Here is a 56,408-nt window from a genome sequence, read left to right on the forward strand (position 1 = left end):
GGTGCCCCGCATGCAGTTCCACTGGGAGAGCGTGACCGTCGTGCACGGCGTGCTCGGCACAGCGGTGCTCGTCGTGGGCGCCGCGCTGCTCCTGCGCCTGTCGCGGGCGGCGGGCTCGGAGCTCGCCCGGCGGCGCGTGATCGCCTTCCTCGTGGTCGTCGTGCTGCAGGCGCTGGTCGGGGTCGTGCAGTCGCTCATCGCGCTGCCCGAGACGCTCGTCGCGGTGCACCTCCTCGGCTCGGCGCTCATCTGGGTCGGCGCGGTCCGCGTGCTGCTCGACGTGAACCCGAGGCTGTTCACCGTGCGCGCCCAGCGCCGGGACGCCGCCCAGGAGCTCCAGCCCGCCGCCTGACCGCGGGCTCCGGCTCGGCGGAGAGCAGGTGCCGCCGGAGGCGCAGGAGCACGCGGGGGAGCGTCCGCAGCGGGAGGTCGGCCGCGATCGCGCGGGCGAGAGGGCCGAACGCCCGCGCGGGTCCGGTCGGCAGGCCGGCGCCCACCAGTGCGGTCACGAGTCGTGCGGGGATCGGGGTCGATGCGTCGTTCGTCATGGCGGAACCGAATCACGGACCACCGACACCGGTATGGCCATGCGCGTCTGGATGCGCGTCACCGGTGCCCGGCCGACACCCAGGTGCGGAGGTTCCCCTGAACGGCGGACGCCGGTAGAATGAGAAGCTGGTCACGGTTCGACGCACCCTGCGCACGTGATCCGCACACGGCCCGATGGAGCGCCGACGCACACCTCCGGAATCCAGGGACGCACATCATCCGCTCCGCGCATCAGATCGATCGCGCGACCGGCCGGAGAGCACCCGCGGGCCACCCCCGGGGGAATGACTCCGGGACCCGACCGGTTAGCAGTGGGTAGGAAACGAGGTACACATGTCAGACATCCTGATCGACCGCCCCGAGCTCGAGAGCCTGGGCGTCTACGAGTTCGGCTGGTCCGACTCGGACTCCGCCGGAGCCTCCGCACGACGCGGCATCTCGCCCGAGGTCGTCTCCGACATCTCCGCGCTCAAGAACGAGCCCGCCTGGATGCGCGACCGCCGCATGAAGGCCCTGAAGCTCTTCGAGCGCAAGCCCATGCCGACGTGGGGCGCCGACCTGTCGGACATCGACTTCGACAACATCAAGTACTTCGTCCGCTCCACCGAGAAGCAGGCGCAGACGTGGGACGACCTCCCGGACGACATCAAGAACACGTACGAGAAGCTCGGCATCCCGGAGGCGGAGCGCCAGCGCCTCGTCGGCGGCGTCGCGGCCCAGTACGAGTCCGAGGTCGTCTACCACCAGATCCGCGAGGACCTGGAGGAGCAGGGCGTCATCTTCATGGACACCGACACGGCGCTGCGCGAGCACCCCGAGATCTTCGAGGAGTACTTCGGCACCGTCATCCCCGCGGGCGACAACAAGTTCGCGGCGCTGAACACCGCGGTCTGGTCCGGCGGCTCCTTCGTGTACGTCCCCAAGGGCGTCCACGTCGACATCCCGCTGCAGGCCTACTTCCGGATCAACACCGAGAACATGGGCCAGTTCGAGCGGACCCTGATCATCGCGGACGAGGACAGCTACGTCCACTACATCGAGGGCTGCACGGCTCCGATCTACAAGTCGGACTCGCTGCACTCGGCCGTGGTCGAGATCATCGTGAAGAAGAACGCCCGCGTGCGCTACACGACGATCCAGAACTGGTCGAACAACGTCTACAACCTCGTCACCAAGCGCGCGATCGCGCACGAGGGCGCGACGATGGAGTGGATCGACGGCAACATCGGCTCCAAGGTCACGATGAAGTACCCGTCGATCTTCCTGGTCGGCGAGCACGCCAAGGGCGAGACCCTCTCCGTCGCGTTCGCGGGCCCCGGCCAGCACCAGGACGCCGGCGCGAAGATGGTCCACATGGCGCCGTACACGCAGTCGTCGATCGTCTCGAAGTCGATCGCCCGCGGCGGCGGTCGCGCCGGATACCGAGGCGAGGTCCGGGTGGACGCGAACGCGCACCACTCGGCGAACACCGTGCGCTGTGACGCGCTCCTGGTCGACACCATCTCGCGCTCCGACACCTACCCGGCGATCGACATCCGCGTCGACGACGTGCAGCTCGGCCACGAGGCGACGGTGTCGAAGGTCAGCGAGGAGCAGCTCTTCTACCTGATGTCGCGCGGCCTGCCGGAGGACGAGGCGATGGCCATGATCGTCCGCGGCTTCATCGAGCCGATCGCGCGCGAGCTGCCCATGGAGTACGCCCTCGAGCTGAACAAGCTCATCGAGATGGGGATGGAGGGCAGCGTCGGTTGACGCCCGCCTCCCCCCTCGAAGGGGCGCCCGGACGGGGCGCCCCGCACCCATCGAAAGGAACCACCGCCAGATGACGGTCCCCACGAGCGCCGCGACCCCCGAGATCGACGGCGCGGCCGCCGCTGAGCGCCTGGGCATCAGCGCCCACTCCGACGGGGCGTTCACGCCCGTGCAGACGCGCTCCGAGCGCTTCGCGTCGGCCGACGTCGAGGCCTTCGAGGCCGTCACCGGCCGCGAGATCGCCTGGAAGCTGACGCCCGTCGCCCGCCTCGGCGATCTGATCGACGGCGCGCTCGACGGCTCGCCCGCCCCCCTCGAGCACGCGGCGGTGGACGGTGTGGACGTCTCGTGGGTCGGCCGCGACGACCAGCGGATCGGCACCGCCGGCCTCCCCGAGGACCGCGCCGCCGCGAACGCCTGGTCGAGCTTCGAGAAGGCCCTCGCCGTCCGCGTGACGGGAGAGGACGAGAAGGTCGCCACCCTCGTCCGCTCGGGCCTCGGCTCCGCACCCCGCGCCGCGCACACGATCATCGAGGCGGCGCCCTACGCCCGCGCCGTCGTCGTGCTGCAGAACGAGGGGGAGGCCTCCCTCGCGGAGAACGTGGAGATCCTCGTCGGCGAGGGCGCGCAGCTCACCGTCGTCACCGTGCAGGAGTGGGCGGACGACGCCCGGCACCTGGCCAACCACTTCGTGCGGGTCGGACGCGACGCGAAGGTGAAGCACATCGTGGTCACCCTCGGCGGCTCCATCGTCCGGGTGAACCCCTCGGCGCACCTCGTCGAGCGCGGAGCGGACGGCGAGCTCTTCGGCCTGTACTTCGCCGACGGCGGCCAGCACCTCGAGCAGCAGGTGTACGTCGACCACGACGCCCCCGACACCCGCAGCCGCGTGACCTACAAGGGCGCGCTGCAGGGCGAGGGCGCGCGCACCGTCTGGATCGGCGACGTCCTGATCCGCAACAGCGCCACCGGCACCGACAGCTACGAGCAGAACCGCAACCTCGTCCTCTCGGACGGCACGCGCGCCGACTCCATCCCGAACCTCGAGATCGAGACCGGTGACATCGCCGGAGCGGGGCACGCCTCGGCGACCGGCCGCTTCGACGACGAGCAGCTCTTCTACCTGCAGTCCCGCGGCATCCGTGAGGACGAGGCGCGACGCCTGGTCGTGCGCGGGTTCCTCAGCGAGATCGTGCAGCAGATCAAGGTCGCCGAGCTCGAGGACCGCCTGCAGCTCGCGATCGAGGCGGAGCTCGCCGGCAGCGCCGGCCAGACCGGCTCCTCCCGCGGAGCGGCGGTCCCCGCATGAGCAACGCCGCGATGATCTGCTCGGTCTCCGAGCTGATCCCCAACCAGGCCATGCGGGTCGAGGTCGACGGAGTCGCGATCGCGGTCGTGCAGGACTCCGCCGGCGAGATCCACGCCATCGGCGACACCTGCACCCACGGCGAGATCTCGCTCTCCGAGGGCTTCGTCGAGGGCGACAGCCTCGAGTGCTGGGCGCACGGCTCCCAGTTCTCCCTCCGCACCGGCACCCCCCTGAACCTCCCGGCCTACGAGCCGGTCCCCGTCTTCGTCGTCGAGATCATCGACGGCGACGTCTACATCGACCCGACCGTCACGAAGGAAGTCTGAATGTCCGTTCTCCAGATCAGCGATCTCCACGTCAGTGTCGAGACCGAGCAGGGGACCAAGCAGATCCTCCGCGGTGTCGATCTCACCATCAACCAGGGTGAGATCCACGCGATCATGGGCCCCAACGGGTCCGGCAAGTCCACCCTCGCGTACACGATCGCGGGACACCCCAAGTACCACGTCGACGGCGGCTCGATCACCCTCGACGGCGTCGAGGTTCTCGACATGTCCGTCGACGAGCGCGCCCGCGCGGGCCTCTTCCTCGCAATGCAGTACCCGGTCGAGATCCCCGGTGTGACCAACACCAACTTCCTCCGCACCGCCAAGACCGCGATCGCCGGCGAGGCGCCCGCCATCCGCACGTGGACGAAGGACGTCAAGTCGGCGATGGCGAACCTCCGCATGGACTCGTCCTTCGCGGCGCGCAACGTCAACGAGGGCTTCTCGGGCGGCGAGAAGAAGCGCAACGAGATCCTCCAGCTCGAGCTGCTCGCCCCGCAGTTCGCCATCCTCGACGAGACCGACTCCGGCCTCGACGTCGACGCGCTCAAGATCGTGTCGGAGGGCGTCAACCGCGCCCACCAGAGCACCGGTCTCGGCGTGCTGCTGATCACGCACTACACGCGGATCCTCCGCTACATCCAGCCCGACTTCGTCCACGTCTTCGTCGCCGGCCGCGTCGCCGAGCAGGGCGGCAAGGAGCTCGCCACCCGGCTCGAGGACGAGGGCTACGACCGCTTCCTGACCTCGGCGACGGTCTGATCATGGCGGTCACCACTCTCGAGCCGAAGCTCTTCGACCAGGTCGAGGAAGCCCTCAAGGACGTCATGGACCCCGAGCTCGGGGTCAACGTGGTCGACCTGGGACTCATCTACGACCTGGGCTGGGACGACGAGAACGACGCCCTCGTCATCCATATGACCCTCACCTCGGCGGGCTGCCCGCTGACCGACGTGCTCGAGGAGCAGACCGCCGAGTCGCTCGACGGCATCGTCGAGGCGTTCCGGATCAACTGGGTCTGGATGCCGCCGTGGGGTCCCGACCGGATCACCGAGGACGGGCGCGACATGATGCGCGCACTCGGCTTCTCGATCTAGCCGCTGCACACCGACGCCGAAGGGCCGGGAGGAGTCGTCCTCCCGGCCCTTCGGCGTTCCTGTCGTCTTCAGCCTGTCGCAGTCCATCGTGGAGTCGGAACGGCCGGGCGGGACGGCTCCGGAGTCCGGGCCCGTCGTCGCCCCCGCCGGTCGAGTCGGTGGAGGTGCCCACCGAGGTCGAGCAGGAGGACCGGGCGGCTCGACCTCTGCCGGACGCCCGAAGGGCCGGGAGGAATCGTCCTCCCGGCCCTTCGGCGTCCGTACGACCGCTCAGCGCGAGCGTCGCGAGAGCATCGCCCAGGTGGTGGGGAGCAGCGCGGCAGCGACCAGCGCCTTGAGCGCGTCGCCGACCAGGAAGGGCACGAGTCCCGCGGAGAGGACGGAGCCGAGGTCGGCGGGCAGCCCCAGCGAGGCGAGGGCGGCGGCCAGCCAGGGCAGGCCGACGAGGTAGATGGTGGCGGTGCCGGCGAGGAAGGTCACCAGCGTGCCGAGGACGCGACGGTCCCACTGCCGCTGGGCGAGCCACCCGGTGACGATCGACGCGAGGACGAAGCCGACGATGTAGCCGCCGGTGGGACCCGCGAGGACCGCCCAGCCGTGCGAGCCCTCGGTGAAGACCGGGGCGCCGAGAGCGCCGACGAGCGCGTACACGAGCATGGAGAGCGCGCCGCGGAGTGCGCCGAGCGTCGTGCCGACCAGGAGGACCGCGAAGGTCTGGCCCGTGAAGGGGACCGGCCACATCGGGATGAACAGCTGCGCCATCGCTGCGGTGAGACCTGCACCCGCGAGCACCAGCAGGGCGTCGGTCGCGACGGAGCGGGTGACGAGCCGGTCGGCGAGGACCGGGCGCGGGAGGGCGGAAGAGGAAGGGGACATGGGTGATCTCCGAGAGTCCTGGTCGCCCGAGAGCGAGGAGCGAGCGCGTCCGCGGTGAGCGGACGTGGATCCGCCCCGCGGCTCAGGAAATATACTAGGGGGCTGCCGCATCGCGGCCCCTTGCCCCACTCCTCCCGAACCGAACGCCATTTCTTGGCGGGAACGGACAGCACTGTGCTCAGCGTGCACGACCTCGAACTCCGAGTCGGCGCCCGACTCCTGATGGAGAACGTCTCCTTCCGGGTGGGCGACGGCGACAAGGTCGGCCTCGTCGGCCGCAACGGGGCGGGGAAGACGACGCTGACCAAGGTCCTCGCGGGCGACCTCATCGCCTCGAAGGGCACGGTCGACCGCGGCGGCGAGATCGGCTACCTCCCTCAGGACCCGCGCTCCGGCGACCCGGAGGAGCTCGCGCGCACCCGCATCCTCGACGCCCGCGGGCTGGGGCAGCTGGTGCTCGGCATGCAGGAGGCGACGGTCGCGATGTCGAGCAGCGACACCTCCGTGAGCGAGGCCGGCATGAAGAAGTACGGCAACCTCACGGACCGCTTCCTCTCCCTCGGCGGATACGCGGCTGAGGCGGAGGCCGCGTCGATCGCGAGCAACCTCAACCTCCCCGACCGGATCCTCGACCAGCCGCTCAAGACGCTCTCCGGTGGCCAGCGGCGCCGCATCGAGCTCGCGCGCATCCTCTTCTCCGACGCGAGCACGCTGATCCTCGACGAGCCGACGAACCACCTCGACGCCGACTCCGTCGTCTGGCTCCGCGAGTTCCTCAAGAACTACCGCGGCGGCTTCATCGTGATCAGCCACGACATCGAGCTGGTCGGCGAGACCGTGAACCGCGTCTTCTACCTCGACGCCAACCGCCAGGTCATCGACGTCTACAACATGAACTGGAAGAACTACCAGCGCCAGCGCGCCGCCGACGAGGAGCGCCGCAAGAAGGAGCGGGTCAACGTCGAGAAGAAGGCCGGCGCCCTCCAGCTGCAGGCCGCGAAGTTCGGCGCGAAGGCCTCGAAGGCCGCGGCGGCGCACCAGATGGTCGCGCGGGCCGAGCGCATGCTCAGCGGGCTCGAGGAGGTCCGCGCGGTCGACCGCGTCGCGAAGCTCCGGTTCCCGACCCCGTCCGCCTGCGGTCGCACCCCTCTGCAGGCTCAGAACCTGTCGAAGAGCTACGGCTCGCTCGAGATCTTCACCGCCGTCGACCTCGCGATCGACCGGGGCTCCAAGGTCGTCATCCTGGGGCTCAACGGAGCGGGCAAGACGACGCTCCTGCGCATCCTGGGCGGCGTCGACCAGCCCGACACCGGAGTGATCGAGGCCGGGCACGGCCTCCGGATCGGCTACTACGCGCAGGAGCACGAGACGATCGACGTCAAGCGCTCGGTGCTTGAGAACATGGTCTCCTCCAGCCCGAACCTCACCGAGACCGAGGCGCGCCGGGTCCTGGGCTCGTTCCTGTTCACCGGGGACGACTCGCACAAGCCGGCCGGGGTCCTCTCCGGCGGGGAGAAGACCCGTCTCGCCCTGGCGATGATCGTGGTCTCGGGCGCGAACGTTCTCCTGCTCGACGAGCCCACCAACAACCTCGACCCCGCGAGCCGCGAGGAGATCCTCGACGCGCTCGCGCACTACGAGGGCGCGGTCGTCCTGGTCAGCCACGACGAGGGAGCCGTCGAGGCGCTGAACCCCGAGCGCGTCCTGATCATGCCGGAGGGCACCGAGGACCACTGGGCGGCCGACTACCTCGACCTGATCACGCTCGCCTAGCGGGCGTCGAGCAGCTCGTCCTCGACCTCGGAGTCGCTGCGGCCGCGGCGTCGGCGGCGCTCCTCGCGCCGCTCCTCGGCCGCCACGACCTCGGGGTCGTCTGCGTTGCGGATTCGGTACTCGTGGCGGATCGCCCAGCCGAGCCCGCCGAAGCCCATGACGGCGAACAGCACCCACTGGACGGCGTAGCTGATGTGCAGGCCCTCGTCGGCGACCGGCTTGATCGCGGCCAGCGGGGGAGCGTCGACCGGCGCCGGCGCCTCGGCGACCAGCAGGCCGTACGCCGAGGTCCGCAGGGGCTCGTCCAGCTGCGTCGACAGGTCGTCGAGCTGGATCGTGGCGATCTGGCCGGCCGGTGCGGAGCGTCCGTCGATCCGTCCCTCCGCGGGCTTCAGGCGGGCGACGACGGTCACCTCCCCCTCGGGCGGCGCGGGGATCGCGTCGGGGGAGTCCTGGGTCGAGCCGACGGGGACCCAGCCGCGGTCGACGACGAACACGCTGCCGTCGTCGAGCCGCAGCGGCGTCAGGATCTCGAAGCCGGGGTTGCCGTTGTAGGGCCGGTTGCGGACGAGGGTCTGCCCCTGCGTCTCGTAGACGCCGGTGATCTCGACCGGGCGGTACTCGAGGGCGTCGTCCCACGTGGAGTCGGCGGGGAGCAGCCCGTCGAGCGCCACCGGGTCGGCGGTCCAGTTCGCGGTGACCAGCCGGTTGGTCGAGGCGGCCTGGTCGAGCCGCGCGACCTGCCAGCGCGAGAGCAGCACGCAGGCGACGGCGAAGACGATCGCGAGAGCGAGGTAGCCGAACCAGCGTCGCGAGAAGACGAAGCGCCAGGAGGGACGGGGCGCGTCGCCGCTCATCGTTCCGCTCCGCGATCGACCGTGTAGAGCGGCTTCACCTCGAGCGGGAAGTCGCGGGCGAGGAGGAACTCGCGCAGGAACTCCAGGTGCTCGCCGCAGGCCAGCCAGGTCTTCCGACGGTCCTCCGCGTGGATCCTCGGGTTCCGCCACTCGATCGCGAATGTCGCCGTCCGCGGGCAGCCCGCTCGGGAGCAGGCGTGCGCGTCGGGGACCCGGCCGAGCGGGATCACGGCCGGTCTCCCCGCGGGTCGCCGCCCTCGGGGCCGGTCGGCGCCTCGGAGTCGGGGGCGGGGGGCGGCGGGACCGGCCGGGAGAGGACGATCGCACCCGGCCGCTCGACGTTGCCGCGCTCGCCCGCACTGCCGACGTTGGCCAGCACGACGGCGAAGTAGGGCAGGACCACGGCGCCGATGGCGAAGAACAGCAGCCACCAGCCGTGGGCGAAGAGCAGGCAGATGACGCAGAGCATTCTGATGCCCATCGCGATCGAGTACTTGATCGCGCGGGAGCGCCGCTCGGCGCTCGGCGACGGCGGTAGGGAGGTGAGTGTCTCGCGTGGTTTCACAGCCCTGCAAGCCTACGTCGCGGCGGGCGGGTGCAGGCCGGGAGGGCCTCATCCCGGAATCTGTTGCGCGACGCGCCTCTAGGATGTACGGGTCGCCCGGCGCCGCACGAGCGCCGGCAGGAGGGACACCATGACCACGCCGCGCACCGTCCTCGTCACCGGGGGCAACCGGGGGATCGGCTTCGCCATCGCCCAGGAGTTCGTGGCCGCCGGTCACCGGGTCGCCGTGACCGCGCGCTCGGGCTCCGGTCCGGAGGGCTCCCTCACCGTCGTCGCGGACGTGACCGACGCCGCCTCCATCGACGCCGCGTTCACGCAGGTCGAGGCCGAGCTGGGCCCGGTCGAGATCCTGGTGGCGAACGCGGGCATCACCCGCGACACCCTGCTGCTGCGCATGACGGAGGAGGACTTCACGTCCGTCGTCGACACGAACCTCACCGGGGCGTTCCGCGTCGTCAAGCGCGCATCGAAGGGGATGCTCAAGCAGCGCTTCGGCCGCGTCGTCCTCATCTCCAGCGTGGTCGGCCTCTACGGGTCGCCGGGCCAGATCAACTACTCCTCGTCGAAGGCCGCCCTCGTGGGCTTCGCCCGCTCGCTGACCCGCGAGCTCGGCGCCCGCAACATCACCGCCAACGTCGTCGCTCCCGGCTTCATCGAGACCGACATGACCGCCGAGCTCTCGCCGGAGCAGCAGGCGGAGTACCGGAAGAGCATCCCGCTCGCCCGCTACGGCACCGCTGCCGAGGTCGCGAAGGTCACGCGCTGGCTGGCCGGCGACGAGGCGGCGTACATCTCGGGTGCCGTGATCCCGGTCGACGGCGGCCTGGGGATGGGCCACTGACCGATAAGCCCTGGGCTTATATCCGGCGGATATAAGCTCTAGGCTTATGCGATGGCCTCCTCCGATGTCGTCGCCGTGCTCCTGGACCTGGTGACCTCCCGCTCCCTCGTCGACCGCGCGGGTGCTCAGCGCGAGATCGAGCGGGGCTTCGCCGAGGTGGAGGCCGCGGTCCCGGCGATCCAGCCCCTGCACCCGACGGTCGGCGACGAGTTCCAGGCGATCTACCCCTCCGTCCACGCCGCGCTCCGGGCGACGCTGCAGGCGCGCCTCTCGCTCCCGGCCGGCGTCGACTGCCGCGCGGGCATCGGCCTGGGCGAGGTGCGGGTGGTCGGGTCGGGGATCGCCGGGGACCTCGAGGACGGGTCCGGCTGGTGGCGCGCGCGCGAGGCCATCGATCGCGCCCACGCGCTCGAGGACGGTGCCGTGCCCACGGCCCGCGGATGGTTCGTCGCCGGGGACGCCGACGGGGACTCCGGCGAGGCGGCCGTCAACGCCTACCTCCTCTCCCGCGACGCGCTGGTCGGAGCGCTCAGCGCGCGCGATCGCCGACTCGTGCTGGGGAGCCTGCGCGGAGCGTCGCAGAAGGAGCTGGGCGAGCAGGAGTCGATCTCGCAGCCCGCCGTCTCGCAGGCGCTGCGGCGCGCGGGAGCGGGCGCCCTCCTCGCCGGCGCGCGCCTGCTGGAGGAGACGTGCTGACGGCGCTGCTGCTCGCCGTGATCGGCCTCGGCGACCTCGCGCGCACGCACCTCCGCCGCCGTGCGGCCCTCCTCGCGATCCCCGTGCTCGCCGCCGCAGCCGTGACCGCAGCGCTCCTCGTCGGAGCCCCGCCGCTCGGTGCGGCGATCGTCGTCGTCCTGGCCGGAGCCTGGCTGCTGACGACCACGACCGTCGAGAACGCGCGGCCGCCCGGGGGTCTGCGTCCGGCCGTCGCCCTCGTCGCGGCGGTCCTGGTGCTGACCGCTGTCGACCGCGCCGTCGGCGTCCCGACGGGGCCGCTCGCGCCGACCATCGTCGCGAGCACGCTCCCTCCGATCGAGCAGCTCGCTCTGGCGGTCGGAGCCGGGCTCTTCCTGCTGGAGAGCGGCAACGTGATCGTGCGGGCGGCGCTGTTCCGCGAGCTCCCGCAGGCCGAGCCCGCGCCGCGTCCGCGCTGGAGCGAGCGGTTCGCGCGTCGGGAGCCGGCCGACGCCCGCCTGCCGGACCTCCAGGGCGGGCGCACGATCGGACCGCTGGAGCGGCTGCTGATCGCCGGTCTCACGCTCGCCGGAGCGATCGGCCTCGCCGGTGCCGTGCTCGCGGCCAAGGGGATCGTGCGCTTCCCCGAGATCTCCCGCGACGGCGGCAGCGGCGAGAAGGCGGAGTACTTCCTGGTGGGCTCGCTCGTCAGCTGGGCGCTGGCGCTCGGCTGCGCCGGACTCGTCGCGATCGCGGGCCGCTGACCTTCCTGAGGCCGGGGGAGGCGGGCCTCAGCCGCGGAGGCCGAGGACGGGCAGCAGCTGCGACAGGTCGAGGCCGCCGACGACGAGGTCGGCGCGCTCGCGCACCAGGGGCTTGGCGTTGAAGGCGACCGCGAGGGAGGCGACCGCCATCATCTCCAGGTCGTTCGCACCGTCGCCGACGGCGATCGTGCGCTGCGGCGGGACGCCCGAGACCGCCGCCCACTCGCGGAGCGCCTCCGCCTTGGCCGCGGCGTCGATGACCGCCCCGTCGACCGCTCCGGTCAGCAGGCCGTCCCCGCAGCAGAGGCGGTTGGCCCGGACGAAGTCGAGGCCGAGCGCACCGGCGACCGGGTCGAGGACCTCGTGGAACCCTCCGGACACCACACCGACGCGGCCGCCGGCGGCGTGGACGCCGGCCACGAGCTCGGCGGCGCCGGGCGTGACGCGGACGCCCGAGCTCACACCGGGGAGCACCGACTCCGGGACCCCGGCGAGAGTGCCGACCCGCTCGCGGAGGCTCTCGCCGAAGTCGAGCTCGCCGCGCATCGCCCGCTCCGTGACGGCGGCGACGCGCTCCTCGGAGCCGGCGTGCACCGCGAGGAGCTCGATCACCTCGTCCTGGAGGAGGGTGGAGTCCGCGTCGAGGACGACGAGGAAGCGGGCAGGCGTCGCAGGACGCTCACTCATGGGCCGGTCCGATCGGTCGGGTGGGCGCGCCGGGGCGCAGAGCTCGACCCGCGGGGGTGCTACGGGTGGACGACGACGCCCTTGCCGACGACGGTGATGCCCGACTCGGTGACGGTGAACCCGCGCTCGCGATCGCGGTCGTGGTCCACGCCGACTCGAGCACCGGGCTCGACGACGACGTCCTTGTCGAGGATAGCGCGGACGACCAGCGCGTCCGGGCCGATGCGGACCTTGTCGAAGACCACCGAGTCGGTGACCGTCGCGTTCGACTCGATGACCGTCCAGGGCCCGACGACGCTGCGCTCGATGTGCGCGCCCGAGATCACGGTGCCGAGCGAGACGACCGAGTCGACCGTCGATCCCATGTTGCCCTTGCCGTCGCGGACGATCTTGGCCGGAGGGGAGTTCAGCTGCGACGAGAAGATCGGCCACTGCTGGTTGTAGAGGTTGAAGACCGGCAGCGCCGAGATGAGGTCCTGGTGGGCCTCGAAGAAGGAGTCGATGGTGCCGACGTCCCGCCAGTAGTAGCGGTCGCGGTCGGTCGAGCCGGGGACGTCGTTGAGCTTGAGGTCGTAGACGCCGGCCTCGCCGCGCGCGACGAAGTCGGGGATGATGTCGCCGCCCATGTCGTGGTCCGACGTGGAGGACTCGCCGTCGCGGATGACCGCGTCGATCAGGGCGTCCGCGTCGAAGACGTAGTTGCCCATCGAGGCGAGGACCTCGTGCGGGGAGTCGGCCAGGCCGACGGCGTCCTTGGGCTTCTCGAGGAACTCGGAGATCATCGTCGGGACGATGCCGTCGCCCGCCTCGTCACCGGCGAGCTGGATGACGCCGAACTGGTCCGCGAGCTCGATCGGCTGGCGGATGGCCGCGACGGTCGCCTTCGCACCGGACGTGATGTGCGCGTCGATCATCTGCGAGAAGTCCATGCGGTAGACGTGGTCGGCGCCGACCACGACGACGATGTCGGGCTTCTCGTCGCGGATCAGGTTGAGGCTCTGCAGGATCGCGTCGGCCGAGCCGCTGAACCAGCGCTTGCCCAGGCGCTGCTGCGCGGGGACCGAGGCGACGTAGGAGTTCAGGAGCCCGGAGAGGCGCCAGGTCTGCGAGACGTGGCGGTCGAGCGAGTGCGACTTGTACTGCGTCAGCACGACGATCTGGGTGAGACCGGAGTTGATCAGGTTGGACAGCGCGAAGTCGATCAGCCGGTACTGCCCGCCGAACGGCACCGCGGGCTTGGCCCGGTCCGCCGTGAGGGGCATGAGGCGCTTTCCCTCGCCGCCGGCGAGGACGATGCCGAAGATCTTCTTTGACTGCATGGCACCACAGTAGGGGCTCGGGCCTCCCCGTGGACCCCGGCTGTCGCCGGGGGAGCGCCCTGTACTACGGTTCGGGGGTGCGAGTCGATCTGCTGACCAAGGAATACCCGCCCGAGGTGTACGGGGGAGCCGGTGTCCACGTGGCCGAGCTCACCAAGGCGCTGCGCAGCGACCTGGAGGTCGTGGTGCGCTGCTTCGGCGCGCCGCGCGAGGAGGAGGGCACGTTCGCGTACTCCGTCCCCGCGGAGCTCGCCGAGGCGAACGGCGCGCTGCAGACCCTCGGGGTCGACCTGCAGATCGCGCAGGACGCGGCGGGGGCCGACCTGGTCCACTCCCACACCTGGTACGCCAACGCCGCGGGGCGTCTCGCCCAGCTCCTGCACGGCATCCCGCACGTGGTCTCGGCGCACAGTCTCGAGCCGCTGCGTCCGTGGAAGGCCGAGCAGCTCGGCGGCGGCTACCGCGTCTCGAGCTGGATCGAGCGGGAGGCGTACGAGAACGCCGACGCCGTGATCGCGGTGTCCGGCGGCATGCGCGAGGACATCCTCCGCTCCTACCCGGCCCTGGACCCGGCGAAGGTCCACGTGGTCTACAACGGCATCGACCTCGACGCCTGGCACCCGGTCGAGGACGAGGCCGTCCTCGCCGAGCTGGGCATCGACCCCTCGCGCCCCTCCGTGGTCTTCGTCGGCCGCATCACCCGGCAGAAGGGCCTGCCCTACCTGCTCCGCGCCGCGGCGACCCTGCCTCCCGAGGTGCAGCTCGTGCTCTGCGCGGGCGCCCCCGACACCCCCGAGATCATGGCCGAGGTCACCTCCCTCGTCCGCAGCCTCCAGGAGGAGCGCACCGGCGTCGTCTGGATCGACCGGCACCTGCCGCGCCACCAGCTCTCCGCGGTCCTGACGAACGCGACCACGTTCGTCTGCCCCTCGATCTACGAGCCCCTCGGCATCGTCAACCTCGAGGCGATGGCCTGCGGTGCGGCGGTCGTCGGGACGGCGACCGGCGGCATCCCGGAGGTCGTCGACGACGGCGTGACCGGCCGTCTCGTCCCGATCGAGCAGGTCACCGACGGCACCGGCACCCCCGTGGACCCGGAGCGCTACGTCGCCGACCTGGCCGCCGCCCTCGCCGAGGTCGTCGCCGACCCGGAGACGGCGAAGCGGATGGGCGCCGCGGGCCGCGAGCGCGCGCAGAGCCACTTCAGCTGGACGCAGATCGCGCGGGACACCCGCGCGATCTACGACTCGCTCGTCTGAGCCTCCCGGCCGCCTCCTTTAGAATGGCTCCCATGCCCAGCGTTGTCTCGTTCGTCGATGTGTCCTTCGTCCGGAACGGCAAGCGGATCCTCGACCACGTGTCGTGGGACGTGGCCGAGGACGAGCGCTGGGTGATCCTCGGCCCCAACGGGGCGGGCAAGACCTCGATCCTGCAGATCGCCGCCGCGCAGAACTACCCCTCGACCGGTGCCGCGCACCTGCTCGAGGAGACCCTCGGCCGCGTCGACGTGTTCGAGCTGCGCCCGCGCATCGGCTACGCCTCGACCGCGATGGCCCGCCGCCTCCCGGCCGGCGAGACCGTGCTCGACGTCGTGATGACCGCCGCCTACGCCGTCACCGGCCGCTGGAACGAGGGCTACGACGCGATCGACGAGCGCCGCGCCCGCCGCGTGCTGTCCGAGTGGAAGCTCGAGCACCTCGCCGAGCGCACCTTCGGGACGCTCTCGGACGGCGAGCAGAAGCGCGTCCAGATCGCCCGCGCGATCATGACCGACCCCGAGCTGCTCCTGCTCGACGAGCCGGCCGCGAGCCTCGACCTCGGCGCCCGCGAGGAGCTCGTCCAGCTGCTGGGCGGCTTCGCGAAGGACCCGGCGTCGCCCGCGATCGTGATGGTGACCCACCACGTCGAGGAGATCCCCGACGGCTTCACCCACGCCCTGCTCCTCCGCGACGGAGCGGTGGTGGCGGCGGGCCCGTTGGCCGAGTCCCTGACCGAGGCGACGCTCGCCGAGACCTTCGGGCTCGACATCGCTCTCACCCGCGAGAACGGGCGCTTCTCGGCCCGCGCCCGCGGCTGACCCCGGCTCCGGGGTCCGGGCGCGGCGCGACTTCTGCGCGCGCTGCCGGTCTGGTATTCTCGGTAGCTGGTTCGGGCCCGTTCGCGGTGCGCCCGCCCTCATCCACCCGTTCCCGTCGACGACAGGTGCGGTTCAGGACCATCGACGACAGGACACGACCATGAAGACCGACATCCACCCCGAGTACTCCGCGATCGTCTTCCGCGACCTCGCGTCCGGTGAGACCTTCCTCACCCGCTCGACCGCGAAGAGCAGCAAGACGATCGAGCTCGACGGCGTGACCTACCCCGTCATCGACGTCGAGATCTCCTCCGCCTCGCACCCGTTCTACACGGGCAAGCAGCGCATCATGGACTCGGCCGGCCGCGTCGAGAAGTTCAACAGCCGCTACAAGAACTTCGGCAAGTAGCACTCCTCGAAGGGCCCTCGACCTCACGGTCGGGGGCCCTTCGTCGTTCCCGCGGGGCGGTCCTCAGTAGCGGTAGAAGCCCTCTCCGGTGGCCGTTCCGAGGCGGCCGCGATCGAGGTACTCCGTCTTCAGGTGGGCGGCGAAGGCCTGGGAGGCCTCGTCCGGGGCCGCGGCGGCGATGTTGTAGGCGGTCCGCAGACCGACGACGTCGAAGATCTGGAAGGGTCCGAGCGGGGCGCCGGTGCCGATCCTCCAGGTCTTGTCGATGGTCTCGTGGTCGGCGTAACCGCCCATGAGCAGCCCTGACGCGGCGTTGAGGAGCGGCACCAGCAGCGAGTTCAGGACGTAGCCGGCCTTCTCCTTCTGCAGCCTGATGGGCTCGAGGCCGCTGGAGACGGCGAACTCCACGACGGCGTCGACCACGGCGGGGTCCGTGTCCGCCGTCCCCATGATCTCGGCCGTGTTCTGCGCCCAGACGTGGTTGGCGTAGTGCAACGCGAGGAACCGGTCGGGTCGGCCGGTCGAGGCCTTCAGGTCGCTGGGGAGCAGCGTGGACGAGTTGGTCGCGAAGACTGTGCGCTCGGGAGCGAGCGCACCCAGGCGGCCGTACAGCTCCTGCTTCAGGCCCAGATCCTCGGGGACGGCCTCGATCACGAGGTCGGCGTCGGCGACAGCCTCCGCGAGGTCGGAGGTGAGGCGGAGGGAGTCGAGCGCCTCCTGCGGTCCGCCGGCGACGCCGCCGGGCACCGACTCGTAGACGCCCGCGAGACCGCGGAGCCGCTCGCGCGTCGACTCGAGGACGTCGTCGGAGAGGTCGTAGACGGTGACGGCGAAGCCGTGGAAGGCCGACTGGAAGGCGATCTGGGAGCCGAGCACTCCGCTGCCGAGGACGGTGACCGTGCGGATCGTGGGCATGACTTCTCCTTGCGAGAGGGGGGGAGGGGGAACACGTGCTCACCCGATCCCACAGCGCCGCGGTCCGCGGAGCGAGGGCTTGCGCCGACGGGCGGGCCGTGGCCGTCGGGGAGCCGGCGCGGTAGCGTCCCGGCATGGTGTCCTTCGCCGACAAGCCGATCCTGCCGTTCACGACTCCTGAAGAGTGGGACGCCTACCTCCGCGGCGAGCCCGACCCGGACGGAGTCCGGCTGAAGCTGCGGAAGAAGGCCGCCGTCGATCCGGGGATCACCTACGCCGAGGCGCTCGACATCGCGCTCTGCCACGGCTGGATCGACGGTCAGGCGGGAGCCTTAGACGAGCAGTTCAAGCTCCAGGCCTTCACCCCGCGGCGTCGCGCGAGCCCGTGGTCCAAGGTCAATCGCGATCACGTCGCACGGCTGCTGGCGGAGGGCCGGATGCTGCCGGGCGGGCTGGCCGAGGTCGAGCGGGCACGCGCCGACGGGCGCTGGGACGCGGCCTACCGGCAGCGCGATGCGGAGGTGCCGGACGACTTCCAGCGGGCGCTCGACGCGGATCCGCAGGCCCTGGCCTTCTTCGCGACCGTCGGCGGGCAGAAGCGCTTCGCGTTCCTCTTCCGCCTCTCGCAGCTGAAGCGGGCGGCGACGCGGGAGCGGCGGATCGCGGAGTACGTGGCGCTCCTGCGCGAGGGGCGCACGCTGACCTGAGGGGTCAGTGGCGGACCGGCCAGCCCCCGTCGGCGACGAAGGACTCGTCGCGGACGCGGCGCATGTACTCCTGGAAGGACTCGGCCTGGGTGCGGCACCAGTCGACCTGGAGCGCGTGCAGGGCCTCCGCGCCGACTCCGAGCTCGTCGGCGAAGGCGCGGCCCAGCGCCTGGGCGACGCGACCCGCCGCGATCGCGTCCGCGCCCGCGTCGTGCGCCTCGGTGAGGGCGACGCCGTAGTGCTCGGCGGCGAGGGTCAGGGTGCGCTTGCCCTTGCGGTAGCGGTCCACCGCCTTGTCGATCACGAGCGGATCGACGACGGGGCTCGGGTCGAGCAGCACGGGCACGCCCCAGCGGCGCGCCTCGTGGGCGAGGAGCGAGAGGTCGTAGGGGGCGTTGTAGACGACGACCGGGATGCCGCGGGCGAGGAGCGAGCGCAGCGCCTCGGAGATCTCGGCCACGACCTCGCCCGCGGGGCGGCCGTGCGCGCGGGCGTGCTCGGTGCTGATCCCGTGGACGGCGGAGGCGCCCGCCGGGATCTCCACGCCGGGATCGGCCAGCCAGGTCGTGCCCTCGATCGGCTCGCCCGCCGCGTCGATCACGCCGACGTGCGCGGTGACGATGCGGCTCGTGCGGACGTCGATGCCGGTGGTCTCGAGGTCGAACACGGCCAGCAGGTCGAACCAGCGCGCCCCCTCGGAGGGGACGAGCGCCTGCTCGGCGTCGTCGAACAGCATCGGCTCGGTCTGCGTCTCGGTCGTTCCGGTGGTGCTCACGCCGACAGCCTAAAGGGGGCCTCCGACATCGGCCGGAGGCCCCTCGGCGTGCTGCCGGGTCAGCGGGCCTCGTGCGCCTTGGCGACGTGGAGCCAGAAGAAGCCCTGCGTGCCGAGTGTCATCGTCAGCGTGCCGTCGTCCGAGAATCCGGGGAAGCGGCCGCCGCCGAACAGGTCGCTGAGCGTCGATCCGGGGTTCTCCGGGTCCGTGATCGTGACCGAGACCGGGTTGTGGTTGAAGCTGAAGACGCAGAGCACCTCCTCGGGCTGGTCGCCCATCTCGGAGCCCGAGCCGGCGTAGTCCCGCACGAAGGCGAGCACCGACTCGTGGTCCGTCTCCAGGACGCGCATCGACCCGAGGCCGAACGCCGGGTGGCCGCGGCGCACGTGCAGGACGTTCCGCATCCAGTGCAGCAGGGAGCGGGACTGCGCCAGCTGCGCCTCCACGTTGACCTGGTTGTAGTGGTAGACGAGCGACTGGACGATCGGCTGCACGAGCTTGCCGGGGTCGGCTGCCGAGAAGCCGGCGTTGCGGTCGGGCGTCCACTGCATCGGCGTGCGCGACGCGTCGCGGTCGTTGAGCCAGATGTTGTCGCCCATGCCGATCTCGTCGCCGTAGTACAGGAACGGGCTGCCGGCGAGGGAGAAGAGCAGGGCGTTGATCAGCTCGAGCTCGGCGCGCGAGTTGTCCAGCAGCGGCGCGAGCCTGCGGCGGATGCCGATGTTCGAGCGCATCCGCGGGTCGTAGGCGTACCAGCCGTACATGGCCTGGCGGTACTCCTCGGACACCATCTCGAGCGTGAGCTCGTCGTGGTTGCGGAGGAACACGCCCCAGGCGGCGCCGCTGGGGATGTCGAACGTCTCGGAGAGCACCTTCTTCAGCTCGTTCGCCGTCTGCGCGCGGAGGGAGTAGAAGATGCGCGGCATGACCGGGAAGTCGAACGCCATGTGGCACTCGGGCTCCTCCTCCGTGCCGAAGAACGCGGCGACCTCCCGCGGCCACTGGTTCGCCTCGGCGATCAGGATGCGGCCGGGGTAGTCGCGGTCGACCATGGTGCGGAGGTTCTTGATGAACTCGTGGGTGGGCGGCTCGCCCTCTCCGTTGCCCTCGTCGGACTCGTAGAGGTAGGGGATCGCGTCGAGCCGGATGCCGTCGACGCCGAGGTCGAGCCAGAACTTGACCACGTCGTGGATCGCCTCGTGCACGGCGGGGTTCTCGAAGTTGAGGTCCGGCTGGTGGGAGAAGAAGCGGTGGAAGTAGAACTGGCGGCGCTCGGCGTCGAAGGCCCAGTTCGAGTCCTCGGTGTCGACGAAGATGATGCGGATGTCCGGCCACTTGTCGTCGGTGTCGTTCCAGACGTAGAAGTCGCCGTAGGGCCCCTCGGGGTCGGAGCGGGACTGCTGGAACCACTCGTGCTGGTCGCTGGTGTGGTTGAGCGGGAAGTCCATCACGATGCGCATGTTGCGCTCGTGGGCCTTCCGGACGAGGTCGCGGAAGTCCTCCATCGTGCCGAACTCGGGGAGGATCGCCTTGAAGTCGGAGACGTCGTAGCCGCCGTCGCGCAGAGGCGACATGTAGAACGGCGGGAGCCAGAGGGCGTCGATCCCGAGCCACTGCAGGTAGTCGAGCTTGGAGGCGAGCCCGTTGATGTCGCCGGCGCCGTCGCCGTTGGAGTCGTAGTACGACCGGATCATCACCTCGTAGAACACCGCCCGGCGGTACCACTGGGGGTCGAGGGCGAGTCCGGGGAGTTGGATCGGCGACGTGAAGCTCACGGTGCTCCTTCTGCTGCTGCCTGAGCGGATGACCGTCTCGCGAGACGGGTGGGCGGTGCGCCGTGTTGCGAGCGCGTGATCATGCTCCCGGCTCGGATCGAGGCCACGCAAGGCGTTGCGGCCAGATCTTCGACGGGCTTTCCCTACGATAAGGAACGCGATGACCACTCCCTCCCCTTACGCCTCCGATCTCGGCCGTGTCCCCGTCCGCGAGGCCGCGGTGGACGTCGCCGGATCCCGCACCGCCTACTGGACCTACGGCGCTCCGGACGCCTCGACCGTCCTCGTGCTGGTGCACGGGTTCCGCGGCGAGCACCACGGCCTCGAGCCCGTCGTCGCCCGTCTGCTCGCCGGGGGAGCGGACGTGCGGGTCGTCGCTCCCGACCTGCCCGGCTTCGGCGCCTCGACACCGATGACGCGCCTGCCGCACGACGTGGACGGCTACGCCTCCTGGCTCGGCTCCTTCCTCGACGCGCTGGGGCTCCGCGGCGAGGCGGCCGTCCTCGGCCACTCCTTCGGCTCGATCGTCGCGGCCGCGGCCGTCGCCGACGGGCTGCCCGCTCCGCTCCTGGTGCTGGTCAACCCGATCGGCGCGCCCGCCCTGCAGGGTCCGCGCGGAGTCCTGACCAGGCTCGCCGTCCTCTACTACCGGCTCGGCGCGCTCCTGCCGGGGCCCCTCGGACGCCGCCTGCTCAGCGACCCGCTGATCGTGCGGGTGATGAGCCTGGCGATGGTGAAGACGAAGGAGCCGGCGCTGCGACGCTTCGTGCACGACCAGCACGACCGGTACTTCAGCGCCTTCGCCTCCCGCGACACGGTCCTCGAGGCGTTCCGCGCCTCCGTCTCGCACGACGTCGGCGAGTACGCCTCCCGGATAAGGGTGCCGACGCAGCTGATCGCCGCGGCGCAGGACGACATCACTCCGCTCCCGGCGCAGTACCGCCTGCTCGAGAGGCTGCCGCACGCCCGCCTGCACGTCATCGACGGAGTCGGCCACCTGATCCACTACGAGACGCCGGACGAGGCCGCCGCCGTGCTGCGGGCGGCCCTCGAGGAGGGGATCGACCGATGAGGATCGTCGTCGACTGCCGGTACACCCGGCTCGAGCGGCACGACGGGATCAGCCGCTACACCGCGGAGCTCGTCCGCGAGCTCGCGAAGCTGCACGACGTGACCATGCTGATCAGCGACCGCCGCCAGCTCGCGATGCTCCCGTCGCTCCCGTGGGAGCGCGTGACCGGGCCGACCAGCCCGTTCGAGCCGTTCGTCGCGCTGCTGGTGAACCGGCTGCGGCCCGACGTGGTCTTCTCGCCGATGCAGACCATGGGCTCGCTCGGCCGCCGCTACCGGCTCGTCCTGACCGTGCACGACCTCATCTACTACCGCCACCGCACTCCGCCGCGCGACCTGGCCGCTCCCGTGCGCGCGCTCTGGCGGCTCTACCACCTCGCCTGGTGGCCGCAGCGGAGGCTCCTCCAGCGCGCCGATGCGGTCGTCACCGTCTCGGAGACAACCCGCGACCTGATCCGCTCCCACCGCCTCACCACCCGGCCGGTGGTCGTCGTCCCGAACGCGGCGACCGAGCCCGACGAGGCGAGCGCCGCTCTGGCGGGATCGCTGCCCGACCGGTCGGCCGCGCGCTCGCTCGTCTACATGGGCTCGTTCATGCCCTACAAGAACGTCGAGACGCTCGCGCGCGCGATGCGGCTGCTGCCCGACTACGAGCTGCACCTGATGAGCCGGGCGAGCGACGAGACCGTCGAGACGCTCCGGGCCCTGGCGCCGACCGCGAAGCTGGTGTTCCACCAGGGGGCGCCGGACGCGGAGTACCGTGCGGTGCTCGCGCGGGCGACCGCTCTCGTGACGGCGAGCAGGGACGAGGGCTTCGGGATCCCGCTGGTCGAGGCGATGGCGCTCGGGACGCCGGTCGTGGTGAGCGACATCCCGATCTTCCGCGAGATCGCCCAGGACGCCGCCGTGTACGTCGACCCGTCGAGCGCGAAGGGCATCGCGGACGGCGTGCGGTCGCTCGAGGACGGCGCCGTGTGGCGGACGCACTCGGCCCGGGCGAGGGAGCGGGCCGCGGCCTTCTCCTGGCGCGACTCCGCCCGGGTGCTCTTCGGGCTCCTGCAGGACCTCGGCCGGCGCTGACGCGGTCCGGCGATCGGACCGCCTCCGGGAGGCGGGCCGTCAGGCTCCCGGGGCCGGGCTGAGCACGTCGTCGAGGTCGACGTCCGCCACGACCACGTCGCCGGAGTCGTCGACGCCGACGATGCGCAGTGCCCCGTCGACGATCGCGAAGTCGTGCCGGGAGCCGTTGCCGACCGAGACGCCGTGCACGGGGAGGTCCTCGCTGCTGAGCGCGCGGATCAGGCTGCCGATGACCGCACCGTGCGTGGCGACGACGACGGACGCGTCGGGGAAGCGCTCGGCCACCTCGAGCAGCGCGGCGGTCGCCCGCTCGACGACCTCGGCGCGGGTCTCGCAGCCGGGGATCGGCGCGCGCTCGATGCCTCCGGGGAAGCGCTCGGCGAGCTCGGGACCGGTCATCCCCTCCGCCTCGCCGTAGGCGCGCTCGGCCAGGCCCGGCACCGCCAGCGGCTCGTCGAGTCCGAGACCGCGCGCGATGATCGCTCCGGTGTCGAAGGCGCGCTGCAGCGGACTGGCGACCACCGCGTCGAAGCGCCGATCGGCGAGCAGCCGCGCCGCCGCCCGCGCCTGGGCGCGCCCGGTCGCGTTGAGCGGGATGTCGCTCCTGCCCTGGATGCGCCGGGCGGCGTTCCAGTCGGTCTGGCCGTGGCGGACGAGGGTGAGCTGGGTCACAGGGGCCTCTCGGGAGGTCGGGTGCGGAGCGGGCGGGAGCTCAGAGGGCGGCGGTGCGGCGCGCGGGCAGGCGCTCGGCGAGCTCGCGGAGCACCTCGCTGGTGCCGCCGTCGATCTTGATGCTCGCGCGCGAGTCGCCCTTGGTGGTGCCGCGGTTGACGATCACGATCGGCATCCGGGCGCGACGGGCGATCTCGAGGAAGCGGATGCCGGAGTTGACCACGAGCGACGAGCCGGCCACGAGCAGCGCGTCGGCGCCCGCGACGATGGCGCGCGCCTCCTCGAACCGCTCGGTCGGGATGAACTCGCCGAAGAAGACGATGTCCGGCTTCAGGATCCCGCCGCAGACCGTGCACTCAGGGACGGTCATCGCCGAGACGTCGTGGACCTCGGCGTCGCCGTCGGGGTTGAGGGAGGAGACGTCGGGGTCGTCGAGCCAGGGGTTGAGCGCCTCGATCCGCTCGGCCACCGCGTCGCGGGCGAAGTACTGGCCGCAGGTCATGCAGCGCACACGGTCCGCCGAGCCGTGCAGATCCACCACGCGGCGCGAGCCGGCTCGGACGTGCAGGCCGTCGACGTTCTGCGTGACGACGCCCGTGAGCAGGCCGCGCTCCTCGAGCCGGGCCAGGGCCCGGTGGCCGTCGTTGGGGCGCGTGCTGGTGAAGCGGCGCCAGCCGAGCTGGCTGCCGGCCCAGTACCGGCGGCGGTAGTCGGGATCGGCGACGAACTGGGAGTAGGTCATCGGGCTGCGCACCGGTGCCCCGGCTCCGCGGTAGTCGGGGATGCCCGAGTCGGTGCTCATGCCCGCGCCGGTGACGGCGGCGATGCGGCGCCCGCTGAGGAGTTCGACGGCCTGCTCGACCGCGAGCGCCTCGGGGCCCTCGGCGACCGGTGTCGGACTCGACTCCATCCGCGCCTCCTTCGAGGGCCGTTCGAGCGGCCCCTGGACGAGTTTAGTCCGCGCCGTGCCCTAGATTGCCGGGATGCCGATCGTGCACATCACCGACCTCGACCACCCGCTCCTCGCCGACTACCACCGCCTCACCGACGTGGCGCTGCGGCGGGTGCTGGAGCCGGAGGGCGGTCTGTACATCGCCGAGTCGGCCAAGGTGATCGAGCGGGCGCTCGACGCCGGGCACCGTCCCCGCTCGGTCCTGGTGCAGGAGAAGCGGCTGCCGGACGCGGCCGGGGTGCTCGAGCGTCACCCCGAGGTGCCGGTCTTCGTGGCGCCGGATCCGCTGATCGAGGAGCTGACCGGATTCCACCTCCACCGCGGAGCGCTCGCCTCGATGCACCGTCCGCCGCTGCGGCCGATGGCCGAGCTGCTGGAGGGCGCGCGCCTCGTCGTGATCCTGGAGGACCTGGTCGACCACACCAACGTCGGCGCCGTCTTCCGCGCCGCGGCCGGCATGGGCGCGGACGCGGTCCTCGTGACGCCGCGCTGCGCGGACCCCCTGTACCGGCGCAGCGTCCGGGTGAGCATGGGCACGGTCCTGCAGGTGCCGTGGACGCGCACCCCCGAGTGGGCACCGGCTCGCCGCGCTCTGGAGGAGGCCGGGTTCTCGGTCGCCGCGCTGGCGCTCGCTCCGGACGCGGTGCCGCTCGACGAGTACGCGGCGGCTCGCCCCGAGCGCGTCGCGATCGTCCTGGGCGCCGAGGGGGACGGGCTCAGCCGCGCGGCGCTGGACGCCTCGGACACCGTCGTCACCATCCCGATGCTGCACGGCGTCGACTCGCTCAACGTGGCCTCGGCGAGCGCCGTCGCACTGTGGGCGCTGACCCGCGGGCGCTGACCGCCGGGCTCCGGCGCTCGGCGGCCCGGCGGTGACCCGCCGCTGACGCTCGCGACGCGGGATCGGGGTCGGTGCCGCGCGTCACCCGCCTCGTCCGACGACGGGGCGGCGTCCGGGACGGGTGAGAGGCCCGCCCGTACGATGACGGGGTGACCTCCCCGACCCGATCCGACGACGCCCTCGACCTGTTCGGGGAGCCCGCCGCGCCGGAGCCGCGACCGCGTCGACGGCGCGGGGCGGTCGTCGCCGGTCTCGTCGCTGCGACCGTGCTGGTCGGTGGAGGCGGTGCCTACGCGACCAACGCGGCGACCGCGGAGCTGCCGACGGCGAGCGCCGTCGCGGTGGACCCCGTCTCGAGCACCGTCGACGCGCCCGCTCCGGCCTGGCCGGCCTACGGCTCCGGCGCCGTGGCGGCCGTGGGCATCGACGGGACGGAGGAGGACGGGCTGCTCGCCCGCTACGGCTCCACCGGAACCGTGCCGACGGGGAGCATCGCCAAGGTCGTCACCGCTCTCGTCGTCCTCGCGGCGAAGCCGATCGCGGAGGGGACGGACGGGGAGACCATCACCTTCACGAGCGCGGACGTGCAGTACTACAACGACACCCTGGCCGAGAACGGCTCGAACGCTCCGGTCACCGCGGGTCTGCAGCTGACCGAGCGGGAGGCGCTGACCGCCATGATGCTCCCGTCCGCGAACAACTACGCGAAGTCCCTCGCTATCTGGGCGTACGGCTCGGAGGACGCCTTCCTCGCCGCGGCGCGCGGCTGGCTCGACGGGCAGGGGCTCGAGCGGACCTCCCTCGCCGACACCAGCGGGCTCTCGCCGGCGACGGTCAGCACGACGGCCGAGATGGTGCGCCTGGGCGAGCTGCTGATCGCGGACCCGGTGCTCGCTCCGATCGTCGCGACGCCGACCGCGGTCATCCCGGGGGTCGGCGAGGTCGACAACACCAACTCGCTCCTCGGCCGCTCGGGAGTGGACGGTATCAAGACGGGGACGACCGACGAGGCGGGCTCGTGCCTGCTGTTCTCGCTCGACGCGACCGTCGAGGGCCGGCCGGTCACCCTCGTCGGCGTGGTGGTGGGCGCGCGCACGCACCCGCAGCTCGCCGCGGACGTGCTGACCCTCGTCCCGACCGTCGAGGCGGGCTTCCGGACCGTCCCGCTGACCGTCGAGGGGCAGGACTACGGCACCCTCACGAGCGCCTGGGGGGAGACGGCGACGGCCGAGACCGCGGAGGCGCGGTCCGTGCTGGTGTGGGGTGCGGTCTCGACGACGACCACGGTCGCCCTCGATCCGCTCGAGACCGTCGCCGACGGCGAGCGCGTGGGGACCGCGACCGTCGACGTCAACGGCACCCCGTACGAGCTTCCCCTCGTCGCCGACGGGTCGATCGAGGACCCGGGCTTCGCCTGGCGCCTCGGCCACCCGGCCGAGCTGTTCGGCTGAGCGCGGGGCGAGCCGCCGCCTCCCGGGAGCGGATCAGGCCAGGGGATCCGCGGCCCGGTCGTCGATGATCCGCACGCCCGCGGTCGCGATGTCCTCGGCGACCTCCTCCGGCGTCGCGTTGCCCGGCACGACCGAGCCCGGCTCCGAGGCCGCGGGATCGGTGCTCCAGCGCTCGGCGGAGGGCCGCTTGGCGGTGATGAAGTCGCCGGAGGACTGGTGGCGGACTCGGCGCAGCACCCACGGCACGAGGTACTCCCGCGCCCACTGGATGTCCTCCGTGCGGGCGGCACGCCAGGTGCGGGCGTGCAGCGGCTCCGGGGCGAGGGGGCGCAGGTCGTTCTCGACGTTCAGCGACTCGAGGACCATGCGCGCGACCTCGTGGTGGCCGTGCGGGTTGAGGTGCAGGCGGTCCGGCGCCCACATCCGCACGTCCTGGATCTCCTGGAGGGACCACTGGTCGGCGACGATGCAGTCGTACCGCTTGGCCAGCGCCCGCAGGTTCTCGTTGTAGATCGCGACCTTCCCGCGGATCCGCCCGAACACGGGGGAGAAGCCCACATCCACTCCGGTGAAGAGGACGACGGTCGCCCCGTCGGAGCGGAGCCGGGCGAGGCCCGACTCGAAGCGGGACGCGATGTCGTCGGGGTCGGTCCCCGGGCGGATGACGTCGTTCCCGCCCGCGGAGATGGTGATGAGGTCTGGGCGCAGCTCCAGGGCGGGCTCGACCTGCTCGTCGACGATCTGCTGCAGGAGGCGGCCGCGCACCGCCAGGTTGGCGTAGGCGAAGTCCTCGTTCTGGCTGCCCAGGACCTCCGCCACGCGGTCCGCCCAGCCGCGGTGCCCGCCGGGGCTGCCGGGCTCCGGATCGCCGATCCCCTCGGTGAAGGAGTCGCCCAGGGCGACGTAGCGGGACCACGGATGACGCTGCTCGACCATCCCTCCATCATGCTCCGCACCCGGCCGCCGGTGGCACGGCGCGACACGCCGTGCGCCTCCCGGCGGGCCGCGGAGACCGAGCCGCTGTCGGAGGCGTCGGCTAGATTCGGTCCACGTGAACAGTCCCTCGAGCTTCGGTCATCAGGTCGGCACCTCCGCCGCTGAGCACCTGTCCCCGTCGTTCCCGGGCAGGGCGCCGTGGGGTACCGCGAACAAGCTCCGCGCCTGGCAGGCGGAGGCGCTCGAGGCCTACTTCCAGCACGAGCCGCGCGACTTCCTGGCCGCCGCGACCCCGGGCGCGGGCAAGACCACCTTCGCGCTGCGGCTGGCCGCCGAGCTGCTGCACAACCGCACGGTCGACCGGATCACCGTGGTCGCGCCGACGGAGCACCTCAAGCGCCAGTGGGCCGAGGCCGCGCACCGCGTCGGCATCCGCCTGGACCCGACCTTCACCAACCGCATGGGCCGCCACGCCCGCCACTACCACGGCGTCGCCGTCACCTACGCGCAGGTCGCCGTCCGCGCCGAGCTCCACCGCGAGCTCACCCTGTCCGGGCGCACCCTCGTCATCCTCGACGAGGTGCACCACGCCGGCGACGCGCTCAGCTGGGGCGACGCGGTGCGCGAGGCCTTCGAGCCCGCCGTCCGCCGGCTCTCGCTGACCGGGACGCCGTTCCGCTCGGACACGGCAGCGATCCCGTTCGTCAGCTACCTGCCGGACGAGGAGGGCATCCGCACCTCGCTCACCGACTACGCCTACGGCTACGGCCGCGCGCTCGCGGACGGCGTCGTCCGGCCGGTGCTGTTCATGGTCTACGCCGGGCAGATGCGCTGGAAGTCGAAGGCCGGCGACGAGATGGAGGCGCGGCTCGGCGAGGGCAACACCAAGGACATCACCTCGCAGGCCTGGCGGACCGCGCTGGACCCGAAGGGCGACTGGATCCCCTCTGTCCTCCGCGCCGCGAACACCCGCCTCACCGAGGTGCGGCGCGCCGTGCCAGACGCCGGCGGCCTGGTCATCGCGACCGACCACTACACCGCGCGCGCCTACGCCGCGATGCTCCGCGAGATCAGCGGCGAGACCGTCACCGTCGTGCTCTCCGACGAGAAGGAGGCGAGCGACCGGATCGAGGAGTTCGCGAAGGACACCAGTCGCTGGATGGTCGCGGTCCGCATGGTCTCCGAGGGCGTCGACGTGCCGAGGCTCGCCGTCGGCGTCTACGCGACATCGGCGTCGACTCCTCTGTTCTTCGCCCAGGCGATCGGCCGCTTCGTGCGCGCGCGGCGCCGCGGCGAGACCGCCTCGGTGTTCCTCCCGAACGTGCCCGGCCTGCTCGCGCTGGCGGGCTCGATGGAGCTGCAGCGCGATCACGCCCTCGACCGCAGGACCTCCGACGACGAGGAGTACCCCGAGGCCGACCTGATGGCCGACGCCGAGCGCAGCGACAAGGCGTCCTCCGATCTCCTGGAGGAGGGCCGCTTCGAGTCGATCGGCTCGGCCGCCACCTTCGACCGCGTCGTCTACGAGGGCGCCGAGTTCGGGATGGAGGTCGAGGTCGAGAGCGAGGAGGAGCTCGACTTCATCGGCCTGCCGGGGCTCCTCGAGCCCGACCAGGTGCGGGAGCTGCTCCAGCACCGGCAGCAGCGGCAGGCCAAGCGCGCCGGCAGCCGCGCGGGCGCGGCGGCCCCGGCCGAGCCGGCGAGCGAGATCCCGGCGCCGCTCTACCGCACGCTCAAGGAGCAGCGCAGCCTGCTCAACTCCCTGGTCGGCCTGTGGGCACGGGGGACGGGCGAGTCGCACGGCCAGGTGCACACCGAGCTGCGCCGGCTCTGCGGCGGACCCGCGGTGGCGCAGGCGAGCGTGACCCAGCTGCAGGCGCGGATCGACCTCCTGCGGCGCAGGCTCGGCTCGCACTGATCGCGGTGCGGCGCCCCGGTCCGTGGCGACGTGGCCCTGACGACGGGGCCGATCGCTGCTCCCGCCCAGCCCGGCCGGCCCCTCCGCGTGCGCCGGACAGTCCCTCCGGCGCGTTCTAGCCGATGCACCCGGCGCGGCGCCAGCCCTCCCCGGCGGACCGGGCGCGACCGTACTGTTCGAGCGTGACCCACCGGAACGACCTGCCCGCTCACGCGCCCGCAGGACGAACCGGACGGCGGTTCCGGCCGCCGGTCGTGACCACCGGAGGAGGACCGCGCGATGAGCGCTGACCGTCAGGGGAATGCTCGAGACACGCTCGCTAAGCTGAGCAGTCGGTCCGTCGCGGAAGTGACGGACCATCACCCCCGACGTCGGGCATCCGCAGACCGCACATCGGCGTCTCCCGGACTGCCCGAGAACAATCCCCTGAGGAGTCTCGTGGAGACCTGGCCCGGAACCGCCTACCCGTTGGGCGCGACGTTCGACGGAAGCGGCACGAACTTCGCCCTGTTCAGTGAGATCGCCGAGCGCGTCGAGCTGTGCCTCTTCGAGGAGGACGGCACCGAGACGCGCGTCGAGATCCAGGAGTCGGACGCCTACGTCTGGCACTGCTACCTTCCGCAGGTCCAGCCGGGCCAGCGCTACGGCTTCCGCATCCACGGACCGTACGACCCCGATGCCGGCCACCGCTGCAACCCGAACAAGCTGCTGCTGGACCCCTACGCGAAGGCGATCTCGGGGGAGATCGACTGGGACCAGTCCCTCTTCTCGTACACCTTCGGCGACCCGGACTCGACGAACGACGAGGACTCGGCGCCGCACATGATGATGGGCGTCGTCATCAACCCCTTCTTCGACTGGGCCGGTGACCGCCGCCCGCGCACCTCCTACGACAGCACCGTGATCTACGAGGCGCACGTGAAGGGGCTCACCAAGACGCATCCCGACGTGCCGGAGGAGCTCCGCGGCACCTACGCCGGAGTCGCCCACCCCGCGGTGATCGACCACCTCAAGCACCTGGGCGTCTCGGCGATCGAGCTCATGCCCGTGCACCAGTTCGTGAACGATTCGACGCTGATGGACAAGGGCCTCTCGAACTACTGGGGCTACAACACGATCGGCTTCTTCGCTCCGCAGAACACCTACTCCTCCACGGGCGACCAGGGCCAGCAGGTCCAGGAGTTCAAGAGCATGGTGAAGGCGCTCCACGCTGCCGGCATCGAGGTCATCCTCGACGTGGTCTACAACCACACGGCGGAGGGCAACCACCTCGGCCCCACGCTGTCGTTCCGCGGCATCGACAACGAGGCGTACTACCGCCTCGTCGACGACGACAAGCGCTACTACATGGACTACACCGGCACCGGGAACACCCTGAACGTGCGCCACCCGCACTCGCTCCAGCTGATCATGGACTCGCTGCGCTACTGGGTGACGGAGATGCGCGTCGACGGCTTCCGCTTCGACCTCGCCTCGGCGCTGGCACGCGAGTTCTACGACGTCGACCGGCTCTCCACCTTCTTCGAGCTCGTCCAGCAGGACCCGGTGGTCTCGCAGGTGAAGCTGATCGCCGAGCCGTGGGACGTCGGGCCGGGCGGCTACCAGGTGGGCAACTTCCCGCCCCAGTGGACGGAGTGGAACGGCAAGTACCGCGACACGGTCCGCGACTTCTGGCGCGGCGAGCCGTCGACGCTGGGGGAGTTCGCCTCCCGCCTCACCGGCTCGGCCGACCTCTACGCGCACTCGGGCCGCTACCCGGTCGCCTCGATCAACTTCGTCACGGCGCACGACGGCTTCACCCTCCGGGACCTGGTCTCGTACAACGAGAAGCACAACGACGCCAACGGCGAGGACGGCAACGACGGGGAGTCGCACAACCGCTCCTGGAACCACGGCGTGGAGGGGCCCACGGACGACCCGCGGGTGCTCGCGCTCCGGGCACGCCAGCAGCGGAACTTCCTCGCGACGATGCTGATCTCCCAGGGCGTCCCGATGATCCTCCACGGCGACGAGCTGGGCCGGACCCAGAACGGCAACAACAACACCTACGCCCAGGACAGCGAGCTGACCTGGATCGACTGGGCGCACGCCGACCGGCCGCTGCTCGAGTTCACCGCGGCGCTCATCCGCCTGCGCGCCGAGCACCCGACCTTCCGCCGCATGCGCTTCTTCGACGGCCGCCCCGTCCTGCGCGGCGACGGCGAGCCCCTGCCCGACATCGTCTGGTTCACCGCCGCCGGCACCGAGATGTCCCCGTCCGACTGGGACTCCGGTCTCGGCCGATCGGTGGGCATCTACCTCAACGGCAACGGGATCCGCGAGCGCGACCAGCGCGGGCGCCCCGTCACCGACGACAGCTTCCTCCTGTACTTCAACGCCGACGACGTCGACGTCGAGTTCGCGATCCCGAGCGACGAGTACGCGCTCGAGTGGAGCGTCCTCGTCGACACCGCCGGCGCCGAGGCGGACTCGATCCCGCGTCCGGCGGGGGCGATGCTCACCGTCCAGGCGAAGTCGCTCGTCATCCTCCAGGAGCACAGCACCCCCGAGCCCGAGGTCGACCACTCGGTCGCCGCCTCGCTCGCGTCCCTGGCCGCCACCTCGGCCATCCCGATCGTCTCCTCGACCGGACCCACCAGCCCCCACGCCGAGTCGACCGACTCCGCGACCGCACCCTCGACAGGAGCCTGACGTGCGTCTGCCCGCCTCCACCTACCGCCTCCAGATCCGGTCGGCGTTCGACCTCGACGACGCCGCCCGCGTCGCCGACTACGTGCGCGCGCTCGGAGCGGACTGGCTGTACTTCTCGCCGCTGCTGAAGGCCGAGCCCGGCTCGGACCACGGCTACGACGTGGTGGACCACACCGAGGTCGATCCCGACCGCGGTGGCGCGGCCGGCCTGGCGAACGCCTCGGCCGCGGCGCGGGCGGAGGGCCTCGGCGTCCTCATCGACATCGTCCCCAACCACATGGGCGTCGCGACCCCGAGCGAGAACTCGTGGTGGTGGGACCTGCTGAGGAACGGGACGTCCTCCCGCTACGCCACCGCCTTCGACATCGACTGGGAGGCGGGGGGCGGGAAGTTGCGCGTGCCGATCCTCGGCGACGGTGCGAGCGAGGGAGACAGCGACAGCGAGCTCGACGCGCTCGAGGTCGTCGGCGACGAGCTGCACTACTACGAGAACCGGCTGCCGATCGCGCCCGGCACCGCCGAGCCCGGCGACTCCGGCCGCACGGTGCACGAGCGCCAGAGCTACGAGCTCGTGAACTGGCGCCGCGCCGACGCCGAGCTGAACTACCGCCGCTTCTTCGCGGTGAACACCCTCGCCGCCATCACGGTCGAGCGGCCCGAGGTGTTCGACGCCTCGCACGCCGAGATCGTCCGCTGGTTCACCGAGGGGCTCGCAGACGGCCTGCGCGTCGACCACCCGGACGGCCTGGCCGACCCGGGCGGATACCTCGACGACCTGGCCCGCGCGATCGGCGGCGCGCCGGTCTGGGTCGAGAAGATCCTCGAGGGCGACGAGGAGCTCCCGCCGCACTGGGCGACCGTCGGCACCACGGGCTACGACGCCCTGGCCGACGTCGACCGCATCCTGGTCGACCCCGACGCCCGCCCCGTGCTGGAGGGCCTCGACGCCGAGCTCACGGGGAAGGGCGCCCCGCTGCAGTGGGCCGACCTCATCCACGACACCAAGCGCGGCATCGCCGACGGCATCCTCCGCTCCGAGGTCCTGCGGCTGGCCCGCCTGATCCCCGGCATCGAGGGAGCGGACGACGCGCTGGCGGAGCTCCTGGCGACCTACCCGGTCTACCGCAGCTACCTCCCCTACGGAGCGGAGCACCTCGAGCACGCCCGCGTCGACGCCGTGCGCCGCCGCCCCGAGATCCGCGCGACCATCGACGAGGTCGCCGCGGCGCTCGGCGAGACCGGCACGCCGGTGTCCGTGCGCTTCCAGCAGACCTCCGGCATGGTGATGGCGAAGGGCGTCGAGGACACGGCGTTCTACCGCTTCAGCCGCCTCACCTCGCTGAACGAGGTCGGAGCGGACCCGGACGAGTTCGCGATCGACCTGGTCGAGTTCCACCGCCGCCAGGCCGTGCGCCAGGCCTCGTTCCCCGCCTCGCTCACCACGCTCTCGACCCACGACACGAAGCGCGGCGAGGACACCCGTGCCCGCATCACCGCACTGGCCGAGGACCCGGAGGCGTGGGCGGCGACGCTCCGCGAGCTCCACGCCCTCGTCGGCTTCGGCGACGGCCCGATCGAGCACCTGCTCTGGGAGGCCGTCGTGGGGACCTGGCCCGCGAGCCGCGAGCGCCTGCACGCCTACGCCGAGAAGGCGTCGCGCGAGGCCGACGACTCGACGCACTGGACCGCTCCTGACGAGCAGTTCGAGAAGCGGATGCACGCGGCGATAGACGCGGCGTTCGACGAGCCCGCCGTCCGCCGGCTGGTCGAGCAGACCGTCGAGCGGGTGTCGGCCGCCGGCTGGTCGAACGGCCTCGCCGCGAAGCTCGTGCAGATCACCGCCCCGGGCATCCCGGACGTCTACCAGGGCAGCGAGCTCTGGGAGACCTCCCTCGTCGACCCGGACAACCGCCGCGAGGTCGACTTCGGGCAGCGTCGAGCGCTGCTGGAGCGGATCGACGGCGGCTGGAAGCCCGCGATCGACGCCGAGGGAGCCGCGAAGCTCCTCGTCACCTCTCGCGCCCTCCGGCTCCGCCGCGACCGCCCCGAGCTGTTCACCCGCTACGCCGCCGTCCCCGCGATCGGGCCCGCCGCCGAGCACGCGATCGCTTTCGACCGCGGCGGCGCGCTGACCGTCGCGACCAGGCTCCCCGAGGGCCTCGCCGCTTCGGGCGGGTGGAACGGCACGGTCGTGGTCCTGCCCGGGCACCCGATGGAGGACGTCCTCACCGGCCGCACCTTCGCGGGAGGAGTGACTCCGGTCGCCGAGATCCTCGCCGACTACCCCGTGGCACTGCTCGCCCCGGTCTCCTGACCGGTTCCGCACCGCACCGCAGACCGATCCGACCCCTCCTGGAGACAGCAGTGATCAGCACGACTCCCTACCGCTACGCACTCCCGACGACCGGGCCCGAGCGGTTCGACGTCTGGGCCCCCGAGGCCTCGACGGTCGAGCTCCTCCTCGGCGACGACTCGTCGCTGACGATGACCCGCCACGGAGACGACGGATGGTGGCGGGCGCCCGCGTCGGCCCCGGCCACCGGCGAGGTCGACTACGGGTACCGGGTGGACGGCAGTGGTCCGCTGCCGGACCCCCGCTCGCGCCGCCAGCCGAAGGGCGTGCACGAGCTCTCGCGCACGTTCGACCCCTCGGCGCACGAGTGGGGCGACTCCGCCTGGACCGGGCGCGAGCTCGCCGGCGCCGTCATCTACGAGCTGCACCTCGGCACGTTCACACCCGAGGGCACCCTGGACGCGGCGGCGGAGCGCTTCGAGCACCTGCGCTCGATCGGCGTGGACTTCATCGAGCTGCTGCCGGTCAACGCGGTGAACGGAACGCACAACTGGGGCTACGACGGCGTCCTCTGGTACGCCGTGCACGAGCCGTACGGCGGACCCGAGGCGTACCAGCGCTTCGTGGACGCCGCCCACCGTGCCGGCCTCGGCGTGGTCCAGGACGTCGTCTACAACCACCTCGGCCCGAGCGGCAACTACCTGCCGGAGTTCGGCCCGTACCTCAAGAACGAGAAGGCCAACACCTGGGGCAGCTCGATCAACCTCGACGGCGAGGGTTCGGACACCGTCCGCGGGTACATCATCGACAACGCTCTGATGTGGCTGCGCGACTACCACGTCGACGCCCTGCGCCTGGACGCGGTGCACGCCCTCTCGGACGAGCGGGCCGTGCACGTGCTCGAGGAGATGGCGAGCGAGGTGGCCGTGCTGTCGGCCCACGTCGGGCGCCCTCTGACGCTGATCGCCGAGTCCGACCTCAACGACCCGACGCTGATCACTCCGCGGGAGGCGCACGGCTACGGGCTCGACGCGCAGTGGAGCGACGACTTCCACCACGCGGTCCACGTCGCGCTGACCGGGGAGACCACGGGCTACTACGAGGACTTCGCGCCGCTCGGCGCCCTCGCGAAGGTGCTGACCCGGGGCTTCTTCCACGACGGCACCCTCTCGACGTTCCGCGGCCGTCACCACGGCCGTCCGGTGGACACCGAGCACATGCCGACCTGGCGCCTGGTGGTCTGCAGCCAGAACCACGACCAGATCGGCAACCGGGCGGTCGGCGACCGTCTGACGGCGTCCCTCGACGAGGGGCGTCTCGCGATCGCCGCTGCTCTGACGCTGCTGGGCCCTTTCACTCCCATGCTGTTCATGGGCGAGGAGTGGGCGGCGTCGACCCCGTGGCAGTTCTTCACCTCGCACCCGGAGAAGGATCTGGGTGAGGCGACGGCGAAGGGCCGCATCGAGGAGTTCGCGAAAATGGGCTGGGACCCGGAGGTCGTGCCCGACCCGCAGGACCCGGAGACGTTCCTGCGCTCGCGGCTCGACTGGTCCGAGGTCGGGGAGGGGCGTCACGCCCGCACCCTCGAGGTGTACCGCGAGCTGGCGGCGATCCGCCGCCGCTACCCCGAGCTGACGGACCCGCGCTTCGGGTCGCTCCGCGTGGAGTTCGACGAGGAGGCCCGCTGGCTGACTCTCGGCCGCGGTCGGGTGACCGTCGCGATCAACGTCGGCGAGTCCGCCGCCCGCATCGCCCTGCCGGAGGTGGCGGAGACGCTGCTCGGCGTCGGGGAGTACGCGGTGCAGCCCGGGGACACCGAGGTGGATCTCGGCGGTTCCTCGCTGCTGGTGACGCTGAGCGCCTGAGCGCCTGAGCGCCTGAGCGCCTGAGCGCCTGAGCTCCGTGGCGGCCGGCTGTTCAGGTGGCCGGCCGCCGCTGTCCTGAACGGCCGCCTCGGGCCCGAGCGCTCAGAGCGTGACCGCGGCGTACTCCGTCGCGGTCACGACCCGCACTCCCTCGTCGTGGACGAGCAGGAGCGCGCGGAGGGGGATGGCCCGCTTGTGGCACGCCGCCGCCAGGTGACGGGCGAGGACCCGATCGGTCTCGCCGAGGAAGGCGCGCCCGGGACGTTCCAGGGCGAAGGCGAGCGAGCCCACGTCCTGGTGCGCCACGGCCTTGGCGAGGGTGGCGACGATCCGCTCGGTCTTCTCCTCGTCGGGGTGCACAGGGAGTCCGTCCACCGGGTAGAGGATCGGCAGCTGCACGCCGTCGCGGTCGAGGAAGATCGGCCACAGCGCCCGGCGGTAGGCCGGTCCGATCAGCGAGGAGACGCGCTCGCGCAGCTCGCGGTCGTTCAGGAGCGGCGCATCGAGGTGCGGAGCGGGAGCGGCGTGGTCGAGAGTGGTCATGGTGTCGCTTTCTCGTGGGGCGAGCGGGCGGTGCCGCTGAGGGGTCATCGGAAGTTGCGGGAGGTGGTGCGAGCGCCGACCGTGAGGGTCTCGAACCTGTCGGCGAGGAGGTTCGTCACCCCCTCGTCGGAGCGCTCGAGGATCCCCCTGACCAGCAGGGCGGGTGCCTCGCGGGCCACGCGGCGGTAGCGGTTCCATACTCCGACGGAGCAGATCACGTTGAGGATCCCGTGCTCGTCCTCGAGGTTGAGGAAGGTCACTCCACCGGCTGTGGAGGGACGTTGGCGGTGGATCACGACCCCGCCGACCTCGATCCGGGTCCCCGAGGGGATGGCGGGGAGATCGGCCGAGGAGCGGGCGCCGCGGCGAGCGAGTCCCTCGCGGAGGTGGCGCAGCGGATGGTCGTCGGGCGAGATGCCGGTGGCCCAGAAGTCGAAGACCACGCGCTCCTGAGGGGAGAGCATCGGCAGGAGCGGGGGCTGCACGACGACCGTGGAACCGGCGAGGAACTCCTCGCGGTCGCCTGCGGCGGTGCCGGCCTCCCAGAGCGCCTGCCGGCGCTGCAGACCGAGCGTGTCGAAGGCGCCCGCGGCACCGAGGGCCTCCAGCTGAGCCGCGGTCGTGCCGACCCGACGCGAGAGGTCGGCCATGCTCGCGTAGGGTCCGCCGCGCTCGCGCTCGGCGACGATGTGCTCGGCGAGCGAGGTGCCGATGCCCTTCACCCCGGCCAGCCCGAGCCTGATCACGAAGCCGCTGTCGCGCCTGTGGTCGTCCGTAGGGAAGTGCTCGGTGCGGTCGAACAGCCCCGTGGGCGGCTGATCGGCGCGGAGGCAGTCGTCGCTCCCGTAGGCGGCACCGCCCCTCCGGCGTGCGGGGGTGTCCTCCTTCGCCTCGAGCCCGGGAGGCGCCAGCGAGCGATTGACGTCGGGCGAGACGACCTCCACTCCGTGACGCCGGGCATCGGCGACCAGGGTGTGCGGGGCGTAGAAGCCCATGGGCTGCGCCCGCAGCAGCGCGGCGGTGAACGCGGCGGGGTAGTGCAGGCGGAGCCAGGCGCTCGCGTAGACCAGCAGGGCGAAGCTGATCGCATGGCTCTCGGCGAAGCCGAAGTTCGCGAAGGCCTGGATCCGGAGGTAGATGTCGTCCGCGACCTCGCCCGTGATGCCGTTGCGGGCCATCCCCTGGTAGAGCCGCTCGCGGAGGGTCTCGATCTTCTCGGTCCCGCGCTTGGACCCCATCGCCCGGCGCAGCAGGTCGGCGTCCTCCGCGTTGCAGTCGCCGACGGCCACGGCCACCTGCATGAGCTGCTCCTGGAAGAGCGGCACGCCGAGGGTGCGCTTGAGCGGCGTCACGAGGAGGGGGTGCTGGTACGTCACCGGCTCCTCGCCGAGCTTGCGGCGGATGTAGGGGTGGACCGCACCGCCCTGGATGGGGCCGGGGCGGATGAGCGCGACCTCGATCACCAGATCGTAGAAGCGGCGCGGCTGCAGCCGGGGGAGGGTGCCCATCTGCGCCCTGCTCTCGACCTGGAACACCCCGATCGAATCGGCGCGGCAGAGCTGGTCGTAGACGCCCTTCTCCTCCCGGGGGAGGGTGGAGAGGTCCCACTTCTCGCCGACGTGCTCGGCGACGAGGTCGAACGTGTACTGCAGGGCGGCGAGCATCCCGAGCCCGAGGAGGTCGAACTTGACCAGGCCCATCCAGGCGCAGTCGTCCTTGTCCCACTGCAGGACGGTGCGGTCCTCCATCCGAGCGGGCTCGATCGGGCAGACCTCGCCCACGGGCCGGTCGGTCAGCACCATGCCGCCGGAGTGGATGCCCAGGTGCCGGGGCGTGCCCAGCACCCGGGTGGTCAGGGCGACCACGTCCTCGGGGATGTCGTGGTCGGTGCTCTCGGTGACGGACCCCCACCGCTCGACCTGCTTCGACCAGCCGTCCTGCTGCCCGGCGCTGTATCCGAGGGCCTTGGCCATGTCGCGCACGGCGAACTTGGGCCGGTAGGTGATGACGTTGGCGACCTGGGCCGCGTTCAGACGTCCGTACTTCCGGTAGACGTACTGGATCACCTCCTCGCGCCGCTCCGAGTCGAAGTCGACGTCGATATCGGGCTCCTCGTCGCGGATGCTGGAGAGGAACCGCTCGAACGGCAGGTCGTAGAAGATCGAGTCGACCGCCGTGATGCCCAGGACGTAGCAGACCGCCGAGTTGGCGGCCGAGCCGCGTCCCTGGCAGAGGATGCCGTTCCGCTTGGCGTAGTGGACGATGTCGTGGACGATCAGGAAGTAGCCCGGGAAGTCCTTCTGCTCGATCACCGCGAGCTCCTTCTCGAGGCGCGCGAGGACGTCGGCGTCGGCGCGGGGGTACTTGGCCGGCACGGCCTCGCGCACGAGCTCGCGCAGCCAGCTCATCGAGGTGTGCCCCTCGGGGACCTCCTGGCGCGGCAGCCGGGGCCGGACTCGGCCGAGCTCGAAGGCGATCTCGTCGGCGACGCGCACCGTGTTCTCCACGGAGCCGGGGTAGCGGCCGAAGCGCTCGGCCATCTCGGCGCCGGAGCGCAGGTGGGCGCCGCCCGCTGCGGGGAGCCAGCCGTCCATCTCGTCGAGACTCCGGCGTGCTCTGACCGCGGCGAGGGCCGTCTGGAGGGGGCGCTCCTCCGGCCGGGCGTAGTGCACGTTCCCGGTGGCGACCGTCCGCAGCCGGAGCTTCTCGGCGATCGCCGCCAGCTGGTCGTTGGCGCGCGAGGCGAGGGGATCCCCGTGGTCGTACAGCTCCACGAGGACGTTGGCGGGACCGAAGAGCCGGACGAGCTCGCGGACCTCCTGCTCGGCCGCGGCCACTCCTGCGGCGGCGAGCGCTTGACGGACCGCTCCCTTGCGGCAGCCCGTCAGCACGATCCAGTGGCCGTCGGCGGCGCGCGCGAGCTCCTCGAGGTCGTAGCTCGGCTTGCCCTTCTCGGCTCCGGCGAGCTGGGCGGTGGTGATCGCACGGGCGAGGCGGTGGTAGCCCTCCTCGCGGCGCGCGAGGACGAGCAGGTGGGTCCCCTCCGGATCGGCGACCCCGTTCTGAGGCGAGGTGAGCCCGATGGAGAGCTCGGCTCCGAAGGCCGTGCGGACGGCGTGCCCCTGCGCGGCCTCGGCCATCCTCACGATGCCGTAGAGGCCGTCGTGGTCGGTGAGCGCGAGGGTGTCGATGCCGAGCCGGACCGCCTCCTCGACCAGCTGCTCCGGCTTGCTCGCCCCGTCGAGGAAGCTGAAGTGGGAGTGGGCGTGCAGCTCGGCGTAGGGCACCGGATGAGCCGGCGGCCGGACGTCGTCCCCTGCCACGTAGGCGGGGCGCTTGTGCGACCAGGCCGGACTGTCGCCGCCGTCGCCCTGGACGACCGTGCCGTCGGCGCGCTTGCCGCTGGAGAGGCGGCGCTCGAACTCCGACCAGGGGATCGGCGGGTTGTTCCAGCCCATCGGGGCTCCTTCGGTGCTCGTTCGCGGTGGTGGAGGGATGCTCCGGTTCAGTCGTAGCGGGCCTCTGCGGCCCAGACCCCGTCGAGGCAGAGCAGCAGCCAGGCGACACCGGCGGCGTCGACCACCTGGAAGCGGTCGTAGCGGACGGCCGTGCTCGGATCCCACCAGCGCTCGTCGATCGGCCAGGGACCCGCCCATCCGGCGAGGGGCTCCAGGCGTGCCTGAGAGGTCCCGGGGGTGAAGTAGGCGGGCACGGAGCTGAGGGCGCCGCGCTCGTCGACGGCGACGGGTTCGCCCCTCGGTCCGCGGACCAGCACGGCCGCGGGCTCCGCGAAGACCGTCGGCGGGAGGGGCGGGGGCAGGGAGCCGGGCCAGGGCAGGGTCCTCGGCCGTGCGTCGCCCGGCTCCCGGTCGCCCCAGGGGATCAGGTGCTGGCGGTCGCGGAGGGATCGACCCCCTCCGATCGACGCGGTCATCACGGCCTCGTGCCCGAGCATGCTCTGCACGCGGCTCAGCCCGTGGTGGACGCGCTCCTCCGGAGCGGTGCCCCAGAGACCCTGCTCGTGGTTGCCGATCGCGTCGACCGCCTCGGGCTCGACGCACAGCCGCGAGATCGGCGCTCCGAGACCGGTGTCGATCTCCCCGCTGCCCTGCAGCTGCCAGCGGACCCGGTCGAGCACGTCGCCCGGGGTGAACCATCTCGGGTGCAGCCAGCTCCGGGAGGAGACCTCACCGCGCTCGCTGACGACCTCGATGCGGATGGCGGTCGCGACCAGCTGTGCGCGGGTGAGCCCGGCGACGAACTCCTCCGCGGGGACGCGGAAGGCGAAGGCGGCCTGGTCGATGCGGTCCAGAGGGGGCTCGAACTCCATCGCCCGGTCGAGGCGCTCCGGCGGGAGCCGGGGCACCACCGTCTCCGACTCCGCACCGGCGGCGAGGAGGTGCGCGTGGGCGCCCTCCGGTCCGAACCGGGCGGCGACGTCCTCGCGAGGGAGGGCGGCGAAGGCGCCGAGGGTGCGGACGCCGAGCCTGCGCAGGAGCGCCACCAGGTCGTCCCCCCGGCGGGGAGCACGGGCAGGGGCAGCGACGGACTCGGTCTCGAGGGCGTCGAGCGGGAGCGGAGCGAGGAAGCCTGCCGCTGCTCCTGGGGGCACGACGGCGACGGGGCAGCCGGAGTGCTTCGCGGCGAGCTCGGAGGCGAAGAGCCCGTCGGCGATCCCGATGCGGGCGTCGGGGAGACCCAGCTCGGCCAGCCGCTGCAGGATCGCCTCGGCCGCGCTCTGCTCGCTCCCGTAGTAGCGGCGCGGACCGCGGGCGCGGATCGCGCACAGACCGGGCCGGATCAGCTGGACGCCCGGGGTGATCTCCTCGAGCGCCTGGATGAGCGGCTCGAACGCCCGGTGGTCGAGCACCGGGTCGTACGGGAGGACGGCGAGACCCGTGCAACGGGACTGCGCCTCGCGCACGCGCATGCCCCGCCGGACCCCCTCCGCCCGAGCAGCGGGGGAGGAGGCGAAGACCAGGCTCTTCTCCGTGAGGGCCAGGGGGTGCCCGGCGCCGAGGCCGGCGTCGGCGGCGGCCGCGAGGAGGGGCCAGTCGGGGCACCAGACGAGGATCGTCCGCCGCAGCTCGGGTGCGCTCGCCATCTCAGACCGCCCGCTCGTGCAGGCGGCCGTGCTCGACCCGGGAGCCGAAGGCGCTCTCGACGCCGGGCATGCTCATCCGCACCGTGCGCACCCGGGTGCCGGCCCGGCCGACCACATCGACCATCGCCTCCCGGGAGCGCAGGTAGCCGTGGCCGTCGCCGAGCCCCTCCCAGCGGCTGCTGCGGATGCTGAGCCGCGCCTCGGCCTGGGGCCACTCGCCGAGGACCACGAGCGCGGCACCCCGCTGGCGCAGTCGTGCTCCCAGACGCGAGACGTCGGTCGAGGAGACGGAGGCGGGCGGACGGGTGAGCACGACGGTCAGGACATCGACCAGAGCGGCGGTGACGGTGAGCCAGTGCTCGGCCGGTGCGGGCACGAGCACCAGGCGCTCGAGGTCGATCCCCATGCCTGCCGCGGCCTCGGCCCCGAACTCCGGGACGCCCACCACGCCGCACCACGAGCCCTCGGCGGACGGGCCGGCGAGCAGCCCCATCGCCAGGCTCATCGAGCCCTCCACCGAGTAGGCGGCACCCTGCTTGAGCGTGCCGCCCGGGAGCACGGAGGAGAAGGCCGGCAGGGTGGCGAGGCTCCTGGTCTCGAGAGTGGTCGCCTGCATGTCCCGGATGCGGGACTGCAGCTCCTTCACCGACGCGAGCTGCCGCAGGAGGGGCTCTGCGGCCTCGGCCGTCTCCGCGGAGACGAGGGGTGAAGGGGGGCTCATCTGCCCATGTTCGAACATGTGTTCGAGTATGTCAATCGCCACCGACATCCACCGGCGAGCCGCTCGGACCCTTCCGCGACCGCCCGGCGAGGCGCACTGAGGAGGAGGTTCCAGACGTCCCGGGCAGTCTCGCATCCGCCTCCGACATCCCCGTCCGGGGGCGTTCTCCACCGGGTCTCGGCGAGGAAGGGCCTCCTGCCGCGCCTCTACCATGGGAGCCATGTCCGACGCCCTGCCCGACCCCGCCGACTCCGACGCCACCGCCCCGGCCGCGCCGCGCAGAAGGACCCTCGTGGTCAAGATGGGGTCCAGCTCGGTCACCAAGCAGTCGGGTCCGGATCCCGTTCTCCTGGCCAGCGCGCTCGAGAGCGCCTTCGCCGCCCGCGCGCTGGGCTGGGACGTCGTGCTGGTCTCCTCCGGCGCCGTCTCCTCGGGCCGGGCGCTCTTCGCCCGCTCGCAGGAGGAGCCGATCAGCGCCCGCCTGGCGGCAGCGGTGGGCCAGACCGTCCTGATGGGCTTCTACCGCTCGGTGGCCGAGCTCTCGGGCGCCCTGGTCGCGCAGATCCTCATCGGCGAGTCCGACCTCGCCTCTCCCCGGCAGATGGCGCACGTCGCCGAGGCGATCCGCCACGCCCTCGACGCCGGAGTCGTGCCCGTGGTCAACGGCAACGACACGATCGACTCCGCCGGCTCGGACAACGACGGCGTCGCCGGCGGACTGGCTATGCTCCTCGGGGCGGACCTTCTGCTGCTGCTCACCGACGTCCCCGGCGTCTTCGCCGGCAGCATCGCCGAGGGCGTGCACCTCGAGGAGCTGGGCATCTCGGAGCTGCGCCGCATCGGCGTGCAGAAGGGCGGTACCGGCCGAGGGGGCATCCGTTCCAAGCTGCGGGCCGCCGAGCTCGCCGCGCACAACGGCGTCTCGACCAGGATCGCCGGGGCGCGCACCCCCGAGGTCATCCTGGGCGCCCTGGGAGGGCCGGGCCCGGGCACCCTCGTCCGCGCCGTGCACGCGCATCCGCCCGTGGAGCAGCGCTGGATCTCCGGAGTGGCCACCGGCCGCGGCCGCGTCGAGATCAACCTCGAGGCCGAGCGGAGCATCGGAGCCGGCTCGAGCCTGTTCGCCTCGGGCATCAAGCGCGTCTCCGGCGAGTTCGGCGGCGGCGACGTGATCGAGGTGCGCGCCCTCAGCGGAGAGCTCCTCGCGCGCGGCGTCTCCCGCGTCTCCTCGCGTCTGCTGACCCTGGTCCGCGCACTCCGGGTCGACGAGATCGCCCGCGTCTTCGTGGCGGTCCTCGGCCATGCCGCCACGACGGCGCCGTCGGCGAGTCCGGAGGGGGAGGAGAGGCCGCAGCTGACCCGCGCTCTGGAGTACGCGCGCACTCTCTCCTCCGAGCACGCGCGGGCCGTCGCGATGGAGATCGTCTCCCTCTTCCCCGCCGAGAGCATCTCGGCCCTGCTGGGGCAGGGCGCGGGGGAAGGCGAGCTCGTCGAGCGCTACACCCGCCTCGTCCGCACCCTCGCCATCGTGGAGAACGAGAACCTGGCCGTCTTCCACTCCTGACTGCCGGTGGCGCGCCACGTCTCAGTGCATTTCGCGCCTTCGCGTCATGATCGCCGTTCTCCGGTGTCTTCCTGGTGATGGCGCCGCTCCTGGGCGCCCCCGACGGAACGGATCATCGATGAGCGTCCCCACTTCCACAGCCGGCCACTTCCGCGAGTCCGACATCACGCCCGAGAGCTTCGAGATCGAGCGGCTCGAGCGGCGGCTCGCCCTGCTCGAGGCCTCGATCGCCCAGGGGGAGCGGGCACTGCTGGGCCGGGTCGACCCGAGCACCGGAGATCCCCTCCCAGGCGCCTGCGGGGGGCACCGAGCCCAGCTGGTCAGCAACCTGACGACGGAGCGGGCCCTCGCCGACCGCATCCGGGAGATGCTCGCCGCTCGGAGCTGACGGGGTGCGTACGGCACCATGGGGCCATGGTCACCATCACCGTCGCCGGTCTCGCCCAGCACTTCCACCCCGCCGAGCGGGGCACCGTCCGCCTCGAGATCCGGCGCGAGTCGCGATCCCGACCCCAGGCGCTCGCCGAGGTCACCGCCCTGCACGCGCGGGTCCGTGAGGAGGCGGCCGCCGAGCAGGCGTCCGGCGCCGCCACCTGGTGGTCCTCCGATCAGATCTCGGTCTCCTCGATCCGCCGGTACATCAAGGACTCGGACGTCACGCAGCTGTTCCATGTCGCGGCCGCCGGGGTCCGGGTGAAGTACCGGGACTTCGCGGCTCTCGGGCGCTGGGTCGGCTCGATCTCGGAGGTGCCGGGGATCCAGATCTCGGGGGTCGACTGGGACGTGACGGCGGCGCGACGGGCGGGCATCGAGCGCGAGGTCCGCACCGCTGCCGTGCGCGACGCGCGCGAGCGGGCCGAGGCCTATGCTGCGGCCCTCGGCCTGACCGAGGTGCGGGTGCTGACCCTCTTCGAGCCGGGACTGCGGCCGCACACGCGCATCGAGGGCGGCTCGGCGATGATGAGCCGCGCCAAGGCGTTCTCCTCTCCTGAGGAGCCGCTGGCCCTCAAGCCGGAGGACATCGAGGTCACCGCCTCGGTCTCCGCCGACTTCGAGGCGCACTGACGCGGAGACGCGACCGGGCGACCGGTTCCGCTGCGGACGGAGAGCGCATGCCTGCACCTGCGACCCGCTGATCGTCTGCATGGCGACCCCGAGAGTCGCCCCGAGGCGACCGACCATCGGCTCCACGACGACCCCTCTCCGCCCCGATCAGCGGGCACGCGACCACCATACGTGTATTGAGGACTCCTCGGGAGCGCTGTCGCGGTTCGGCGTCGGCCGTGCACACCCTCCGGGAATAGCGGGGGACCCCCGGGCGCTGAGGCAGGCATGGTCTCGCGCATCGGCTTCCTCTCCTTCGGCCACTACCAGTCCGTCCCCGGGTCTCAGACCCGCTCGGCTCGCGACGTCCTCCTCCAGACGATCGAGCTCGCGGAAGCGGCGGAGGAGATCGGCATCGACGGCGCCTACGTCCGCGTGCACCACTTCGCGCCGCAGCTCGCCTCGCCGTTCCCGCTGCTGGCGGCGATCGCCGCGCGCACCCGCCGCATCGAGATCGGCACCGGGGTAATCGACATGCGCTACGAGAACCCGCTCTACATGGCGGAGGAGGCGGCCGCCACCGACCTGATCTCCGACGGCCGGCTCGAGCTCGGGGTCAGCCGGGGATCGCCCGAGACGGCCCTGCGCGGGTCCGAGGCGTTCGGCTTCGTCCCCCCGGAGGGGATGACCGAGGCCGACCTCGCCCGGCAGAAGGTGCGCATCCTCCGGGAGGCGCTCGCCGGAGCGCCGGTCGCGCAGTCGGATCCGGCGATGACGCGCCAGTCGCTCCCGCTCTCGATCGAGCCGCGCTCGCCCGGCCTCGAGGACCGGATCTGGTGGGGTGCCGGCAGCTTCGCGACCGCGCGCTGGGCAGCCGAGCAGGGCATGAACCTGCAGTCGTCGACCCTGCTCCTGGAGGAGGAGGGCGTGCCCTTCGACGAGCTGCAGGCCCGCCAGATCCGCGAGTACCGCGCCGCGTGGAGCGAGGCGGGCTGGGAGCGCACCCCGCGCCTCTCCGTCTCGCGCAGCGTCCTCCCGATCACGAGCGATCTCGACCGCCTGTACTTCGGCGGCCGCGGTGAGCAGGATCAGGTCGCCACCCTCGAGGGCGTCCGCGCCCGCTTCGGCCGCAGCTACACGGGCGAGCCGGACGCCGTCGCCGCCGAGCTCGCTGCGGACGCCGCCGTGCAGGAGGCGGACACGCTGCTGCTCACCGTTCCCAACCAGCTCGGGGTCGAGTACAACGCGCGGCTCCTGCGCACTGTCGTGGAATCGATCGCTCCGGCTCTCGGCTGGTCGCCGGCAGCAGTGGGCGTCTGACACCGAGGCTCGGTCCGTGCGGGAGGGCCCTGCGGTGCAGGAGCGCCCGTCCGCTGCAGAAGCGCCCGTCCGATGCAGCAGCCGCCCCGTCTCCTCGTGAGGAGCCGGGGCGTCTGCACTCTCCGCCAACAGCATCCCTCCCGCAGGCGCGAGGAGGGGACGGTGCCGGGAACGACGGAACCCCCCGCCTCTCCGAGGAGAGACGAGGGGTTCCGATCAGTGTGTCCGAGGGGGGACTTGAACCCCCACGCCCTATACGGGCACTAGCACCTCAAGCTAGCGCGTCTGCCATTTCCGCCACCCGGACGAGTGTTTCCTTCGACCTGCGTTTCCGCGGCCGAAGAAGACATTAGCACGGTTCCGGAGCCTCTCACGCCACCTCGTGGCCCACCGGCCTCCGCGCGCCGTCGAGCCCGCGCCGGTACCGTTGCCCGCATGTCCGACAGCATCGACAGCGCGCCCGTGACCGACAGCACCCTCGACGAGACGGCGCTCATCGCGCGCGATCTCATCCGCTTCGACACCAGCAACTACGGCGACGGGAAGGCGGAGCCGGAGCGCCCGGCCGCGGAGTACGTCGCGGCGAAGCTGCGCGACCTCGGCCTCGAGCCGGAGCTGATCGACTCCGACCCGGGACGCACGAGCGTCGTGGCGCGGGTCGCGGGGGAGGACCGCGAGCGCGGCGCCCTCGTCGTCCACGGGCACCTCGACGTGGTGCCCGCCATCGCCGACAATTGGAGCGTCGACCCGTTCGGCGGCGAGATCAAGGACGGCATGCTCTGGGGCCGCGGCGCGGTCGACATGAAGAACATGGACGCGATGATCCTCGCCTCGCTCGGCGACATCCTCCGCGAGGGGAGGCGCCCCTCCCGCGACCTCGTCATCGCCTTCTTCGCCGACGAGGAGGCGGGCGGCGTGCGGGGGTCGGGATTCCTGGCCCGTGAGCGGCCCGAGCTGTTCGCCGGAGCGACCGAGGCGATCAGCGAGGTCGGCGGCTACTCGATCGAGCTGGCCGGCAAGCGCGCCTACCTCGTGCAGACGGGCGAGAAGGCGCTGATGTGGCTGACCCTCCGCGCGCACGGCACGGCGGGGCACGGCTCGCAGATCAACTCCGAGAACGCCGTCACCCGGCTGGCGCAGGCGATCGCCCGCATCGGCAGCGAGGAGTGGCCCACGCGCCTCACCGACACCACGCGCGAGCTGCTCGACGAGGTCGCCCGCCTGCTCGGCCACGACCCCCAGCGCAGCACTCCGGAGGAGCTGGCACTCGCCACCGGCACCGCCTCGCGCTTCATCGCCGCGACGCTGCGCACCACCGCCAATCCGTCGATGCTGTCGGCCGGCTACAAGGCCAACGTCATCCCGGACACCGCGGAGGCCACCATCGACGTGCGCGTCCTCCCCGGCGAGGAGGATTCGGTGCTCGAGCGCCTGAAGGTCCTCGCGGGCGAGCATGTCGAGATCCTCGTCCAGCACCGTGACATCGGACTCGAAGTGCCCTTCGCCGGCCCGCTCGTCGAGAGCATGGCCGCCTCGATCCGCCGGTTCGATCCGGGCGCCGAGGTCCTCCCGTACCTGCTCTCCGGAGGCACCGACAACAAGGCGCTCTCGACGCTCGGCATCACCGGATACGGGTTCGCGCCGCTCCAGCTGCCGTCGTCCCTGGACTTCCCGGCGCTGTTCCACGGGGTCGACGAGCGCGTTCCACTGGACGCACTAGTGTTTGGCAGGAAGGTCCTGACCGATCTCCTGCTGAGCTCCTGACGGCGCCGCGGACCGGGTCAGCACCGACCGATCCCGACCGACTGCTGGCCGACGACGCCCCAGCCCTCCTCGAAAGTGACGCATGGGCCTGCTCGACGCGCTGATCCTGGGACTCGTCCAGGGTCTGACCGAATTCCTCCCCATCTCCTCCAGCGCCCACCTCCGGATCGTCAGCGAGCTGCTGCCCGGTCTCGGCGGCCGCGACACCGGAGCCGCGTTCACCGCGATCACGCAACTGGGCACCGAGACCGCCGTCATCATCTACTTCTGGCGCGACATCGTGCGGATCGTGTCGCACTGGGCGCGCTCCCTCGTCGGCCGGATCCCGCGCTCGGACCCGGACGCCCGCATGGGCTGGCTCATCATCCTGGGCAGCCTTCCGATCATCGTCCTCGGCCTCGTCTTCCAGGACGCGATCGAGACGACCCTCCGCTCCCTGTGGGTGGTGGCCACCACCCTCATCCTCTTCGGCATCCTGCTCGGCATCGCCGACGCGGTCGGCGCGAAGAAGCGCCGCCTGCGCGACCTGGGCGTCCGCGACGGCCTGATCTTCGGAGGCGCGCAGGCACTCGCCCTGATCCCCGGCGTCTCGCGCTCGGGAGGCACCATCACCGCCGGCCTCTTCCTCGGCTACGAGCGCAAGGCGGCGGCGCGCTACTCCTTCCTCCTCGCGATCCCCGCGGTGTTCGGCAGCGGTCTCTACCAGCTGTACAAGAGCATCAGCGACCCGGTCGTGCTCCCGAACCAGGTCCAGGTCGGCGGGCTCGAGACCCTCGTGGCGACCATCGTCGCGTTCGTGGTCGGCTTCGTCGTGATCGCGTTCTTCATGAGCTACATCTCCCGCCGCAGCTTCCTCCCGTTCGTCGTGTACCGCATCGTCCTCGGCGTCGTCCTCATGGTCGCGCTCGCCACCGGCCTGATCGCCGCCTAGATGCGCGCCTGGACCGCCGCCGCCGTCCCCGCCCTGCCCGGCCGGGGGAGCGCACCGCGCCTGCACGACACCGCGACCGCCGGCCCCGTCGAGCTCGACGCGCCCAGCGGAGTCGCGAGCCTCTACGTCTGCGGCATCACGCCCTACGACGCCACCCACCTCGGGCACGCGTCGACCTACCTCGCCTTCGACACGGTCCAGCGCGTCTGGCTCGACGCGGGCTACACGGTCGAGTACGCCCAGAACGTGACCGACGTGGACGACCCGCTGCTCGAGCGTGCGACGGCCACCGGCGTCGACTGGCGCGACCTCGCCGAGGAGCAGGTCGAGCTGTTCCGCGGCGACATGGCCGCCCTGCGCGTCCTGCCTCCGCAGCACTACGTCGGAGTCACCGAGACCGCGGATCCCATCGCGGAGGCGGTCGCCCGCCTGGAGCGCGACGGCGTCGCCTACCGCGTCGCTGCTCCGGACGCGGCGGAGGAGGGCGCGAGCGACCTCTACTACGACATCGCCGCGGCCGAGAGCGCCGTCTGGCACCTGGGCAGCGAGAGCCGGCTCGACGCGGAGTCGATGGCCCGCTTCTCGGCGCTGCGCGGGGGCGACCCGGAGCGCGCCGGCAAGCGCGACCCCCTCGATCCGCTGCTCTGGCGGGCCGAGCGCGCCGGCGAGCCCGCCTGGGACGCCGAGGTCGGCCGCGGCCGTCCGGGCTGGCACATCGAGTGCTCGGTGATCGCCCTCGACCGGCTCGGACCCGAGTTCACCCTGCAGGGCGGCGGGAGCGACCTGGTCTTCCCGCACCACGAGTTCAGCGCCGGCCACGCCGCTTCGCTGTCCGGCCGTCCTCTGGCCCGCGCCTACGCGCACGCCGGGATGGTCGCCTACCAGGGCGAGAAGATGAGCAAGTCGCTCGGGAACCTGGTGCTGGTCTCCCGTCTGCGGAGCGAGGGCGCGGACCCGCGGGCGATCCGCCTCGCGCTCCTCGCGCACCACTACCGCTCCGACTGGGAGTGGCTGCCCGAGGACCTGCCGTCGGCCGAGGCGCGCCTGGCGCGCTGGGAGTCGGCCCTCGCCGCCGTCGGACCGCGCTCGGCGCTCGAGGTGCTGGCGCAGCTGCGCGAGGCGCTGGCCGACGACCTCGGCACTCCGGCCGCCCTCGCCGTCGTCGACGCCGCACTGACCGAGGGCGTGGACGACCCGTCGCTCCTGCGCGACGCGGTCGACGCCCTGCTCGGGGTGCGCCCGGCCTGAACCCCGTCAGGCTCGAGTCCCGTCAGGCTCGAGTCCCGTAAGCCTCGAGTCCCGGACGGCTCGAGTCCCGTCAGGGCGGCCCGGAGTGTCAACGGTCGGGAACAGTCCAGTGATCGACGACCGTCTCGGACGAGCGGGCGCCGGCGGAGGCTACGGCCGCCAGGGCTCCTCGCCGGAGCGGCCGTCGCCGCGGCGGCGCAGGTAGCGCTCGAACTCCTGGGCGATCGCCTCGCCGCTCGCCTCGGGCGAGTCGACGGTGTCGCGCGCCTGCTCGAGCTGGGCGATGTACGACGCCATCTCCTCGTCCTCGGCGGCGAGGGCGTCGATGCCGCGCTCCCACTCCTCCGCCTCCTCGACGAGGTCGCCGCGGGGGATCGCCAGGCCGACGACCTCCTCGAGCTTCTCGAGCAGCGCCAGCATCGCCTTGGGCGAGGGCGCGTTGTGCACGTAGTGCGGGACGGAGGCCCAGATCGAGACGGCCGGGATGCCGACCTTCTGCGCGGCCTCGCCGATCACGCTGAGGATGCCGACCGGCCCCTCGTAGCTGGAGCGCTCGAGCTCGAACGAGCTCCGCAGCTCCGCGTTCTCGCTCGAGGCGAAGATCGAGATCGGCCGGGTGTGCGGGACGTCGGCGAGCATCGCGCCGAGGAAGACGACGGCGGAGATGTCGATCGCGAGCATGGCGTCGACGACCTCGGCGGCGAAGCTCTTCCAGCTGCGCGAGGGCTCGGTGCCGATCATGAGGTACAGCTCGCTCTCGGCGTCGACCGAGGTGTCGGCCGGGCCGAAGATCTGGGTGCCGGGCCAGGCGAGGCTGCGGCGGCCGTCCTCGCCGATCGAGAGCATGGGGCGGGTGTACTGGAAGTCGTAGTACTGCTCGGCGTCGACGGCGAAGAGGGGCACGTACTCCCCGGCGTCCTTGACCAGCCGCAGCGCGCCGCTGGCGGCGTCCCCGGCGTCGTTCCAGCCCTCGAAGGCCACGACCAGGACGTTCCCCGTGATCACGTTCATAGGCAGGATCTCCGCGTTCGGCTCGATGTGCGGGGAGCGCACACCGCGCCTGTCCCTCCGTCCAGGATAGGACCGCCCCCGGCCCCGCCCGTCCCGTCCGGCGGGATCGGCCGCGCTGTTCGCTCTCGGCCCGCGGCCGGGGAGGGGCGCGGCCCTGCCGGTACCATGGTCGCTCGTGACTCCCGAGACCTCCGCCCGGCCGCTGTCCTCCGAGCCGCTCGGAGGAGCGTCCGCCCCCGCCGCCGTCCTCTGGGACATGGACGGGACGCTCGTCGACACCGAGCCGTACTGGATGGCGTCGGAGCACGCGCTCGTCTCCTCCTTCGGCGGAGTGTGGACCCACGAGGACGCGATGGGACTCGTCGGCTCGGGCCTGCCCGCCGCCGCCCGCATCCTGCAGGGCAAGGGCGTCGACCTCTCCGTCGACGCGATCATCGACCGGATGACCGACGAGGTCGTCGACCAGCTGGCCGTGAGCATCCCGTGGCGACCGGGCGCGCTCGAGCTGCTGCACGCGGTGTCCGAGGCGGGTGTGCCGCAGGCGCTGGTCACGATGTCGATCTCGCGGATGGCCGCGGCCGTCGTGGACCGGATCCCGTTCCCCGCCTTCGCCGCCGTCGTCAGCGGCGACATGGTCGAGCGCAGCAAGCCCCACCCCGAGGCGTACCTCCTCGCCGCGAGCACCCTCGGCGTCGACATCGCCGCCTGCGTCGCGATCGAGGACTCCCTCACGGGCCTCGGCGCGGCCGTCGCCTCCGGAGCCGCGGCGATCGGCGTCCCGCACCAGCTGGAGCTCGACCCCGCCGCCCCCTACGCCCTCTGGCCCACCCTCGCGGGCCGCACCGTCGCGGACCTCGCGACGGTGTCCTCCGAGCACCGCGGCTCCGGCCCGGCCACGACCGAGACGGAGGCCCGCCGATGACCGGTGAGGCACTGCAGCATTCCGGACCCTTCCGCGCGGGGGACCGCGTCCAGCTGACGGGACCCAAGGGGCGGATGAACACCATCACGCTCGTTCCCGGCAAGGTGTTCCACACGCACCGGGGCGGCATCGAGCACGACACGGTGATCGGGCTGCCCGACGGCTCGGTGGTGACCAACACCGTCGGCGTCGAGCACCTCGCGCTGCGACCCCTCCTCGCCGACTTCGTGATGTCGATGCCCCGCGGCGCGGCGATCGTGTACCCGAAGGACGCGGCCCAGATCCTCGCCCTCGCCGACGTCTTCCCCGGCGCCCGCGTGGTCGAGGCCGGTGTCGGCTCCGGCGCGCTCTCGCTCTGGCTGCTGCGGGCGGTCGGTCCGACCGGCCGGCTGTCGTCGTTCGAGCGGCGCGAGGAGTTCGCGGATGTCGCACGGGCGAACATCGAGACCTTCCTCGGCTACACGCCCGACAACTGGAGCGTCACCGTCGGCGACCTCGTCGAGGCGCTGCCCGGCACGGTCCCGTCCGGCGAGGCCGACCGCGTCGTGCTCGACATGCTCGCGCCGTGGGAGTGCCTCGACGTCGCCGCCGAGGCTCTCACGCCCGGGGGAGTGCTCCTCTGCTACGTGGCCACCGTCACGCAGCTCTCGCGGACGGCGGAGGCGATCCGCGCCTCGGGCCTGTTCACGAACCCGTCGTCGAACGAGACCATGGTCCGCGGCTGGCACGTCGAGGGCCTCGCGGTCCGGCCGGACCACCGGATGATCGGCCACACCGGCTTCCTCATCACCGCTCGCCGGCTCGCTCCGGACACCGTGCTCCCCGAGCTCAAGCGGCGCCCGTCGAAGACGGACTTCAGCGACGAGGACGTGGAGGCCTGGACCCCCGGCGCGCTCGGCGAGCGCGCCGTGAGCCCCAAGAGCCTGCGCAAGCGGGTCCGCGAGTCCGCCACCAGCGCCGAGCTCTCCCGGGCCCGCGGGTTCGGCGAGGAGACCGCGGAGCCCGACGACGAGGGCATCCTCTAAGCTGTTCCCGGCCTCCGGGCCGTCTCCACCCCGGGCGTCACCGCTCCCCTTCTCTCGAATCGAGGACCCGTGCGCAGGACCACCGCGCTCATCGCCGGCATCGGCATCGTCGCCGCTCTCACCGGATGCACCGCGTCCTCCTCGCAGGCGGACTGCGACGCTCCGTTCTCCTCCGGCGACTCCTCGGCGGCGGTCAGCGCCACGGGCGACTTCGGAGCGAAGCCGGACGTCAGCGTCCCGACGCCGCTGAAGGCGGACGGCACGCAGGTCAGCACCCTCATCGAGGGCTCGGGCGCACCCCTCGAGAAGGGCCAGCTCGTCACCATCGACTACACCCTGGTCAACGGAGCGGACGGCACGGTCCTCGAGACCTCGCCCTACGACGGGTCGAGCACCGCCCGCTTCGGCGTCGGCGGAGCCGGGCTCGTCGGCCTGAACGAGGGCCTCCTCTGCACGCAGGTCGGCTCGCGCGTCGCCATCGCGATCGCCCCCGAGGACGGCTTCGGCCAGTCCTCGTCGCAGCTCGGCATCTCGGAGGACGACACGCTCGTGCTCGTCGCGGACGTCCGCGAGGCCTCGCTGGCCCGCGCGAACGGCGCCGTCCAGCCCGCGCCCGACGGCTTCCCGACGGTGACGCTCGGCGACGACGGACGCCCGGGGCTCGCGAAGCCCTCGGGCGACGCGCCGTCCGACCTCCGCATCGCCCAGCTCAAGAAGGGCGACGGCGACGTCGTCGCCGAGGGCGACCAGGTCGTCGTGGCCTACACCGGCTGGCAGTGGAGCGACGGGAAGGTGTTCGATTCCAGCTGGGAGAAGGGCGCTCCCGCCGTCTTCACGGCCGCCGACGGCTCGACCACGCAGGGCGGAGTCATCGCCGGATTCGCCGACGCCCTCATCGGCCAGCCCGTCGGATCTCAGGTCATCGCGGTCATCCCGCCGGACCAGGGCTACGGCGACCAGGGCTCCCCCCAGGGCGGGATCCCCGGCGGCGCGACGCTGATCTTCGTCGCCGACATCCTCGGAAAGGTCTGACCGGGCCCGGCCCTAGACTGGAGGGCGTGCCTTCCGACGCCCCGTCCTCGAGCCGCGTCCCGGCCGAGGAGCGTCTGTTCAACCTCGTGCTCGCGCTCGTCGCGGCCGAGAACGGACTGACGAAGGCCGATGTCCTCTCCACGGTGCAGGGCTACCGGCAGCGGGTCGGCCGAGGCGACCGGACCTCGCTCGAGCGCCAGTTCGAGCGCGACAAGGACGACCTGCGCGAGCTCGGCATCCCGATCGAGACGGTCGACGCCCCGGGCGACCCGGGCAACACCCAGACCGTCCGGTACCGCATCGCGAAGCGCAGCTACGACCTCCCGGCCGACCTGACCTTCGATCCGGAGGAGCTCGCGTTGCTCCGCCTGGCCGGGGCGGTCTGGCGCGAGGGGACGCTCTCGGCGGAGTCGCGGCGCGCGCTGATCAAGCTGCGCTCGATCGGGGTCGAGTCCGTCGACCCCGTCATCGGCATCAGCCCCTCGATCCGGGTCCGCGAGGCTTCGTTCGAGCCGCTCAACGCCGCGCTCGACCGCGGCCAGGTCGTCCACTTCCCCTATCTGAAGCCCGGCGGCGAGGAGCCGCGCGTGCGCACCGTGCAGCCCCGCGCCCTGGTGAACCACCAGGGGCGCTGGCACCTCCACGGCTGGGACGAGGGCGCCGAGGGCACGCGGACATTCCTCCTGTCGCGGATCGTCGGGCCGGTCGCGTCCACCGGCCGCACCGCGCCTCCCGCGGAGGGGGACCACGCGGCGACCGCTCTCGCCCAGCTCGACGAGATCCTGCAGCGCAACAGCGCGCTCCTGCGCGTCGCCCCCGACTCCGACGCCGCCCTCCGTCTCGGCGGGCGTGCCGAGGCCGAGGGCGAGGGCCAGGGCCTGCTGCGCCTGCACTACACCGACCCGGACGTGCTCGCGGACGAGCTCGCCGGTCACGGTCCCGAGGTGCGGGTGCTCGAGCCGGAGGAGCTCCGCCGCCGCGTCCTCGACCGCCTCCGCCGCACCCTGGACGACCATGGAGGGGATCCCCGTGGCTAGACCCCGCTCCCTGCAGGCGCGCGACCGCCTGGCCGTCCTCCTCTCCCTCGTTCCCTATCTGCTCGACCGGGGTCGCGTCTCCGTCGCCGAGGTCGCCGCGCACTTCGAGATCCCGGAGGAGGAGGTGCGCCGCGCGGTGCGCCTCATCGCCGTCTCGGGCATCCCCGGCGAGACCGCGCAGTACCAGGCGAACGACCTCTTCGACATCGGCTGGGACGACTTCGAGGAGAACGACCACGTCGTCCTCACCCACCAGGTCGCGATCGACGACTCGCCGAGGTTCTCGGCGCGGGAGGCCGCCGCCCTCATCGCCGGCATGCAGTACCTCGCAGCGCTGCCCGAGAACCAGGGCAACGACCGGATCGCCTCGCTGATGGGGAAGCTCGCGCGCGGCGCCTCCTCGGCCCCGAGCGCGGTGGCGGTCTCGCGCGGCACGGGCGCGGACAGCGCTGTGGCGCTCCTGCGGACAGCGATGGGCTCGGCGACGCAGGTCGCTTTCGACTACCGCAGCGCCCGCGGCGAGACCGAGTCCCGGCTCGTCGACCCCTTCGTGCTCGAATCGGTCGACCGGGACTGGTACCTGCGCGGATGGGACCACCTCCGCGAGGGCGTCAGGACGTTCCGGGTCGACAGGATGCGCTCCCTCCGCGACACGGGGACGCCGATCGTCCGGCGCCGCAACGAGGTGACCCTCTCGGAACGGCTCTTCGAGGCCTCCGCCTCGGATCTCGTCGTGGACCTGCGCGTCGCCCCCAGCGCCGTCGTGCTGCTGGGCGACTACGCGGCCGACGCCGAGTTCCCCGATCCCGTGCCGGGGGAGGAGGACCACGGTGTCCTCGTCCGTCTCCGCGTCGCCCATCTGGAGGGACTGACGCGCCTGGTGGCGTCGTTGGCGGGTCTCGTCACCGTGGTGGCACCCCCCGAGGCGCGCACCGCGGTCGCGCACTGGGCGGCCTCCGCGCTCGCCGCGAACGAGGGGGAACCGTCGTGACCTGGTGGTCGTGGATCCTGATCTGGCTCGGCCTCGCGCTGGGGGCTCTGACGATGCTGGTCCTCTTCGCCCTCTCCTACTGGCGCAAGGGGAAGGTGCTCCTCGGACAGCTGTCCGAGGTCACCGCGAAACTCGAGACACTGAGTCCTGGAGTGACGGACGACCTGCCGCCCCGGCCGCCCTCGTCGCTGTTCGCCGATCGCGACGACGTGAGGCGTGCGCATGAGGGCCGGCGTGACGCACGTCGCGACAGGATCGATCTCCGCCGGTCAGGACGGGTCGAACGGGGTAAGCTCCTCGTACACCGCAACCGACAAGTGAAGTGAGTCTGCA

At 72.1% G+C, this 56,408-nt stretch carries 51 protein-coding genes, 1 tRNA gene and 1 pseudogene; 35 read left to right on the forward strand and 18 right to left on the reverse strand.

Annotated elements, in window-relative coordinates; genetic code table 11:
- From C5D04_RS03575 to C5D04_RS03600, 6 genes and pseudogenes are all read left to right on the forward strand, one after another.
- Positions 1-352 (forward strand): annotated as a pseudogene (locus tag C5D04_RS03575) (hypothetical protein); the annotation flags it as partial.
- Positions 353-882: 530 nt separating this feature from the next.
- Positions 883-2,301, forward strand: a complete 1,419-nt coding sequence (gene sufB / locus C5D04_RS03580; protein WP_104221933.1) for a Fe-S cluster assembly protein SufB — start codon at positions 883-885, stop codon at positions 2,299-2,301.
- Between the two features lie 70 nt (positions 2,302-2,371).
- Complete coding sequence (gene sufD, locus C5D04_RS03585; RefSeq protein WP_104292110.1) at positions 2,372-3,610, forward strand: Fe-S cluster assembly protein SufD; 1,239 nt, start codon at positions 2,372-2,374, stop codon at positions 3,608-3,610.
- Positions 3,607-3,936: a non-heme iron oxygenase ferredoxin subunit gene (locus C5D04_RS03590; RefSeq protein WP_077222834.1), complete on the forward strand. Its 330-nt coding sequence runs from the start codon at positions 3,607-3,609 to the stop codon at positions 3,934-3,936. Before sufD ends, C5D04_RS03590 begins: the two co-directional genes overlap by 4 nt.
- Positions 3,937-4,698, forward strand: coding sequence for a Fe-S cluster assembly ATPase SufC (gene sufC / locus C5D04_RS03595; protein WP_104347246.1), 762 nt, complete (start codon positions 3,937-3,939; stop codon positions 4,696-4,698). It abuts the gene before it with no gap.
- 2 nt (positions 4,699-4,700) lie between these two features.
- Entirely contained in the window at positions 4,701-5,033 is a 333-nt protein-coding gene (locus C5D04_RS03600; RefSeq protein ID WP_104221939.1) for a metal-sulfur cluster assembly factor, read from the forward strand.
- Between the two features lie 270 nt (positions 5,034-5,303).
- On the opposite strand, the gene C5D04_RS03605 is transcribed toward C5D04_RS03600, so the two are convergent.
- On the reverse strand, positions 5,304-5,909 hold the full coding sequence (locus C5D04_RS03605) for a biotin transporter BioY (RefSeq protein ID WP_104232632.1): 606 nt from the start codon (positions 5,907-5,909) through the stop codon (positions 5,304-5,306).
- A gap of 174 nt (positions 5,910-6,083) precedes the next feature.
- On the opposite strand from C5D04_RS03605, the gene C5D04_RS03610 reads away from it, so the two are divergent.
- Positions 6,084-7,682: an ABC-F family ATP-binding cassette domain-containing protein gene (locus C5D04_RS03610; RefSeq protein ID WP_104221943.1), complete on the forward strand. Its 1,599-nt coding sequence runs from the start codon at positions 6,084-6,086 to the stop codon at positions 7,680-7,682.
- Here C5D04_RS03610 and C5D04_RS03615 read toward each other — a convergent pair.
- From C5D04_RS03615 to C5D04_RS03625, 3 genes are read right to left on the reverse strand one after another with little or no spacing between them, the layout of a single operon-like run.
- Positions 7,679-8,539: an SURF1 family protein gene (locus C5D04_RS03615; protein ID WP_104347247.1), complete on the reverse strand. Its 861-nt coding sequence runs from the start codon at positions 8,537-8,539 to the stop codon at positions 7,679-7,681. The two genes, C5D04_RS03610 and C5D04_RS03615, sit on opposite strands and share 4 nt — an antisense overlap.
- Positions 8,536-8,769 carry a hypothetical protein gene (locus C5D04_RS03620; RefSeq protein ID WP_104225286.1) on the reverse strand — a complete coding sequence of 78 codons (234 nt, stop codon included), beginning with the start codon at positions 8,767-8,769 and terminating at the stop codon, positions 8,536-8,538. Before C5D04_RS03620 ends, C5D04_RS03615 begins: the two co-directional genes overlap by 4 nt.
- Positions 8,766-9,104, reverse strand: coding sequence for a DUF3099 domain-containing protein (locus C5D04_RS03625; RefSeq protein WP_104221949.1), 339 nt, complete (start codon positions 9,102-9,104; stop codon positions 8,766-8,768). The genes C5D04_RS03620 and C5D04_RS03625 overlap by 4 nt, the downstream gene beginning before the upstream one ends.
- 130 nt (positions 9,105-9,234) lie before the next feature.
- On the opposite strand from C5D04_RS03625, the gene C5D04_RS03630 reads away from it, so the two are divergent.
- The 3 genes from C5D04_RS03630 to C5D04_RS03640 are packed head-to-tail and all read left to right on the forward strand — an operon-like array spanning position 9,235 to position 11,384.
- Positions 9,235-9,945, forward strand: a complete 711-nt coding sequence (locus C5D04_RS03630) for a beta-ketoacyl-ACP reductase (RefSeq protein WP_104225284.1) — start codon at positions 9,235-9,237, stop codon at positions 9,943-9,945.
- A gap of 51 nt (positions 9,946-9,996) precedes the next feature.
- Positions 9,997-10,641 (forward strand): SatD family protein, encoded by a 645-nt coding sequence (locus C5D04_RS03635; protein ID WP_104347248.1) that lies wholly within the window; start codon positions 9,997-9,999, stop codon positions 10,639-10,641.
- Positions 10,635-11,384, forward strand: a complete 750-nt coding sequence (locus C5D04_RS03640; RefSeq protein ID WP_104347249.1) for a hypothetical protein — start codon at positions 10,635-10,637, stop codon at positions 11,382-11,384. Before C5D04_RS03635 ends, C5D04_RS03640 begins: the two co-directional genes overlap by 7 nt.
- A gap of 27 nt (positions 11,385-11,411) precedes the next feature.
- Here C5D04_RS03640 and serB read toward each other — a convergent pair whose 3' ends face one another.
- Positions 11,412-12,071 carry a phosphoserine phosphatase SerB gene (gene serB / locus C5D04_RS03645; RefSeq protein WP_104347250.1) on the reverse strand — a complete coding sequence of 220 codons (660 nt, stop codon included), beginning with the start codon at positions 12,069-12,071 and terminating at the stop codon, positions 11,412-11,414.
- 59 nt (positions 12,072-12,130) lie between these two features.
- Complete coding sequence (locus tag C5D04_RS03650; protein WP_104221960.1) at positions 12,131-13,390, reverse strand: glucose-1-phosphate adenylyltransferase; 1,260 nt, start codon at positions 13,388-13,390, stop codon at positions 12,131-12,133.
- A gap of 77 nt (positions 13,391-13,467) precedes the next feature.
- Here C5D04_RS03650 and glgA point away from each other — a divergent pair, with 77 nt between their 5' ends.
- The 3 genes from glgA (at position 13,468) to C5D04_RS03665 (ending at position 15,876) form a co-directional block, all read left to right on the forward strand.
- On the forward strand, positions 13,468-14,649 hold the full coding sequence (gene glgA / locus C5D04_RS03655) for a glycogen synthase (RefSeq protein ID WP_104225282.1): 1,182 nt from the start codon (positions 13,468-13,470) through the stop codon (positions 14,647-14,649).
- Between the two features lie 32 nt (positions 14,650-14,681).
- Entirely contained in the window at positions 14,682-15,467 is a 786-nt protein-coding gene (locus C5D04_RS03660) for an ABC transporter ATP-binding protein (protein WP_104232626.1), read from the forward strand.
- Between the two features lie 160 nt (positions 15,468-15,627).
- On the forward strand, positions 15,628-15,876 hold the full coding sequence (locus tag C5D04_RS03665) for a type B 50S ribosomal protein L31 (RefSeq protein ID WP_068253003.1): 249 nt from the start codon (positions 15,628-15,630) through the stop codon (positions 15,874-15,876).
- 63 nt (positions 15,877-15,939) lie between these two features.
- On the opposite strand, the gene C5D04_RS03670 is transcribed toward C5D04_RS03665, so the two are convergent.
- Positions 15,940-16,791 (reverse strand): 3-hydroxyacyl-CoA dehydrogenase, encoded by an 852-nt coding sequence (locus C5D04_RS03670; protein WP_104347251.1) that lies wholly within the window; start codon positions 16,789-16,791, stop codon positions 15,940-15,942.
- Positions 16,792-16,925: 134 nt separating this feature from the next.
- On the opposite strand from C5D04_RS03670, the gene C5D04_RS03675 reads away from it, so the two are divergent.
- Positions 16,926-17,498, forward strand: coding sequence for a YdeI family protein (locus C5D04_RS03675; protein WP_104347252.1), 573 nt, complete (start codon positions 16,926-16,928; stop codon positions 17,496-17,498).
- A gap of 4 nt (positions 17,499-17,502) precedes the next feature.
- Here the strand turns inward: C5D04_RS03675 and C5D04_RS03680 are convergent, their stop codons facing one another.
- Together C5D04_RS03680 and treS are read right to left on the reverse strand one after the other, a co-directional pair.
- Entirely contained in the window at positions 17,503-18,234 is a 732-nt protein-coding gene (locus C5D04_RS03680) for a 3'-5' exonuclease (protein WP_104333695.1), read from the reverse strand.
- A gap of 98 nt (positions 18,235-18,332) precedes the next feature.
- A complete protein-coding gene (gene treS / locus C5D04_RS03685) occupies positions 18,333-20,048 on the reverse strand; it encodes a maltose alpha-D-glucosyltransferase (RefSeq protein ID WP_104221970.1) in 1,716 nt (571 codons plus the stop codon).
- A gap of 160 nt (positions 20,049-20,208) precedes the next feature.
- Between treS and C5D04_RS03690 the strand changes: the two genes are divergently transcribed.
- Both C5D04_RS03690 and C5D04_RS03695 read left to right on the forward strand, forming a co-directional pair.
- Positions 20,209-21,120, forward strand: a complete 912-nt coding sequence (locus C5D04_RS03690) for an alpha/beta fold hydrolase (RefSeq protein ID WP_104347253.1) — start codon at positions 20,209-20,211, stop codon at positions 21,118-21,120.
- Complete coding sequence (locus C5D04_RS03695) at positions 21,117-22,199, forward strand: glycosyltransferase family 1 protein (protein WP_104225279.1); 1,083 nt, start codon at positions 21,117-21,119, stop codon at positions 22,197-22,199. Before C5D04_RS03690 ends, C5D04_RS03695 begins: the two co-directional genes overlap by 4 nt.
- Before the next feature lie 39 nt (positions 22,200-22,238).
- On the opposite strand, the gene C5D04_RS03700 is transcribed toward C5D04_RS03695, so the two are convergent.
- Both C5D04_RS03700 and C5D04_RS03705 read right to left on the reverse strand, forming a co-directional pair.
- Positions 22,239-22,871: a histidine phosphatase family protein gene (locus C5D04_RS03700; protein ID WP_104232621.1), complete on the reverse strand. Its 633-nt coding sequence runs from the start codon at positions 22,869-22,871 to the stop codon at positions 22,239-22,241.
- A gap of 40 nt (positions 22,872-22,911) precedes the next feature.
- A complete protein-coding gene (locus C5D04_RS03705) occupies positions 22,912-23,781 on the reverse strand; it encodes a Sir2 family NAD-dependent protein deacetylase (protein ID WP_104221978.1) in 870 nt (289 codons plus the stop codon).
- Between the two features lie 73 nt (positions 23,782-23,854).
- Here C5D04_RS03705 and C5D04_RS03710 point away from each other — a divergent pair, with 73 nt between their 5' ends.
- A complete protein-coding gene (locus tag C5D04_RS03710; RefSeq protein WP_104232619.1) occupies positions 23,855-24,664 on the forward strand; it encodes an RNA methyltransferase in 810 nt (269 codons plus the stop codon).
- Positions 24,665-24,813: 149 nt separating this feature from the next.
- Positions 24,814-26,115 carry a D-alanyl-D-alanine carboxypeptidase family protein gene (locus C5D04_RS03715; protein WP_104283659.1) on the forward strand — a complete coding sequence of 434 codons (1,302 nt, stop codon included), beginning with the start codon at positions 24,814-24,816 and terminating at the stop codon, positions 26,113-26,115.
- Between the two features lie 33 nt (positions 26,116-26,148).
- On the opposite strand, the gene C5D04_RS03720 is transcribed toward C5D04_RS03715, so the two are convergent.
- On the reverse strand, positions 26,149-27,051 hold the full coding sequence (locus C5D04_RS03720) for an SGNH/GDSL hydrolase family protein (protein ID WP_104262936.1): 903 nt from the start codon (positions 27,049-27,051) through the stop codon (positions 26,149-26,151).
- Positions 27,052-27,166: 115 nt separating this feature from the next.
- Between C5D04_RS03720 and C5D04_RS03725 the strand changes: the two genes are divergently transcribed.
- The 4 genes from C5D04_RS03725 (at position 27,167) to treZ (ending at position 35,818) form a co-directional block, all read left to right on the forward strand.
- A complete protein-coding gene (locus C5D04_RS03725; protein WP_104237466.1) occupies positions 27,167-28,969 on the forward strand; it encodes a DEAD/DEAH box helicase in 1,803 nt (600 codons plus the stop codon).
- A 438-nt stretch (positions 28,970-29,407) separates the two neighbouring features.
- Complete coding sequence (gene glgX / locus C5D04_RS03730; protein WP_104237465.1) at positions 29,408-31,660, forward strand: glycogen debranching protein GlgX; 2,253 nt, start codon at positions 29,408-29,410, stop codon at positions 31,658-31,660.
- Between the two features lies 1 nt (position 31,661).
- The gene (treY, locus tag C5D04_RS03735; protein ID WP_104347254.1) at positions 31,662-33,974 is read left to right on the forward strand and encodes a malto-oligosyltrehalose synthase; all 2,313 of its coding nucleotides are present in this window, start codon (positions 31,662-31,664) and stop codon (positions 33,972-33,974) included.
- A gap of 50 nt (positions 33,975-34,024) precedes the next feature.
- Positions 34,025-35,818: a malto-oligosyltrehalose trehalohydrolase gene (gene treZ / locus C5D04_RS03740; protein WP_258065146.1), complete on the forward strand. Its 1,794-nt coding sequence runs from the start codon at positions 34,025-34,027 to the stop codon at positions 35,816-35,818.
- Between the two features lie 102 nt (positions 35,819-35,920).
- Here the strand turns inward: treZ and C5D04_RS03745 are convergent, their stop codons facing one another.
- From C5D04_RS03745 to C5D04_RS03760, 4 genes are read right to left on the reverse strand one after another with little or no spacing between them, the layout of a single operon-like run.
- Positions 35,921-36,361, reverse strand: a complete 441-nt coding sequence (locus C5D04_RS03745; RefSeq protein ID WP_104221992.1) for a hypothetical protein — start codon at positions 36,359-36,361, stop codon at positions 35,921-35,923.
- A gap of 44 nt (positions 36,362-36,405) precedes the next feature.
- The gene (locus C5D04_RS03750) at positions 36,406-39,819 is read right to left on the reverse strand and encodes an error-prone DNA polymerase (RefSeq protein ID WP_104347255.1); all 3,414 of its coding nucleotides are present in this window, start codon (positions 39,817-39,819) and stop codon (positions 36,406-36,408) included.
- A 47-nt stretch (positions 39,820-39,866) separates the two neighbouring features.
- Positions 39,867-41,465, reverse strand: coding sequence for a DNA polymerase Y family protein (locus C5D04_RS03755; RefSeq protein ID WP_104221996.1), 1,599 nt, complete (start codon positions 41,463-41,465; stop codon positions 39,867-39,869).
- Between the two features lies 1 nt (position 41,466).
- A complete protein-coding gene (locus C5D04_RS03760; RefSeq protein ID WP_104347256.1) occupies positions 41,467-42,186 on the reverse strand; it encodes a hypothetical protein in 720 nt (239 codons plus the stop codon).
- A 220-nt stretch (positions 42,187-42,406) separates the two neighbouring features.
- On the opposite strand from C5D04_RS03760, the gene proB reads away from it, so the two are divergent.
- The 4 genes from proB (at position 42,407) to C5D04_RS03780 (ending at position 46,114) form a co-directional block, all read left to right on the forward strand.
- Positions 42,407-43,750 (forward strand): glutamate 5-kinase, encoded by a 1,344-nt coding sequence (proB, locus tag C5D04_RS03765; RefSeq protein WP_181137666.1) that lies wholly within the window; start codon positions 42,407-42,409, stop codon positions 43,748-43,750.
- Between the two features lie 118 nt (positions 43,751-43,868).
- Complete coding sequence (locus tag C5D04_RS03770; protein ID WP_104222002.1) at positions 43,869-44,138, forward strand: hypothetical protein; 270 nt, start codon at positions 43,869-43,871, stop codon at positions 44,136-44,138.
- 26 nt (positions 44,139-44,164) lie between these two features.
- Positions 44,165-44,815 (forward strand): SIMPL domain-containing protein, encoded by a 651-nt coding sequence (locus C5D04_RS03775; RefSeq protein WP_104225267.1) that lies wholly within the window; start codon positions 44,165-44,167, stop codon positions 44,813-44,815.
- 267 nt (positions 44,816-45,082) lie between these two features.
- A complete protein-coding gene (locus C5D04_RS03780) occupies positions 45,083-46,114 on the forward strand; it encodes an LLM class flavin-dependent oxidoreductase (protein WP_104347258.1) in 1,032 nt (343 codons plus the stop codon).
- Between the two features lie 222 nt (positions 46,115-46,336).
- Here the strand turns inward: C5D04_RS03780 and C5D04_RS03785 are convergent.
- Positions 46,337-46,421 (reverse strand) — tRNA-Leu (locus tag C5D04_RS03785).
- 128 nt (positions 46,422-46,549) lie between these two features.
- Between C5D04_RS03785 and C5D04_RS03790 the strand changes: the two genes are divergently transcribed.
- The 3 genes from C5D04_RS03790 to mshC all read left to right on the forward strand — a co-directional run bounded on the left by C5D04_RS03790 (position 46,550) and on the right by mshC (position 50,057).
- Positions 46,550-47,878, forward strand: coding sequence for a M20/M25/M40 family metallo-hydrolase (locus C5D04_RS03790; protein ID WP_181027105.1), 1,329 nt, complete (start codon positions 46,550-46,552; stop codon positions 47,876-47,878).
- 82 nt (positions 47,879-47,960) lie between these two features.
- Positions 47,961-48,809, forward strand: a complete 849-nt coding sequence (locus C5D04_RS03795) for an undecaprenyl-diphosphate phosphatase (RefSeq protein WP_104222008.1) — start codon at positions 47,961-47,963, stop codon at positions 48,807-48,809.
- Entirely contained in the window at positions 48,810-50,057 is a 1,248-nt protein-coding gene (mshC, locus tag C5D04_RS03800; RefSeq protein ID WP_104347259.1) for a cysteine--1-D-myo-inosityl 2-amino-2-deoxy-alpha-D-glucopyranoside ligase, read from the forward strand.
- Between the two features lie 150 nt (positions 50,058-50,207).
- Here the strand turns inward: mshC and C5D04_RS03805 are convergent, their stop codons facing one another.
- A complete protein-coding gene (locus C5D04_RS03805) occupies positions 50,208-51,068 on the reverse strand; it encodes a proteasome assembly chaperone family protein (RefSeq protein WP_104347266.1) in 861 nt (286 codons plus the stop codon).
- Between the two features lie 175 nt (positions 51,069-51,243).
- Here C5D04_RS03805 and C5D04_RS03810 point away from each other — a divergent pair, with 175 nt between their 5' ends.
- The 6 genes from C5D04_RS03810 to C5D04_RS03835 all read left to right on the forward strand — a co-directional run bounded on the left by C5D04_RS03810 (position 51,244) and on the right by C5D04_RS03835 (position 56,401).
- Positions 51,244-51,990, forward strand: coding sequence for an HAD family phosphatase (locus C5D04_RS03810; protein ID WP_258059822.1), 747 nt, complete (start codon positions 51,244-51,246; stop codon positions 51,988-51,990).
- The gene (locus tag C5D04_RS03815) at positions 51,987-53,015 is read left to right on the forward strand and encodes a tRNA (adenine-N1)-methyltransferase (RefSeq protein WP_104222012.1); all 1,029 of its coding nucleotides are present in this window, start codon (positions 51,987-51,989) and stop codon (positions 53,013-53,015) included. The genes C5D04_RS03810 and C5D04_RS03815 overlap by 4 nt, the downstream gene beginning before the upstream one ends.
- 69 nt (positions 53,016-53,084) lie before the next feature.
- Entirely contained in the window at positions 53,085-54,047 is a 963-nt protein-coding gene (locus C5D04_RS03820; protein WP_104283653.1) for an FKBP-type peptidyl-prolyl cis-trans isomerase, read from the forward strand.
- A 26-nt stretch (positions 54,048-54,073) separates the two neighbouring features.
- Positions 54,074-55,084: a YafY family protein gene (locus tag C5D04_RS03825; protein WP_104347260.1), complete on the forward strand. Its 1,011-nt coding sequence runs from the start codon at positions 54,074-54,076 to the stop codon at positions 55,082-55,084.
- Complete coding sequence (locus C5D04_RS03830; RefSeq protein WP_104283651.1) at positions 55,077-56,075, forward strand: YafY family protein; 999 nt, start codon at positions 55,077-55,079, stop codon at positions 56,073-56,075. The genes C5D04_RS03825 and C5D04_RS03830 overlap by 8 nt, the downstream gene beginning before the upstream one ends.
- Positions 56,072-56,401: a hypothetical protein gene (locus C5D04_RS03835; protein WP_104292094.1), complete on the forward strand. Its 330-nt coding sequence runs from the start codon at positions 56,072-56,074 to the stop codon at positions 56,399-56,401. Before C5D04_RS03830 ends, C5D04_RS03835 begins: the two co-directional genes overlap by 4 nt.
- Positions 56,402-56,408: the final 7 nt, after the last annotated feature.

Source organism: Rathayibacter sp. AY1D2, assembly GCF_002932695.1.
GTDB lineage: Bacteria > Actinomycetota > Actinomycetes > Actinomycetales > Microbacteriaceae > Rathayibacter.

Bases quoted from the DNA above. Each gene is read 5' to 3' on its own strand.
- sufB (WP_104221933.1), top strand. From the start codon at position 883: ATGTCAGACATCCTGATCGACCGCCCCGAGCTCGAGAGCCTGGGCGTC.
- sufD (WP_104292110.1), top strand. From the start codon at position 2,372: ATGACGGTCCCCACGAGCGCCGCGACCCCCGAGATCGACGGCGCGGCC.
- C5D04_RS03590 (WP_077222834.1), top strand. From the start codon at position 3,607: ATGAGCAACGCCGCGATGATCTGCTCGGTCTCCGAGCTGATCCCCAAC.
- sufC (WP_104347246.1), top strand. From the start codon at position 3,937: ATGTCCGTTCTCCAGATCAGCGATCTCCACGTCAGTGTCGAGACCGAG.
- C5D04_RS03600 (WP_104221939.1), top strand. From the start codon at position 4,701: ATGGCGGTCACCACTCTCGAGCCGAAGCTCTTCGACCAGGTCGAGGAA.
- C5D04_RS03605 (WP_104232632.1), bottom strand. From the start codon at position 5,909: ATGTCCCCTTCCTCTTCCGCCCTCCCGCGCCCGGTCCTCGCCGACCGG.
- C5D04_RS03615 (WP_104347247.1), bottom strand. From the start codon at position 8,539: ATGAGCGGCGACGCGCCCCGTCCCTCCTGGCGCTTCGTCTTCTCGCGA.
- C5D04_RS03630 (WP_104225284.1), top strand. From the start codon at position 9,235: ATGACCACGCCGCGCACCGTCCTCGTCACCGGGGGCAACCGGGGGATC.
- C5D04_RS03635 (WP_104347248.1), top strand. From the start codon at position 9,997: ATGGCCTCCTCCGATGTCGTCGCCGTGCTCCTGGACCTGGTGACCTCC.
- serB (WP_104347250.1), bottom strand. From the start codon at position 12,071: ATGAGTGAGCGTCCTGCGACGCCTGCCCGCTTCCTCGTCGTCCTCGAC.
- C5D04_RS03650 (WP_104221960.1), bottom strand. From the start codon at position 13,390: ATGCAGTCAAAGAAGATCTTCGGCATCGTCCTCGCCGGCGGCGAGGGA.
- C5D04_RS03660 (WP_104232626.1), top strand. From the start codon at position 14,682: ATGCCCAGCGTTGTCTCGTTCGTCGATGTGTCCTTCGTCCGGAACGGC.
- C5D04_RS03665 (WP_068253003.1), top strand. From the start codon at position 15,628: ATGAAGACCGACATCCACCCCGAGTACTCCGCGATCGTCTTCCGCGAC.
- C5D04_RS03670 (WP_104347251.1), bottom strand. From the start codon at position 16,791: ATGCCCACGATCCGCACGGTCACCGTCCTCGGCAGCGGAGTGCTCGGC.
- C5D04_RS03675 (WP_104347252.1), top strand. From the start codon at position 16,926: ATGGTGTCCTTCGCCGACAAGCCGATCCTGCCGTTCACGACTCCTGAA.
- C5D04_RS03680 (WP_104333695.1), bottom strand. From the start codon at position 18,234: ATGCTGTTCGACGACGCCGAGCAGGCGCTCGTCCCCTCCGAGGGGGCG.
- C5D04_RS03690 (WP_104347253.1), top strand. From the start codon at position 20,209: ATGACCACTCCCTCCCCTTACGCCTCCGATCTCGGCCGTGTCCCCGTC.
- C5D04_RS03695 (WP_104225279.1), top strand. From the start codon at position 21,117: ATGAGGATCGTCGTCGACTGCCGGTACACCCGGCTCGAGCGGCACGAC.
- C5D04_RS03705 (WP_104221978.1), bottom strand. From the start codon at position 23,781: ATGGAGTCGAGTCCGACACCGGTCGCCGAGGGCCCCGAGGCGCTCGCG.
- C5D04_RS03710 (WP_104232619.1), top strand. From the start codon at position 23,855: ATGCCGATCGTGCACATCACCGACCTCGACCACCCGCTCCTCGCCGAC.
- C5D04_RS03720 (WP_104262936.1), bottom strand. From the start codon at position 27,051: ATGGTCGAGCAGCGTCATCCGTGGTCCCGCTACGTCGCCCTGGGCGAC.
- C5D04_RS03745 (WP_104221992.1), bottom strand. From the start codon at position 36,361: ATGACCACTCTCGACCACGCCGCTCCCGCTCCGCACCTCGATGCGCCG.
- C5D04_RS03750 (WP_104347255.1), bottom strand. From the start codon at position 39,819: ATGGGCTGGAACAACCCGCCGATCCCCTGGTCGGAGTTCGAGCGCCGC.
- C5D04_RS03755 (WP_104221996.1), bottom strand. From the start codon at position 41,465: ATGGCGAGCGCACCCGAGCTGCGGCGGACGATCCTCGTCTGGTGCCCC.
- C5D04_RS03760 (WP_104347256.1), bottom strand. From the start codon at position 42,186: ATGAGCCCCCCTTCACCCCTCGTCTCCGCGGAGACGGCCGAGGCCGCA.
- proB (WP_181137666.1), top strand. From the start codon at position 42,407: ATGTCCGACGCCCTGCCCGACCCCGCCGACTCCGACGCCACCGCCCCG.
- C5D04_RS03770 (WP_104222002.1), top strand. From the start codon at position 43,869: ATGAGCGTCCCCACTTCCACAGCCGGCCACTTCCGCGAGTCCGACATC.
- C5D04_RS03775 (WP_104225267.1), top strand. From the start codon at position 44,165: ATGGTCACCATCACCGTCGCCGGTCTCGCCCAGCACTTCCACCCCGCC.
- C5D04_RS03780 (WP_104347258.1), top strand. From the start codon at position 45,083: ATGGTCTCGCGCATCGGCTTCCTCTCCTTCGGCCACTACCAGTCCGTC.
- C5D04_RS03790 (WP_181027105.1), top strand. From the start codon at position 46,550: ATGTCCGACAGCATCGACAGCGCGCCCGTGACCGACAGCACCCTCGAC.
- C5D04_RS03795 (WP_104222008.1), top strand. From the start codon at position 47,961: ATGGGCCTGCTCGACGCGCTGATCCTGGGACTCGTCCAGGGTCTGACC.
- mshC (WP_104347259.1), top strand. From the start codon at position 48,810: ATGCGCGCCTGGACCGCCGCCGCCGTCCCCGCCCTGCCCGGCCGGGGG.
- C5D04_RS03805 (WP_104347266.1), bottom strand. From the start codon at position 51,068: ATGAACGTGATCACGGGGAACGTCCTGGTCGTGGCCTTCGAGGGCTGG.
- C5D04_RS03815 (WP_104222012.1), top strand. From the start codon at position 51,987: ATGACCGGTGAGGCACTGCAGCATTCCGGACCCTTCCGCGCGGGGGAC.